Origin of the sequence: Acinetobacter gandensis (assembly GCF_001678755.1) — a bacterium.
Taxonomy (GTDB): domain Bacteria; phylum Pseudomonadota; class Gammaproteobacteria; order Pseudomonadales; family Moraxellaceae; genus Acinetobacter; species Acinetobacter gandensis.
On sequence record NZ_LZDS01000025.1, the window covers coordinates 230,687 to 288,357 of the forward strand.

Annotated in this window: 51 protein-coding genes (2 of these 51 running past the window's edge); 19 read left to right on the forward strand and 32 right to left on the reverse strand. The window is 39.6% G+C overall.

Annotation, left to right across the window (positions count from 1 at the left end):
* From A9J31_RS09695 to acnD, 14 genes are all read right to left on the reverse strand, one after another.
* Positions 1–82, reverse strand: the 5' end (the start) of a protein-coding gene (locus A9J31_RS09695) for an SRPBCC family protein (protein ID WP_067764832.1). 365 nt of this gene lie to the left of the window's left edge; 82 of the gene's 447 nt are visible here — the first part of the coding sequence; it begins with the start codon at positions 80–82; its stop codon lies off the left edge, out of view.
* 312 nt (positions 83–394) lie between these two features.
* Entirely contained in the window at positions 395–775 is a 381-nt protein-coding gene (locus A9J31_RS09700; protein WP_067764835.1) for a ribonuclease E inhibitor RraB, read from the reverse strand.
* 138 nt (positions 776–913) lie between these two features.
* Entirely contained in the window at positions 914–1,849 is a 936-nt protein-coding gene (locus tag A9J31_RS09705; protein ID WP_067764838.1) for an SNIPE associated domain-containing protein, read from the reverse strand.
* A gap of 490 nt (positions 1,850–2,339) precedes the next feature.
* Entirely contained in the window at positions 2,340–3,005 is a 666-nt protein-coding gene (locus tag A9J31_RS09710; RefSeq protein ID WP_067764841.1) for a pseudouridine synthase, read from the reverse strand.
* Positions 3,006–3,101: 96 nt separating this feature from the next.
* On the reverse strand, positions 3,102–3,560 hold the full coding sequence (locus tag A9J31_RS15875; protein ID WP_067764844.1) for a DNA-binding protein: 459 nt from the start codon (positions 3,558–3,560) through the stop codon (positions 3,102–3,104).
* Positions 3,561–4,780: 1,220 nt separating this feature from the next.
* On the reverse strand, positions 4,781–5,482 hold the full coding sequence (locus A9J31_RS09720) for a DUF1003 domain-containing protein (protein WP_067764847.1): 702 nt from the start codon (positions 5,480–5,482) through the stop codon (positions 4,781–4,783).
* A 319-nt stretch (positions 5,483–5,801) separates the two neighbouring features.
* Positions 5,802–6,059: a hypothetical protein gene (locus A9J31_RS09725; RefSeq protein ID WP_067764850.1), complete on the reverse strand. Its 258-nt coding sequence runs from the start codon at positions 6,057–6,059 to the stop codon at positions 5,802–5,804.
* 132 nt (positions 6,060–6,191) lie between these two features.
* Positions 6,192–6,398, reverse strand: a complete 207-nt coding sequence (locus tag A9J31_RS09730; protein ID WP_067764853.1) for a hypothetical protein — start codon at positions 6,396–6,398, stop codon at positions 6,192–6,194.
* Positions 6,399–6,660: 262 nt separating this feature from the next.
* Positions 6,661–7,146 (reverse strand): DUF2569 domain-containing protein, encoded by a 486-nt coding sequence (locus tag A9J31_RS09735; RefSeq protein WP_067764856.1) that lies wholly within the window; start codon positions 7,144–7,146, stop codon positions 6,661–6,663.
* Between the two features lie 161 nt (positions 7,147–7,307).
* Positions 7,308–7,883, reverse strand: coding sequence for a DUF4126 domain-containing protein (locus tag A9J31_RS09740; RefSeq protein ID WP_067764859.1), 576 nt, complete (start codon positions 7,881–7,883; stop codon positions 7,308–7,310).
* 123 nt (positions 7,884–8,006) lie between these two features.
* On the reverse strand, positions 8,007–8,150 hold the full coding sequence (locus A9J31_RS15775) for a zinc ribbon-containing protein (RefSeq protein WP_081410307.1): 144 nt from the start codon (positions 8,148–8,150) through the stop codon (positions 8,007–8,009).
* A 566-nt stretch (positions 8,151–8,716) separates the two neighbouring features.
* Positions 8,717–9,601 carry a hypothetical protein gene (locus tag A9J31_RS09750; protein ID WP_067764862.1) on the reverse strand — a complete coding sequence of 295 codons (885 nt, stop codon included), beginning with the start codon at positions 9,599–9,601 and terminating at the stop codon, positions 8,717–8,719.
* 1 nt (position 9,602) lies between these two features.
* Positions 9,603–11,243 (reverse strand): AAA family ATPase, encoded by a 1,641-nt coding sequence (locus A9J31_RS09755; protein ID WP_067764864.1) that lies wholly within the window; start codon positions 11,241–11,243, stop codon positions 9,603–9,605.
* 77 nt (positions 11,244–11,320) lie between these two features.
* Positions 11,321–13,939: a Fe/S-dependent 2-methylisocitrate dehydratase AcnD gene (acnD, locus tag A9J31_RS09760; RefSeq protein WP_067764867.1), complete on the reverse strand. Its 2,619-nt coding sequence runs from the start codon at positions 13,937–13,939 to the stop codon at positions 11,321–11,323.
* A 597-nt stretch (positions 13,940–14,536) separates the two neighbouring features.
* Here acnD and A9J31_RS09765 point away from each other — a divergent pair.
* Together A9J31_RS09765 and ygfZ are read left to right on the forward strand one after the other, a co-directional pair.
* Complete coding sequence (locus tag A9J31_RS09765; RefSeq protein WP_081410308.1) at positions 14,537–16,633, forward strand: multicopper oxidase family protein; 2,097 nt, start codon at positions 14,537–14,539, stop codon at positions 16,631–16,633.
* A 123-nt stretch (positions 16,634–16,756) separates the two neighbouring features.
* Positions 16,757–17,482 carry a CAF17-like 4Fe-4S cluster assembly/insertion protein YgfZ gene (gene ygfZ, locus A9J31_RS09770; RefSeq protein WP_067764870.1) on the forward strand — a complete coding sequence of 242 codons (726 nt, stop codon included), beginning with the start codon at positions 16,757–16,759 and terminating at the stop codon, positions 17,480–17,482.
* 43 nt (positions 17,483–17,525) lie between these two features.
* Here ygfZ and A9J31_RS09775 read toward each other — a convergent pair whose 3' ends face one another.
* Positions 17,526–17,771 (reverse strand): hypothetical protein, encoded by a 246-nt coding sequence (locus tag A9J31_RS09775; protein WP_067764873.1) that lies wholly within the window; start codon positions 17,769–17,771, stop codon positions 17,526–17,528.
* Between the two features lie 257 nt (positions 17,772–18,028).
* On the opposite strand from A9J31_RS09775, the gene A9J31_RS09780 reads away from it, so the two are divergent.
* Positions 18,029–18,835: a tetratricopeptide repeat protein gene (locus tag A9J31_RS09780; protein WP_067764876.1), complete on the forward strand. Its 807-nt coding sequence runs from the start codon at positions 18,029–18,031 to the stop codon at positions 18,833–18,835.
* 86 nt (positions 18,836–18,921) lie between these two features.
* Here the strand turns inward: A9J31_RS09780 and A9J31_RS09785 are convergent, their stop codons facing one another.
* The 3 genes from A9J31_RS09785 to A9J31_RS09795 are packed head-to-tail and all read right to left on the reverse strand — an operon-like array spanning position 18,922 to position 23,509.
* On the reverse strand, positions 18,922–20,058 hold the full coding sequence (locus A9J31_RS09785) for an NADH:flavin oxidoreductase/NADH oxidase (protein ID WP_067764879.1): 1,137 nt from the start codon (positions 20,056–20,058) through the stop codon (positions 18,922–18,924).
* Positions 20,059–20,073: 15 nt separating this feature from the next.
* A complete protein-coding gene (locus A9J31_RS09790; RefSeq protein ID WP_067764882.1) occupies positions 20,074–22,233 on the reverse strand; it encodes a TonB-dependent receptor in 2,160 nt (719 codons plus the stop codon).
* 19 nt (positions 22,234–22,252) lie between these two features.
* The gene (locus A9J31_RS09795) at positions 22,253–23,509 is read right to left on the reverse strand and encodes a carbohydrate porin (RefSeq protein ID WP_067764885.1); all 1,257 of its coding nucleotides are present in this window, start codon (positions 23,507–23,509) and stop codon (positions 22,253–22,255) included.
* A 391-nt stretch (positions 23,510–23,900) separates the two neighbouring features.
* Between A9J31_RS09795 and mutM the strand changes: the two genes are divergently transcribed.
* Complete coding sequence (gene mutM / locus A9J31_RS09800) at positions 23,901–24,755, forward strand: bifunctional DNA-formamidopyrimidine glycosylase/DNA-(apurinic or apyrimidinic site) lyase (RefSeq protein WP_067764888.1); 855 nt, start codon at positions 23,901–23,903, stop codon at positions 24,753–24,755.
* Positions 24,752–25,033, forward strand: coding sequence for a peptidylprolyl isomerase (locus tag A9J31_RS09805; RefSeq protein ID WP_067764891.1), 282 nt, complete (start codon positions 24,752–24,754; stop codon positions 25,031–25,033). The genes mutM and A9J31_RS09805 overlap by 4 nt, the downstream gene beginning before the upstream one ends.
* Positions 25,034–25,167: 134 nt before the next feature.
* Here the strand turns inward: A9J31_RS09805 and mscL are convergent, their stop codons facing one another.
* Both mscL and typA read right to left on the reverse strand, forming a co-directional pair.
* A complete protein-coding gene (gene mscL / locus A9J31_RS09810) occupies positions 25,168–25,605 on the reverse strand; it encodes a large conductance mechanosensitive channel protein MscL (protein ID WP_067764894.1) in 438 nt (145 codons plus the stop codon).
* Positions 25,606–25,884: 279 nt separating this feature from the next.
* Complete coding sequence (gene typA, locus A9J31_RS09815) at positions 25,885–27,720, reverse strand: translational GTPase TypA (RefSeq protein ID WP_067764897.1); 1,836 nt, start codon at positions 27,718–27,720, stop codon at positions 25,885–25,887.
* Positions 27,721–27,893: 173 nt separating this feature from the next.
* Between typA and A9J31_RS09820 the strand changes: the two genes are divergently transcribed.
* From A9J31_RS09820 to A9J31_RS09830, 3 genes are all read left to right on the forward strand, one after another.
* Positions 27,894–29,264: a uracil-xanthine permease family protein gene (locus A9J31_RS09820; RefSeq protein ID WP_067764899.1), complete on the forward strand. Its 1,371-nt coding sequence runs from the start codon at positions 27,894–27,896 to the stop codon at positions 29,262–29,264.
* 65 nt (positions 29,265–29,329) lie between these two features.
* Entirely contained in the window at positions 29,330–30,361 is a 1,032-nt protein-coding gene (locus A9J31_RS09825; protein ID WP_067764902.1) for a methyltransferase, read from the forward strand.
* 2 nt (positions 30,362–30,363) lie between these two features.
* The gene (locus A9J31_RS09830) at positions 30,364–31,827 is read left to right on the forward strand and encodes an amino acid permease (protein ID WP_067764905.1); all 1,464 of its coding nucleotides are present in this window, start codon (positions 30,364–30,366) and stop codon (positions 31,825–31,827) included.
* Positions 31,828–31,889: 62 nt separating this feature from the next.
* Here A9J31_RS09830 and A9J31_RS09835 read toward each other — a convergent pair whose 3' ends face one another.
* Positions 31,890–32,435, reverse strand: a complete 546-nt coding sequence (locus tag A9J31_RS09835) for a peptidase C39 (RefSeq protein WP_067764908.1) — start codon at positions 32,433–32,435, stop codon at positions 31,890–31,892.
* A 100-nt stretch (positions 32,436–32,535) separates the two neighbouring features.
* On the reverse strand, positions 32,536–33,585 hold the full coding sequence (omp38, locus tag A9J31_RS09840) for an outer membrane protein Omp38 (protein ID WP_067764911.1): 1,050 nt from the start codon (positions 33,583–33,585) through the stop codon (positions 32,536–32,538).
* A gap of 379 nt (positions 33,586–33,964) precedes the next feature.
* Between omp38 and A9J31_RS09845 the strand changes: the two genes are divergently transcribed.
* The 3 genes from A9J31_RS09845 to A9J31_RS09855 all read left to right on the forward strand — a co-directional run bounded on the left by A9J31_RS09845 (position 33,965) and on the right by A9J31_RS09855 (position 36,399).
* Positions 33,965–34,486 (forward strand): GspH/FimT family protein, encoded by a 522-nt coding sequence (locus A9J31_RS09845; RefSeq protein WP_067764914.1) that lies wholly within the window; start codon positions 33,965–33,967, stop codon positions 34,484–34,486.
* Positions 34,487–34,594: 108 nt separating this feature from the next.
* Complete coding sequence (locus tag A9J31_RS09850; RefSeq protein ID WP_067764917.1) at positions 34,595–35,770, forward strand: thiolase family protein; 1,176 nt, start codon at positions 34,595–34,597, stop codon at positions 35,768–35,770.
* A gap of 179 nt (positions 35,771–35,949) precedes the next feature.
* Positions 35,950–36,399 carry a VOC family protein gene (locus tag A9J31_RS09855; RefSeq protein ID WP_067764920.1) on the forward strand — a complete coding sequence of 150 codons (450 nt, stop codon included), beginning with the start codon at positions 35,950–35,952 and terminating at the stop codon, positions 36,397–36,399.
* A 70-nt stretch (positions 36,400–36,469) separates the two neighbouring features.
* On the opposite strand, the gene A9J31_RS09860 is transcribed toward A9J31_RS09855, so the two are convergent.
* The 5 genes from A9J31_RS09860 to A9J31_RS09880 form a co-directional block, all read right to left on the reverse strand.
* The gene (locus A9J31_RS09860) at positions 36,470–36,955 is read right to left on the reverse strand and encodes a DUF934 domain-containing protein (RefSeq protein ID WP_067764923.1); all 486 of its coding nucleotides are present in this window, start codon (positions 36,953–36,955) and stop codon (positions 36,470–36,472) included.
* Positions 36,948–38,591, reverse strand: a complete 1,644-nt coding sequence (locus A9J31_RS09865) for a nitrite/sulfite reductase (protein ID WP_067764926.1) — start codon at positions 38,589–38,591, stop codon at positions 36,948–36,950. Before A9J31_RS09865 ends, A9J31_RS09860 begins: the two co-directional genes overlap by 8 nt.
* A gap of 264 nt (positions 38,592–38,855) precedes the next feature.
* Positions 38,856–41,261 carry a glucose/quinate/shikimate family membrane-bound PQQ-dependent dehydrogenase gene (locus tag A9J31_RS09870; protein WP_067764929.1) on the reverse strand — a complete coding sequence of 802 codons (2,406 nt, stop codon included), beginning with the start codon at positions 41,259–41,261 and terminating at the stop codon, positions 38,856–38,858.
* A 171-nt stretch (positions 41,262–41,432) separates the two neighbouring features.
* Positions 41,433–42,641, reverse strand: coding sequence for a carbohydrate porin (locus tag A9J31_RS09875; protein ID WP_067764932.1), 1,209 nt, complete (start codon positions 42,639–42,641; stop codon positions 41,433–41,435).
* Between the two features lie 194 nt (positions 42,642–42,835).
* Positions 42,836–43,954, reverse strand: a complete 1,119-nt coding sequence (locus A9J31_RS09880) for a CaiB/BaiF CoA transferase family protein (protein WP_067764935.1) — start codon at positions 43,952–43,954, stop codon at positions 42,836–42,838.
* 211 nt (positions 43,955–44,165) lie between these two features.
* Here A9J31_RS09880 and A9J31_RS09885 point away from each other — a divergent pair, with 211 nt between their 5' ends.
* Positions 44,166–45,176 carry an AraC family transcriptional regulator gene (locus tag A9J31_RS09885; protein WP_067765044.1) on the forward strand — a complete coding sequence of 337 codons (1,011 nt, stop codon included), beginning with the start codon at positions 44,166–44,168 and terminating at the stop codon, positions 45,174–45,176.
* A 12-nt stretch (positions 45,177–45,188) separates the two neighbouring features.
* Here A9J31_RS09885 and A9J31_RS15605 read toward each other — a convergent pair whose 3' ends face one another.
* On the reverse strand, positions 45,189–45,476 hold the full coding sequence (locus A9J31_RS15605) for a hypothetical protein (protein ID WP_245668224.1): 288 nt from the start codon (positions 45,474–45,476) through the stop codon (positions 45,189–45,191).
* 265 nt (positions 45,477–45,741) lie between these two features.
* On the opposite strand from A9J31_RS15605, the gene A9J31_RS09895 reads away from it, so the two are divergent.
* From A9J31_RS09895 to A9J31_RS09905, 3 genes are all read left to right on the forward strand, one after another.
* On the forward strand, positions 45,742–46,947 hold the full coding sequence (locus tag A9J31_RS09895; RefSeq protein ID WP_067764941.1) for an acetyl-CoA C-acetyltransferase: 1,206 nt from the start codon (positions 45,742–45,744) through the stop codon (positions 46,945–46,947).
* Positions 46,948–46,958: 11 nt separating this feature from the next.
* Entirely contained in the window at positions 46,959–49,091 is a 2,133-nt protein-coding gene (locus A9J31_RS09900; protein WP_067764944.1) for a 3-hydroxyacyl-CoA dehydrogenase NAD-binding domain-containing protein, read from the forward strand.
* Positions 49,092–49,254: 163 nt separating this feature from the next.
* Positions 49,255–49,593 (forward strand): hypothetical protein, encoded by a 339-nt coding sequence (locus A9J31_RS09905; protein ID WP_067764947.1) that lies wholly within the window; start codon positions 49,255–49,257, stop codon positions 49,591–49,593.
* Positions 49,594–49,672: 79 nt separating this feature from the next.
* Here the strand turns inward: A9J31_RS09905 and A9J31_RS09910 are convergent, their stop codons facing one another.
* Positions 49,673–50,098, reverse strand: a complete 426-nt coding sequence (locus A9J31_RS09910; protein ID WP_067764950.1) for a GNAT family N-acetyltransferase — start codon at positions 50,096–50,098, stop codon at positions 49,673–49,675.
* Between the two features lie 9 nt (positions 50,099–50,107).
* Positions 50,108–51,334, reverse strand: coding sequence for a class I SAM-dependent methyltransferase (locus tag A9J31_RS09915; protein ID WP_067764953.1), 1,227 nt, complete (start codon positions 51,332–51,334; stop codon positions 50,108–50,110).
* 107 nt (positions 51,335–51,441) lie between these two features.
* Here A9J31_RS09915 and trhA point away from each other — a divergent pair, with 107 nt between their 5' ends.
* On the forward strand, positions 51,442–52,083 hold the full coding sequence (gene trhA, locus A9J31_RS09920; RefSeq protein WP_067764956.1) for a PAQR family membrane homeostasis protein TrhA: 642 nt from the start codon (positions 51,442–51,444) through the stop codon (positions 52,081–52,083).
* 145 nt (positions 52,084–52,228) lie between these two features.
* Positions 52,229–53,542 carry an MFS transporter gene (locus A9J31_RS09925; protein ID WP_067764959.1) on the forward strand — a complete coding sequence of 438 codons (1,314 nt, stop codon included), beginning with the start codon at positions 52,229–52,231 and terminating at the stop codon, positions 53,540–53,542.
* 145 nt (positions 53,543–53,687) lie between these two features.
* Here the strand turns inward: A9J31_RS09925 and A9J31_RS09930 are convergent, their stop codons facing one another.
* The gene (locus A9J31_RS09930; protein ID WP_067764962.1) at positions 53,688–54,698 is read right to left on the reverse strand and encodes a metallophosphoesterase; all 1,011 of its coding nucleotides are present in this window, start codon (positions 54,696–54,698) and stop codon (positions 53,688–53,690) included.
* Positions 54,699–54,800: 102 nt separating this feature from the next.
* On the opposite strand from A9J31_RS09930, the gene A9J31_RS09935 reads away from it, so the two are divergent.
* A complete protein-coding gene (locus A9J31_RS09935) occupies positions 54,801–56,420 on the forward strand; it encodes a phospholipase D family protein (protein WP_067764965.1) in 1,620 nt (539 codons plus the stop codon).
* Positions 56,421–56,454: 34 nt separating this feature from the next.
* On the opposite strand, the gene A9J31_RS09940 is transcribed toward A9J31_RS09935, so the two are convergent.
* Positions 56,455–57,288: a lysophospholipid acyltransferase family protein gene (locus tag A9J31_RS09940; RefSeq protein ID WP_067765047.1), complete on the reverse strand. Its 834-nt coding sequence runs from the start codon at positions 57,286–57,288 to the stop codon at positions 56,455–56,457.
* A 382-nt stretch (positions 57,289–57,670) separates the two neighbouring features.
* Here A9J31_RS09940 and hflX point away from each other — a divergent pair, with 382 nt between their 5' ends.
* Position 57,671 carries a 1-nt sliver of a ribosome rescue GTPase HflX gene (gene hflX / locus A9J31_RS09950; protein WP_067764971.1) on the forward strand. The gene runs 1,340 nt beyond the window's last position, so only 1 of the gene's 1,341 nt is visible here; the start codon is cut by the window's right edge — 1 of its three bases falls inside, at position 57,671; its stop codon lies off the right edge, out of view.

Consider the following 57,671-nt stretch of genomic DNA (forward strand, 5'->3'; position numbering starts at 1 on the left):
GCGCATCTGGCTCAACTAATGCACGATATACGCGTTCTGGCGGTGCGCTAAACACACGATGTAAGCGTATAGTGTTGCTCATATTGTTCTCCATTCTTATTCTTCTATGTTCTACGATATCTCATTATATATTTTGCGACATACTGTCACTACACGGTTTTAAAAGGCTTCACCCAGAAGTTCATCGATTAACTGAATAAAAGTGCAAATGCTGTTACAGCTCATTCATATTACAAAGCATCCAGTGCTTAATATGTTCTAAGAAATTTACTCTATTGAATTGAGATACTTATTAATCAAAACCCAGTGGCGAACACTGGGCTTGATGCTTTTATCTATATTCTATTCAATAATTTTTTTGCGAAAACGCTTTGATCACTTCGCCCGTTATGGCTTAGTTAATGGATTCTTCTTCAAAGTCATCATCTTCATAAATATACGCCATACAGCCCCAACCGTCATATTCACCAGAGTTTTGTTCAGCAATCTTCATAAACCACTGTTCAAGATCGACGATATCTTCATAGTCAGGCTCCATGTACACATAAATGGTAATAATCCATTCTACCCGATCAGATTCTTCATCTTGGAACAAAGAAATTTTTTGCTCTTCTTTGAGCAAGAACAGCGCACACTGTTCTGCTAAGGCTTGGCTTGAAAATGCAATCGAATATTCAATCTCATGCGGTACGCTTAAGTCATCCCCATCTTGCTGCATTTGCCACAGCACATTACCGTTATCATCATCAGGAAATTGTTTAAAATCACGCGACATGATGCTGTTCCTTATTTTGGATAAATTTTATTCTGCGGCTATAGATTAACGGATAATTGTTGCAATTTGCAGCACTAAAACATATTTTCAGCATAAAAAAGGCTTTCATAGAAAAAGCCTTATTCATAGATTATTAAATTATACAGCCAGGTCAACAGCAGAATTAGCTTGTTTAAGCTGCATCACAATTGCAGCAAGTTTTAACTCTTCCAAACGTAAATTTAAATATGACTCCAACACCTGCGCCTGACTAAAGTTTGCACCGTGTGCATTCAGTAAGGTGTAATCGTCTTTTAAGGCTTGTAGTGATTCACCCAAGTTATCTACGGTTAACTGAGCCAAATATAAATCTGCACGACTATTTAACACCAAAGTGAACAAGTGGATGGCTGCAAGGCGACGGTCTTCATCGACATAATTGCATGTTGCCGTTTGCTGTTGTTCAGCTGCATCCAACATTTTACAGCGTACCGCCAATAAACTTTGTACCGCATCAGACTCATCAAAACCGGCAATGAGTTCATCAAGGACCTGTTGAACAGGTAAAAAGAACTTGCCTTTATAGCCTTGTACTTTATGTTCAAGCGCATTAATGACATTTTGTAGTTGCTGTTGCTCAACAACTTGGTGATACAAACTTTTTAATTCTTCACGGGCTTTTTCCTGCGTCCGTGTTTTTGCCTTTTCTTGATATTGCGCTAAGAAATGTCGAACTTCATCGATATGTGATTTGATGTCTTGCAGCATTATGTCTGCATTAATTTTAGTGACTTCCACCAAGCCATCTGCCTGTAAAGCACGATGTTCAACATACTGTTCAACCTCAGCAATATGCTGATATTTACTGACTTTATCGACTTGAACCTTAAGTCCACTGTTTTGAATACGCAGTTGGCTAATTTCAAATTTCAAATCATCTTGCTGTGCTTCTGTTTCAGCAAGTTTTAAACGCGCACGGTCTAGGTTCTCTTGCAAAGACGCAAGATTTTTATCATTGCTCGCCTTACGGCTAAATACTAACAATAATAGTATAAGCAATATAATAACAAGGATGATCAAAGCAATGTTTAACATTCTCTAATCCTCAAAATCAGCAAAAAAAGTAATATTGAATTTTTTAAACTAAAAATTACAATAAAATAAAAATAAATCACAATTCATACTAACAGAAATAATATGCATTCGTATATTTTTACGATTAAAAACATTCCAACTCTTCAATTATTAAGCTATTGTATTTGTTTGTATTTATAACCTTGTTAAGTTGAAAGAATTCAATTGAAATGTTTCATAACACTCTAATTAAGTGATGATTAATATTTTTTATTATTTACTAATAGTTACATAGAATGTTTTCAAATTACCGCAATAATTCACATTTTATATAAATGCTTTTTGCATATTTATATATCCCTAGAATTGGGGATATTTAAAAAATTAACCCAAACTTAAAACTCAAATTTTGACAGTTAAGTCATATAAGATATGACAAAGAAAAAGACAAAATAATGCTCTCAGTCGGTACCTTGAATTGCCTACTGATGCATTTTCGAGTGATTTTTCATCAAAAATCAGGTGCGCAATGAATATGAATTGGTAGCTTTGATAGTGGCTGAGTAAAACTCAAATCGCTGGCATGCAAAGCCATTCGCCCTAGCTGACTCAATTTAGCATTTGGATGATAAAGCTGATCGCCTGTAATTGGATGTCCAATATGCATCATATGCACACGAAGTTGATGAGAACGCCCTGTCACTGGTGTCAATAACACGCGACTAATATCATTCACTTCATCATAATCTACAGCTTGATAGAGTGTTTTCGATGGCTTACCCAATTCAAAATGCACCATTTGGCGCGGACGATTTTCCCAATCAGTGATGAGAGGAACTTCTACACTACCCGTCCCCTCTAATTGCCCTTGTACCAAAGCTACATATTGCTTTTGTACGGTACGCGCTTGAAACATTTTACTGACCGCAACTTCCGCATCACGATGTTTTGCAAACATTAAAATACCCGATGTTGCCATATCTAGACGATGGGTAATTTTCGCTGCTGGATAGCGTTCAAGCACACGTAAATATGCACTGTCATGATGTTCAGGTAAACGCCCAGGCACAGAAAGCAATTCCGCAGGTTTTTCAATAATCACCAAATCCTCATCTTCATATAAAATTCGAAGTGGGCCTTGAGGTGGTGCATAAACAAAGTGCGGATCTAATGGCATGAACAATACAGCAAAATGGGAGAATGGCGGCAAAATAACAATTGAGCCAAACCCTGTCAATCTTTGCTTTTAGCTGTTTCTACACTTAAAGATAGGCTATTTATTGTTGGCTCCTGATTTACCAAATGCCGGCTGTAATTGATCAGCAAGATCGTCTTCAATCAATTGCAGCACTTCAGCGGGAAGTGTATCGGCATATTGATGAATCGTTATTTCATATTGGCCTTGAAACCATTGATTTAAATGTAATGCGTAAGTACTTTTATGCCCGAAGCCCAAATGCTGTGCCAATCTATTCCGAATACTGTGGCGTGAAGAGCCTACATATAGAACCTGACTTGGGCGATTTAATTTTGCGCAGGCATGCGTTTTAAGTAATCGAAAATTTTGAAATTGCTGAAAAGTTGTATTGATGTCTCCTTCAATCTGTTGGATGACATAAATAAAGCGTCCATGACTGGGCAATTGTTCCAACGTTGTAAATTCAAATATATGCTCAGGTAGAACGTTTTTTGCTTGTATACAATGTTCAATCAGTCGATCAAGATAACGCATAATGAAGGATTTAAAGTGAATAGAAGAGCATCATCATAGTGTGTTTATAATCGAATAAATTAATGTTTTTATTATTTTTTATTTTCTAAAAAGAATTTTTTAGGGTGTAAGAGAAAACAGTGTTGTTTACTTCAACTATCATCACTTTGTAAGTTATGATCTTATAGCCTATAAACTTTTGATTTATAGCGTCCTAAGCTGAATCGAGACCTTTTGGGTGAGTACTGTACGCGTGTTTTGCACCGCTGACAGCATGCTACTCTTTTCAATCTCTGTAACACCCTTGAGATATATAGTAGTGACTTGATAGAGGGATTGTTTCCCCAAAATCTGGCTAATTTCACTATTTTTGAAAATATTTTTCATAATTTTTATAAATTTATAAAATTTGTATCACAACTATCATTTTCATGCCATTTTTGATGCAAAAATTCAGTTTTATCGCGACTTTTTATTATTCGCTATTGAATTTTAAATCATGATTTTTGGAAATGAAAAAGTCCGTAATGGGCCACTTTAGATAGCCGTAGACGTTTTAAAAGTTCTTATCATTTTTTAAATTTGATGAAATCAAATGCTGAGTACGTCTAAGCATCGTTACTCATACATATCCAAGCCTTACTTTGCATCAATAAATTGAGGCCATTTTCAGCTTAAATAGTTGATAGCGAAAAAATATAAAAAGATTGATATATCTATGATGAGGCATTTTAGATAGGAGAAAAATTAAAGAAGAAAATAAACAATAAAGCAAAAATCACAGAAAGATTTTTTGTAAAAGATGAAATGCAGAATAATTATTGTTGTATTTTTAGGGTGGTGTAAGAGAAAACAGTATGTTTACTTCAACTATCATCACTTTGTAAGTTATGATCTTATAGCCTATAAACTTTTGATTTATAGCGTCCTAAGCTGAATCGAGACCTTTTGGGTGAGTACTGTACGCGTGTTTTGCACCACTGACAGCATGCTACTCTTTTCAATCTCTTTCACACCCTTGAGAGATACTTTAACTAAGATGCATCGGGATTAATTTCCTAAGATTTTAGAATTTTTTTAAAATTCAGAAATATTTTTCGCAGCATTCCGCTCTTGTAGTATTTTTTACCTTTAGCCTGATTTTTTAATCTTTTTATTGCACTAAAAACACATTTATAAGGAATATTTTCTTCAATACGCCTTATATTCATCTCGATTTTCCATCTTTAAAAATTGAACTATTATTTCTTTTTACTCATTTCTGACAGCAGGTCTAATTGTATTTCTTGAATTTTAGCCAAGCGATCCCATTGGTGCATTAATAGATGATCAATTTTTTCATGTAGATGACGAATTTCAAGTTCAGCTTTCAAATTCACCTGATAGTCATTTTCAGAACGCATCCGGTCTTTCGCTTCCTGACGGTTTTGACTCATCATAATAATGGGTGCTTGTATCGCAGCTAAACATGACAACATCAAATTTAGCAGAATAAAAGGATATGGATCGGCTGGATGTTTCACCATCACCACAGTATTGACCAATATCCACACTGCTAAAAATGCACTAAAACAAATGAGAAATGCCCAGCTGCCGCCAAAAGTAGCAATCTTATCGGCGAGGCGCTCACCGAAAGTCCACTTCTGTTCCAACTGCCCTTCAACGTTTTTACTGATCAGTTCGTGCTGTTTCATACTATTCAGCACTTCGTATTCTAAGTTTGAAACCTCACCCTGTTCCATATGTAAAATCGACTGCACATATTGCATGCGATATTGCGTTAGTTCACGCTGACAAATAAAGTCGTCACTATTAAACTCTAGATAATCATGTGTAATTTGTTCTGTAATGACTTTACGTACCGTCGCCATTGGAATTAAATGTTTAACAGGAAAACTCTTTTTACACACCAAGCATGTACGGCATTCTACTTTTCCATTCATTTGAATTGAGCCTCGCTGCGCGATCCATGGAGTTTATTCATTTAAATTTTGATTGTTCAAATATTGAATCTATCTCAATGTAGCATTCGAAACTTAAAAACTACGCTTTCATGGCATGAATATTTATCTTTACAGTGGCAACTACTAAAATGATGTATTGAATAGATGACTTAAAAATGCAAAAAATTACGGTAATAGTAGAAGCAGCAAAATGCACCACAATCTAGCAGCGCATTCATATTATGTTTTATAAGCGTGCTTGAATTACAGTTCTATTTGATTAAACCCAAAAGTAGGAACGTTTTTGAGTCAATTGAACTCATCCCAACAAACTACGCTGCACCAATTGTGCAGTAAACCACCAAGCGCTGCATGCAGACATACCACAGAGTAAATTGGCCAAAATTTTGTTCAATTTTGAAAGTTCTGAAACATATATTTTTAGATTAATAAGATAGGCCATAACGCCGTAAACCAGGCCAATCGCACCGCCAATAAAAATAAGCACGAGTGGCCATGCAGCATACGCATGTGCTTTTGCAGGATACTTGGCTGTCATCATTTCAGTCGTTGTCATTGCACACTCCACTTTTTACAGGATTGAATTAAAACATCCACCCGAAAATGAATGCTTTAACCCTAGGAGCAATGATTTTGCAAAATTTAGGCCAAATATGCGTGCCTAATAATGATCAAGCTATGAATGAAATTATTCACCACAACATTTGGTACAGCCGACGACTTTTTCTCTCGGCCAATTCATACGTGCCCGCTTGTACGCCAGCTCATAATTGGCAAAGTATCCAATCAATATTTGATCATCAAACAATGGCATGTCTTCGCACCCTTTCGTTCCGTTATGAATCAAATGCGAACCATTGCCTGATTCTTTTTCATCTACAATAAATTTGATCATTCGCCGTTCCCCCTGAATATTTTTATAAAGTTCAACCACAAATAAAGAATGAATCAATACCCATACAAATATTATGGATTTAATTAATCACATACTAAAATTATGCCTTTAATGTGTAAAAATCAATCAATATTTGTTTTTTTAATTTGTTTTTTATACTTATTTATTCATAGCTTAAAGCAATATCAGTCAATTCACCGTCCAATTCATTGGACGGCGCTTTGTTCTGTTTAAGCTTTTAAATTCGTGATGATCGCTATCATCATTCCTTTGCATACTGCACAAAGGTATTTTTAACTCGTACAGACAAAAGTAAATACGGTACCCAAATGACACAACGTAAAGCGCTCTTAGCTAACTCTATGATTGTCTCATCATCAAAAGCGGTTTCTTGAGGGACTAGATAATCGGAAACCATGCAGTCAATAAGTAAAATCAATAAATAGCCAATCATTAAGCCAATATAAAATTTTGGAAAGCGAAAGTGTTTTGAAAAATACAAATAGACGGCATACAAGGAACAAACCAGCAGCACCACATTTACCGCACACTCGGCATAAATGAAATATAACAAACTGGGATGATAAATTTCTGACGTTGGATCGCTGAGTAGATCAATACCCCCTTCTTTAAAAAATTCTAGCAAGGCATAGCCATCGACCAATAATGTGATGGGTGACAAAATCACACCAATGCCCACCAAAATGAGCCATCCACCCAGACCTGTTAATTCTTCCTGTTTATTCATTTTTATCTACATCGTTTTAATCTGGCGTGATCTTAGTCAGTGGACAGTTTTAAAGCAATCTTGTATTGATATTAAGCAATAAAAAATCCCATCTTTAACTACGCCGATGGGATATAGGTATTTTTAATCAAAATGATCATGCTGGCATTAGCGTTACAAACTTAAAGCGGCGTGGCAGGATTTTCATTGCGTTTCATACGAATCCGACGTACTAACCAAATTACGATACAAACAACTAATACCACGACAAAAAATGGAAGTAAGAAACTCAATACAGATAACACCAATGCCCCAATCCATTCACCTGTTGAAATGACAGGATTGGCTATACCACCTGTAGTGACTGTGGAAACACCTCGCGCTGCTACGGTGCTCATTTGTACTGCTGTTGCTGTACCGCCACCAACGATAATCGCAGCTGCCCAACTGGCAAACTGTGACATTTCCCCGCTACTTACAGCCATGGTGGCTAATGTCCCTGCAATCATGGCTGCCGGTGTTGAAACTGTGTCTAAGGCATTATCTACCCACGGTATGTAATAAGCAGCAATTTCACAAACGGTCGCAACTGCAAGTCCCATGCATACCGCAGGCATTGCAAGCCATTCAAAACCTTTCATCGGTTCGAACCAGCCCATGAGGGATGCAACGCTCATCACTAATAAGGGTACAAATACACGGAAGCCACAGGCTGCACTAAGCCCTACGCCGATACATAAACCTAAGATTGTTTCCATGTGTGACCTCACCGTTGAAATGGTTTTTATATTTTTATGCTTAAAGATAAATTAACAAAAAAGCCCTATCGAGTGATAGGGCTTTTCTTTCTTAACAGCGGGTAACTGTTAGTGTTTTGCAGCTTAGGCATTCTTATTGTTAAATTGATTGCCTTGGCATTTGGTACACGGTGGTAAACGATCAGTACCAATTTCTAAGTAGGTGCGGTGGCCGCATTTGACACAAAAATAGAAGCCTGTTCCGGGTTTTTGACCAGCAGTAACCATTTTTGTTCTCCATGTGTTTTAGAAATGGTGCAATCAGTATACCCCTATCGTGATGATTGTCTATTGGTCATTTCGACAATTGATAATGGCATTTAGGCAAAGCATAATTTCGTGTGGAAATTTTCCTGTACCTTGATTTTAGACATTCTAAAAGTTAAATAAATATTATTATTCAATATCTTATTATTATTTATTTACATCTAGCTTCATATCTTCATCTATTTTGACACATCGCTCCATCAATTTTTTATATGCTGCGTGATGAACGACACCGCGTTTACTGACTTTGGCTTCTAATAATCTAATTAATGTTGCATCACTGACATTTGGATGATTTACGACTTCTATGCGTACGCCCCAAAATTTGTCGTTTGCAAAGCGCTCAAGGATATCTGCATTGATAGCAGTAGTAACACGAATAGCCTGATTGAGATCTGTTAAAAATGTTCAAGTGGCTGTATTGGAAGCATCGCTTGCCAAAATATAGCGACGTTCTTCTTCGGCTTTTTGTTCGGGGGATTTTTTGGCATTTTCAGTTTTTTTCAAATAATAATTATTCATAAATTTTATTCAAAATCGAATACTTCAATATCTCTACAGGTTAATGAACCTCTCCTAGTCGAGGTTTGTGCTATCAATTTATTCAAAAATTCCTTTGCCTCATTACATGAATTTAAAGATTCATAGAAAGCAGTACACCAATCGAGACCATTTTCATTAGTAATACTAAGTTTTCCAGAGATAAACACATCTAATGAAAAGCTATTCTTTTTCGCTTTTCTTCTTAACTCCTTAAATTCTCTCATGCAATATTCATTAATTCTAGATTTGACATGTAGTTCTTTCAAATGGCATCTAATCCTTTCTTTATCTATAGCTGTTAGATTAGATGTATTAAGCTTTACATCTTCAACTTGGATAGAATTAATAGATGAATCAAAAGATAAAGTTATCTTATATTTTATTCTAGATAAAATATCACTATAAAATGGATGGACAAAAAGACATCCCTGCGTGGGTTCAAAATATTTACCACTCTTTATACTTGCACACTTTCTGCACTGAGGAACTAGATTATTTTGAAAAATAGCATAGTGAGAAAAATTTTCTTTGGGGATAAAGTGATCTAGTGTATTTGGTCTCACCAAATCACCACAATATGGACAAATATTAAGTGTATTATTCCTTCTAGTTTGAAGTTTACTTTTGAGCATAACCGGAGGATTATTATAATAGTCTAATAATAATTTTTTGTTATCATCATTTATAAAAATTGGCTTTTTGGGATCATCACGATGAAGTGAAATAACTCTCTCATAGAGTAGATACTGAGAAAAAATATCGTGTTTTAATGCGATTAATGCTCCCTTATTCTTCTTTTTGGAGTCAGTATGAATTGCACAATCCCACCAGTCAGTACCATCATCAATAAAACTATTCAAAAAATCCATACTAATCTTCAAACTCTATATTTTCATCACTATTTTTGCTTATAAAATAAACTAAACCTGCATCACCAAACTCTTGATTTATGATCCCAAGACTTAATCCAGCATCTTCATCTATCAACTCATCAATTACATCTTCATAAATTTTAGTTTCAAGATCATCCTCAAATACTTCTGCAATAATACTCTCAATATCTGATCCATAAGTTTGAATACTTGGTAAGGTAATAGTTGTGTAATTCCCTTCTCTTTTTAATATATTAACAGCTTCCCTATCAACTTCACGGGTAATGATGCTTGAATGTGTTGCGATTACAGCAAATGATTTAAAAGCTTTTAATAATTTTTTAAGCATTTTCATCAACCCAAGTTCAAGCCCTGGATGTAAATACAATTCAGGCTCATCAACTAGTAATAATGTCTCACTTTCTATTTCACTAATTAAGGTTGGGATTAAATAAGAATATATTTCCTGACCTGAGCTTAAAGCTACAACATCATTTTTCTTTTTAAAAAAAAGCCCCTTATTTTTATCTAAATGAGTAGAGTCAGAAAAACTTATTTCATCTATTGATATGAATTCACCCTTCTTGCTTAAAATAAAAATACCATCAAAATCAATGCTTAAACCCAACGTATCTTCCAGTAATTTCTTTTTATTTATTTCACCCCACCACAAATTATCTTCATCATATTTAATAATACTTAAAATAGCTTCAACACTTCTTTTTTTCGGATGGTTTTTATCAAACTTATTCTCTTCATTTCTAAAACCAATATAGTTGTATTTATTTACAGGTATTCTTTTATTTCTATTTACCTTTTTTTGAGTTCCTTCAGTATTTTTTAATTTATAGAAATCACTTAAATCATTGACTGTTAGAAAATTTTCAAATGGAGAAAAAGCAGAAACTAAAACTTTATTAAAATATGGGTAATCAATTTTTTTCCCCCCCATCCCCAAAATAGTTCTAATTAAATTATCAATAATATAGGTTTTCCCCGAACCGTTTCTTCCAATTAATAAATTTATATTTCTCTCACCATATTCTTTTTCAATATTAAAATCTAAAACAAGATCATCAAACTTATCCTCATCAAATGCAATATCAACTCTAAATTTCGAGGTATTTAAAGACTTACCTAGTGATATTTGATACCCTTTTTCAATGATAGCCTCTGAGGTAGAACCCTCTCTCATTAATGTACTAGAATAGCCTCCAAATTTTGAAAATTTCTCTTTCTCATCAATAAAGTAACTAGCATCTCTAATAGCATTAAAAAAAATATTAATTCTCTCATCATCACTTTCAAAAAGAACTCTTACTTTTTTATAAAAATTTACTTCCAAAGGTAAACTAATCGTAGTCTCATCAAGTAAATTACTAACATCAAAATTTTTTTCATCAAGTTGAATACCGAATTTTTTAAAATAATCAAAAGTATTTTTTATGTCTAATTTCAGTATTCTAACGAAACCTAAAAGTTGCTCACTATCCTGCTTGCTATTTTTATAATAAATCTTAAATTTAACCTTATAATCAAAATCATCCCAAGGCTCATCATGCCCTGTACGATAATTATCTTTTGCTAAAAAGATACCATGATAATTTGTACTAATACTTTCAGTATAAATAACTTGCATAATTCATATAAATCTAAAAACCCCACATAAATGTAGGGTCTTTTTACAACAAAATCAATAACTTTTAGCTTAAAATCTTAAGCCACATTCCCTTCCAAAAAGTCCTGTGCAAAGCGTTGCAATACACCGCCTGCTTCATATACTGAAACTTCTTCTTCGGTATCTAAACGACACGTTACAGGCACTTTCACAATTTCTTCCTTGCCGTCGTTTGTCGCACGCTCAATCACCAAAGTTAAAGTCGAACGCGGCGCAATATTACCAATCACGCTATACAACTCTGTACCATCCAGCTTTAAGGTTTTACGGTCTGTCCCTGCTTTAAACTCTAGCGGTAACACGCCCATACCCACCAAGTTGGTACGGTGAATACGCTCAAAACCTTCTGCAACAATCACCTCAACACCCGCAAGGCGCACACCTTTTGCAGCCCAGTCACGGCTTGAACCTTGACCATAGTCTTTACCGGCAATGATGATTAACGGTTGCTTTCGGTTCATGTAGGTTTCAATCGCTTCCCACATACGCATCACTTCGCCTTCCGGCTCTACACGCGCTTTTGAACCTTGCTTGATGGTACCGTCAGAACGCACCACCATTTCATTAAACAATTTCGGGTTGGCAAATGTTGCACGTTGTGCCGTCAAATGGTCACCGCGGTGGGTTGCGTAAGAGTTGAAGTCTTCCTCAGGCACGCCCATTTTGTGCAGATACTCACCCGCAGCAGAGTCCATCATAATCGCATTCGATGGAGACAAATGGTCGGTGGTGATGTTATCTGGCAAGATTGCAAGTGGACGCATATTGCTTAATGTACGTGGTGCAGCCAAAGCCCCTTCCCAATACGGTGGGCGACGAATATAAGTACTTTGCGGACGCCAATCATAAAGCGGGCTTTCAGATTTTTCAGCCACACCCAAGTCAAACATTGGAATGTAGACTTTCTTAAATTGCTCAGGTTTCACAGCAACTTTGACCAGTGCATCAATTTCTTCATCTGACGGCCAAATATCTTTTAAGTAAATAGGGTTACCGTCTTTGTCATTGCCTAAAGAATCCGTTTCAATATCAAAACGAATCGTACCTGCAATTGCGTACGCCACAACGAGCGGAGGCGAAGCCAAGAACGCTTGTTTAGCATAAGGATGGATACGACCGTCAAAGTTACGGTTACCCGAAAGCACCGCTGTAGCATATAAGTCACGGTCAATAATTTCTTGCTGAATTACTGGATCGAGCGCGCCTGACATCCCGTTACAGGTTGTACATGCGTACGCCACGATACCAAAACCTAGTTTCTCAAGGTCACCCAATACGCCTGCTTCTTCTAGGTACAAAGCCGCTGCTTTAGAACCCGGTGCAAATGATGATTTCACCCAAGGTTTACGCACTAAGCCAAGCTCATTCGCCTTACGAGCAAGCAAACCTGCCGCAACAGTATTACGTGGGTTTGAGGTGTTGGTACATGAAGTAATGGCTGCAATAATCACCGCGCCATCTGGCATTAAGCCTTCAGCTTCTTGCGCACGTGCAGCCTCTAAATTGCCTGCAATGCCTTTGGCTTTTAAATCCGCAGTCGATACTCGTGCATGCGGGTTTGATGGCCCTGCAATGTTACGAGTGACTTGTGATAAATCGAAACGTAGTACACGCGGGTATTCTGCCGCTGTCATATCAGACGCCCAAAGACCAATTTCTTTGGCATAGGTTTCAACCAATTTCACCTGATCTGCTTCACGGCCTGTTAACGTCAGATAATCAATGGTGTTTTGGTCGATGTAGAACATTGCCGCAGTTGCGCCATATTCAGGGGTCATGTTCGAAATGGTTGCGCGGTCGCCCACAGACATGCTGTCTGCACCTTCACCGAAGAATTCAAGGTACGCACCGACTACACGCTCTTTACGTAAAAACTCAGTTAAAGCCAATACGATATCTGTTGCGGTAATACCTGCTTGACGCTGTCCAACCAGTTCTACACCAATAATATCTGGTAGACGCATCCAAGACGCACGACCTAACATCACGTTTTCAGCTTCTAAGCCACCCACACCCACAGAAATCACGCCTAAAGCATCGGTATGCGGTGTATGTGAGTCTGTACCGACGCAAGTATCAGGGAATGCCACGCCTTCACGGTTTTGCACCACTGGAGACATTTTCTCCAAGTTGATTTGGTGCATGATGCCGTTACCCGCAGGAATTACATCGACATTTTCAAATGCAGTTTTGGTCCACTCAATAAAGTGGAAACGGTCTTCATTACGACGGTCTTCCACGGCACGGTTTTTCTCGAATGCATCTGGATCAAAACCGCCATATTCCACTGCCAATGAGTGGTCAACAATCAGCTGAGTTGGCACAACAGGATTGACTTTTGATGGGTCACCGCCTTGGTCTGCAATCGCATCACGTAGACCAGCAAGGTCAACTAAAGCCGTTTGACCTAAGATGTCATGGCACACCACACGTGCTGGATACCATGGAAAGTCGTGGTCTTGTTTACGGAAAATGAGCTCTTTTAAGGATTGCTCAAGAATGGCTGGATCACATTTACGAACCAACTGCTCTGCAAGGACTTTTGAAGTGTATGGTAGTTTTGCATATGCGCCTTGCTCAATATTTTCAACGGCTTCACGCACATCAAAATATTCTAACTGGGTGCCTTGCAGTGGTTTACGGTAGTTGTTGTTCATAGCGTTCCTGCCCTCGGTCTTTCATTTTTTACGTTGTCTTTTATTTAAGACAATTCATCTTTGTTCGTAAGGCATACTACACTGTCGAAAGTCCATTTCCCAAATCCTATATATTTCATATGTTTAAGTATAAAAATAGGTGTTTTTGAAATATATTGTTACATAAGTGATAGAATTAAAGCTCTAAATTGATTTTTTATCGAAAAATCATGGAATTTTCTCATTATTCTTTAGTCTAAGCAGAAAAAATCTGGATATTTATTCAACACCTCGAAGCATATCATTCAGTTTTTAAATTGCTTGATGCTGTTTTAAGCTTGTCATCGACTCTAAAAATAAAGCTGTAAATACACAAAATTTCAGCATTAATTTAAGCGTGACACAAAGCACATTAAATACCTAATCTTCTGATCAAATCGCATATTAATCCCTATTTGCAGGGATAGATTCAGACTTTACCCCTCCCCGATAATATGAAGCGTACTCCTGACAGGAGTTGGTTTTATGACGCCAATCATCGTGACACACAACAAATAATTTGAACGCGCCATCATTCAAACTCACTGTTGATTCGTCATTATGCTTTGGGGAAAGTTCATGACACATTATAAAAAATTTATCGGGGCAAGCTGCCTTTTAAGCTGTTTAACGCTTTTTGCCTGTGGCGATAGCAACAAAAAAGACAACGAAACATTAGTACAAGAAGATGAGGCTGATGCTCTTCACGTAATTACCAATCCACCACGTTTAAAAGCCAATAAAAGCGGCGAACATGAGCTGATTGTTGCTTATAAAAAGCAAGCTTTATTTGACCCTGAAACAGGGGAATATGATCAATTACATGCGCGTGGCTATTTGACCAAGCCTGAGCTTTATAACAGTAAAAATGCCGATGGCAGCGTCACAGATGTATTGGTTGGCCCTCAAATTCGCGCCAAACAAGGTGAAAATTTAAAAGTTCATTTGGTCAATAACCTACCGGTTGAATCAAACGAAACTTGTCCTGATCCTGCTACCAATATTAATCAAGGCAATTGCTTTAACACCACCAATTTACATACCCATGGTTTATGGGTGAGTCCGCAAGGCAATAGTGACAACGTATTCCTCACTATCAAACCCAATCAAGACTTTCATTATGAATTTCAGATTGAGCCGAATCATCCTGCGGGTACGTTTTGGTATCATTCGCATGTCCATGGCTCAACAGCTATTCAGGTTTCAAGCGGCATGGCTGGCCCTTTAATTATTGAAGGTGAGCGTAAACCTATTGTGACGAATGGACAAATTCAGCAAAACGGTGACTTTGATATTTTATGGAAAAATCAAAAGACACAAAATTATGATCATGAAAAAATTATGCTGTTTCAGCAAATTCAATACAATGAAGATTGCGACACTAAGCTGACGCCGAATGCCGATTCACCTTGCCTGTATGCCCTTGAAGATTATTCAAAACTCGATATTCCAACCTCGTGGGCAGATGAAAATCGTTATACCAGTATCAATGGCAAAATGCTGGGAGAAATTAAAGTTGATCAAAATCAATACCACCGTTGGCGCATGATTCACGGTGGTATTCGTGACACTATTGGCTTAACCATCAAAGAGCTACCAAATTCTTCAGCATTCACCGCTGAACAAACGCTTGCTGAATGTCAGAACTATCAAACCAAAGCCATGTCAGCGCAATTTAAAAAATTAAAAACCTTGCCACTGTATACAGTCGCTCAAGATGGTTTAACCATGGGGAAAATACAAAAACAAGGGATTGAAATATTTCAGCCAGGCTATCGCTTTGATGCCATGTTGGCTTTTCCAAGCATTAATAAATACTGTGTATACGATGCTAAATTGAACTTAGAAGACGAAATCAATGCGCCAGACTCAAGTCCGCTGCTACGTCGTGCACCCGAAGAAAAACTGAATACGCAATTGCTCGGTTGGGTCAATGTTCAAGCAACGCAGCTAGCTGTACAAAGCCCTTATGACTTTTTGAAAGTGCAAGCCACTGCTATTGGACTTGCACCTGAAGTAATTCAGCAAGTTTCGCAAGGTGATCTATCCGCCTTTATTTCTCATGCTAGCCTCATGACTGCTGAGGTCGATGAATTGCTCAAAAACATGGCAAAACAAATCACCAACTTCGACATTATGTTTAATGCTGATGGAAGCTTTAAATTTGGTATTCGTCATGCCGATGAAGGGACACTCATCAGCTTTGGCGATGCTTATCATGCAGAAGACCACACCCACCATAGCTTTGTACGTAAGCTCCTAATAGGTCAAACCCAAGAATGGGAGTTGACCAGTAATGTTGCAAGTCATCCCTTCCATATTCATGTCAACCCATTCCAAGTAGTGAAAATTTTGAATGAAGTGGGTGTCGATGTCAGTGCCATAGGCAGTTCAGATAAAGATGGTGCTGGAAACATTGACTCGCAATATCACGGCATGAAAGGCGTTTGGAAAGATACGCTATTTGTGAAGCAAGGCTATAAAATAATTGTTCGCAGTAAGTATGAAAAATTTGAAGGTGATTTTGTATTGCACTGTCATATTCTGGACCATGAAGACCAAGGCATGATGGAAACCGTACGTATATGTGGTGATAAGTTTGACTGTAACAGCGAAGCACCCGCCCACCACAGTATGGACATGAGCGCGAACGATTTAGCTGCGCATAGCCATTAAACCGATCCTTAAATAACAAAAATTAAAATGCCCATCGCAATATGGGCATTTTGTTTGCCTATCTGCCTTGCTTGCTGCAAAATATTGTGATTAATCATTTGTGAATATACACAGAGGCTCGTCATGTCAACGTCTATGGCATTTACATCTTTCACTTTAAATGGTGTGGATGCACAAAAATTCCTTCAAGGTCAGGTGACTTTACATGTTGAACGTCTGGAAGAAAATGTAACGCGTTATACAGCAATCTGCGACCTGAAAGGCCGTATTCACTTTGGCCTATGGCTGACCAAATTAAATGCCGAAAGTTTTGTGATTGTCACAACTCAAGATCAATCTGAAGAATTTGCCAAGCACATTAAAAAATTTGGTGCATTTTCAAAAATGAAACTTGAAGATTCGGGTCTCGTTTATCCAAGTTTAGTGAATGGCGAAACAACTTTTGGCACAGAGCCAACTGATGTTGCTGCATGGGAAGTTCAAGCGATTCAAGCGGGTCAAGCCTATATCGACCAAGCTATTGAGCACTTGTTTCAACCACAAGAATTACGATTACATCAACGTGAAGGCGTGCACTATGACAAAGGCTGTTACTTAGGTCAGGAAGTTATTGCTCGTCTTTGGTTTAAAGCCAAGCCTAAAGCATGGCTACATGCTATTGCAGGTACAGGTGCGGCTCCCGCTGAAGGTGAACAATTGAATAAAGGCGTTCAAGTCGTCAATAGCGTAGAGGTTGAAAATGGATATGTGGCGCTGGTTGTTGCCCGTCCAGATGCATTGTCTGAACTAGATGTCACTGTGCTTAATTTGCCAGAAGCTTTAAATGGTGATGTAGCACGACCGCAGTAAAATATTGATGCATAAAAAAACCTCCTAATAGGAGGTTTTTTATTTAAAATCCATGAAACAGCTTGTTCATATCTTTACACACATAGTCTTTAAAATGGTAAGCGCGTGCATGTTTAGCATCAAATTTTGCTTCAAGCTCACCTTTCTTAAAAATATAGACACGATTTTCTTTACTGACCAAAAATTCAGCACCCAGCTTCATTAATAACGCATCAATCTTATCTTCATCTGCAATTGACTCATCCGCTGCAACCTTGTCATAGTTACGTTTGATGCCTTTTATAAACATGGTCTAACCTCAGATCTTTCGTTGAAGGCGCGATTTAAGCAAAGAACAATTAACTTTGCAAAGTACAAGCCAAATAAAAGCGGTATTGTTCTGAAAACTACAGCTTTTATACGTTAGAAAAATTTTCAAATTTTAAGTCCTAATCACAATTCCTCACTTTACATTTACATAAATCGACCTATGATGTTAAAACAGTCAAAAATAACCACCAAAACACATAAATGGAATTATGTGCATGTTTTAAAAAAGGTTTTAAAATGAAAAAAATTATTCTCGCAAGTATTTTGGCACTCACAACCCAGCTCGCATTGGCTGATACTAAAGCCGCTACAGTGGATCCTGAATTTGCAAAAATCGAAGCGATGGTTAAAGCAAAAAATATGACGGGTGCTTATCAAGCACTCAGTAAATTAGCTGCAACCGGCAATGCCCAAGCCATCTATAACTTAGGCTATTTAACACAAACTGGCCAAGGTACAGCAAAAGACGAGAAAAAAGCCATTCAGCTTTATGAGCAAGCTGGTGCAAAAGGCTACCCCGTTGCTAACTATGTCTTAGGTAAAAATTACGCCACAGGTACTTTAGGCCTAAAACAAGATCCAGCCAAAGCCAAACAATATTTAGAACGTGCATCGAGTGCAGGTTTTGACGATGCAACTATCGACTATGCGATTCTTTTATTTGCTGAAAACAATCCTCAGTCAGACAAATTAGCATTAACGAAGCTAGATCCACTGATCAAGAAAGGTTTCTATCCTGCAATACATGCCAAAGCGCTGTATGACATCAGTACAGGTTTTAAAACTAAGAATGATAAACCAGTTCAACAAGGCTTAAATAGCATTCAAGATTTGGCGAAAAAAGGATATATTCCTGCTCTCATGGCTGTGGGGAACATGTTTGTGAATGGCAATATCATTCCACAAAACCTGCCTGAAGCGAAAAAAATCTTTGCAGCACTTGCACAAGAAAATGTACCACAGGCCAAAGAATCATTAGCAACAGTAGATAAATTAATAGCGGAACAAGCCAAAGCACCGAAAGCTAGCGCGAAAAAAAGTTAAAGCTCATTCATAAACTGTGAAAAAAAAGCCCTGCAATTGCAGGGCTTTTTATATTGCATTTTAAATTTATACCATTCTAGGCCAATTTATTTAAGCAAGGCTGCATCATCAAAGGCTTTAAATTGACTGCGCTGCGCATGTGGCTGACAGCGTAAATATTGCGGCGCGATTTGAATATCTGCTCCCAATTCTGCTGCTGCATGCCAAGGCCAACGCGGGTCATATTGGATAGCACGTGCAATACCAATTGCATCTGCCATTTCATATTGCAATATGCCTTCTGCCTGCATCGCTTCCGTAATTAAGCCCACTGCAATGACCGGAATCGTAACCGCATGCTTAATCGCCTCTGCAAAAGGGACTTGATAACTCGCCTGTAGATGTATTTTCTGATCAACAGCTAAGCCACCACTCGAAGTATGGATATACGCTGCACCTAATTGTTCTAAAGCTTTAGACAATCCTACTGCAGACTCGATGTCCCAACTAGACTCGCCGGTATATTCCATCCAGTCTGTTGCAGAGATACGTACACCAATTGGATAATCCACAGGAACAACATTTTTCATGGCCTGTAAGACTTCTAAAGTCAAACGAATACGATTTTCAAAGCTACCACCATATTCATCAGTACGTTGATTAGATAAAGGCGACATAAACTGATGTAATAAATAGCCATGTGCTGCATGCAATTCAATGAGGTCAAATCCTGCATCAACTGCACGTTTTGCAGACTCAGCAAAGTCTAGAATAATCTGATCAATTTCAGCTTTGGTTAATGCATGCGGCGCATGATCTTGCGTATTAAATGGTAATTCACTGGCTGAAACCGTTTGCCAGCCTTGCGCATGATCAGGTGCTAATTGGCCACGTCCATTCCACGGCTTATCAGTCGACGCTTTTCGCCCAGCATGGGCAAGTTGAATTGCAAATGGCATCGGTGAAAGACTTTTCACTTTTGCCAATAAAGCTTTGATCTGTGCACGTTGTAAATCATTCCAAAGCCCAAGGTCTGCATAGCTAATACGCCCTTCAGGCTGTACCGCAGTCGCCTCAACAATACAAAGCCCAGCACCTGACAATGCGTAATTCGCCCATTGCTGTTCATGCCAATAGGTTAATTCGCCTTGTTCATTGGCAGAGTACTGACACATTGGTGCAATCACGATTCGATTACTTAAAGTCAAACTACCAAACTGAATTGGTTGAAATAACAACGCCACAAAACTCTCCTTATTTTAAAATGCTTTCGTTACACTTAAGCCTGCACTCCAATTGACCCCATCTGCGGGTTCAAAGAAGCGTCCATTACCGTCATTCACAATCACAGAGCCGACATATTTTTCATCAAATAAATTGTCTGCTCGAACATAGCTTTTTATTTTCCAGTCATCCTGTTGCCAAACATAACCGGCATTGGCGGAAACCACGGTGTAGCTTGGTGCAGCATCACTATTGGCATCATCGACATAAATTTTATCCATATAACGGACATCAAGTCCGGCATTAAAGCCAGTTTCAGGTTGCCAATTTAGCGCTGCAAAGGCTTGGTTTTTAGCAATACCGGGTATATAGGTGCCTTTGACGACATCACTTTCAGGAATTGCGGCATCAAAAGTCGCATCGATATAACTGTAGCTGGCTTGCGCACTTAAATCACGCCACAAGGATTTATTCCATGATAATTCGACACCTTCACGTAAAGTTTTATCGGCATTTTTATAAGTTGCTCGACCATTTACACTACCAGCTGAAACAATGTCGTCTTGTGTTTTGCTTTGGAATACTGCGGCAGTGAAATTGCCCCATGCATTTTGCGCTTTCACCCCCAATTCATAGTTATCACTACTAGCAGGTTTCAAATCAAAATTCATGCCGTCATCTTTAGAATAGGCCATTTCGGTAAATGTGGGTGTTTCAAAACCTTTGGCATAACTGACATAAGCGTTTATTTTCGGATTGATCGCCCAGCTCAGTGCCGCTGATGGTAGAACCTTGTCATAGTCGGTTTTACCGCTATCATCTTTATTCAACCCAACTATGTATTTATCGTCCGACTCATAATGCACATTGCTATATCTTAATCCTGCATCTAAGGTCAATGTTGGAAGAAAATTCCAAGAGGCTTGCACATACGGATCCAAATTCCATAGGGTATTATTTTCATTGCGGCGAATATTGCCCTTTACACCATACTGCCCTTCAGCATTAAAGTTTTCATAACCTTTTCGGTCTTCATCCATATAGTCAAAAGCCAAACCAGCGGTTAGACGTGTATCAGGTAATAAATCTTTGCCTGTCCAGCGAATATCTGTTCCATAATAGTCACGGCTAAAATCAATCACACCGCCTGCATGGCGAGGGTTTCTTTGACTTGTTGATGATATTGGATTTCCATCTTCATCTAAGCCTAAATTTATTGAATACTCACCTTTAGGAATCGATTGATACTGGGTTACATCACGTTGCCCCATATATACCATTGCATTGAGTTCATGCTGATCATTGATCGGCTTTTTCCATGTTAAGCCTGTTTGAGTTTGGTCAATTTCTTTACGAACATCAAATTGTTTTAAAAAAGCGACTTGTTGCTTTGGATTGTCTTGCCAATGTTTTCTTGTCAAACCTTGCGGATCATCTGCATTAATATCCACATGATTAACAATCCAGTTCACTTTTGAACCATCATCCAAATCCCATGTGAGTTTGGCATTACTTAATACTTTCTTAGCAGCGCTGTGATCGCGATAGCCATCCGTTTCAAAATAAGATGAACTCACCACATAACTTGGCTCACTAGCCTTGTCTGATCCACCTTGTAGCACTACATCTGCACGACTTTTGTTATGACTACCCGCAGAATAACCAAGCTCAACGGAGTCTTTGCCTGTTCCTTCTTTGGTTGTGGTTAATACCGCACCACCCGAAGAGTTCCCGTAAAGTGATGAAAATGGGCCGCCTAATACTTCAACATGACTTAAGCTACTCATATCAATATTTGAGGTTTGCCCTTGCCCATCTGGCATGGTCGCTGGAATTCCATCAACATATAAACGGATACCGCGTACACCAAAAGTAGAGCGCGCGCCAAAACCACGCATCGAAATTTGTAAATCCTGTGCGTAATTTTCACGATTATTGAGTTGTAGTCCGGGAACACCTTTTAAGGTCTCCGACAGGTTCACACCTGTATTGTTATTATTTTCTGGCTGCTCAATTCGATAAACCGAGGCTGGTGTTTTAAGCCAAGTCGTATTGGTACGAGGAGCTTCGATTGTAATAGCAGGAAGTAAAACAGGTTCCGTAGAACCTGTTTCTGCATAAAGTTGCTGGCAGATGCATGCCGTCAGGCAAAGTAAATGTGTCGATGTGAATTTGACGTTATATTTACTTTGCATGGATGCACCTACTTGTTCATTAGAATGTTACCTTAGAGCTTAAACCAATTACGAAAGCATCATCAACTCGATTTGTTGAGCCTGGGTTAACAACATACTGTAGACTCGGGCGAACCATCAGCCATTTTGTTGGATTATGGCTGTAGTTCAACTCAATGTTATATTCTGCGCTCGCATCAAATTTGTCAGCAGATAAACGATTATTCACATGTGCTCTGTTCACGCCTAGACCAATCATGTCAGTCGGTAAACGGTCTGCTAAACCGATATATTTCAGACCCAATTGTTGTGAATTATCCACTTTCGTTGTTACACGATCATGCCAAGTAAAGTTAGCAAAACTATGTAAGCCACGACGACCCTCGCCTGTAGATGTCAATTGCTGCTCAATCGCAACCCAACCACCAAAAGTACGATTTTTTGCATCTGTCGGGTTAGCAATATCTTTTTGATTTTTTACGTCATCCGCAGTGTTATACATCCCACCAACACGGTAACTGCCCGCTAAGCCGTTTACCAACGATTTAGGTGTCCACACCAATTCAACTGGAATAGTCACACCATCTGCTTGATCGGTATCCAAATTCCAACCATGACGTTCTAAAGCATTTTCAGGGTTAAATTCATAAACACCGACTTGTGCTGCAAGTTCAGGCGTCGCTTGATATTTCACACGACCGCCCCATTGAGCAACAGGCGTATTCATCCACATCGTACCTTGCCATTTGCCCATCTGTGCTGCACAAAAGGCATTACTTTCAAAGTCACATGCCATCACGTTAAAGTCCATTCCGAGACCTAGACGACCGGCTTTAATACTAATACCCTGTTCTTTAAAATTCTTTTCAATAGAAAGTTCTGTTAAGCGACTTTTTTGGTTGCCGCGACCAAAATTGGCTTGAACATTGGCCAATTGTGGGGCATCACCTTGTAAATCATCAATCGTTGTACTTTGGCCTTGACGGGCTGTCATCACTGCACGCACAGTTACGCCATCCCAACCCGCCAGCTTTTCCATATCGAGTTGGGTACCCAGCCACAACTGGCTCGCTACTGTCGCTGAATGTCCAGCATTACGTCCACCATCGGCAAGATAGGCAGCATCTGCTGCAATATTTGCTTCAAACTTCACGCCCTGTTGAGCGAGTTCAGTACGTTTACCATCCCAATCACCCAACATATACTGACCTTTAGGGTCAAAAGCATCTGCGGCATTAGTATGTGTCATGGCTGCCATTACCAACGTAGGCATTAAAGCTAGACTGAATTTTTTCATTGGAAAACCTAAATCTGGAGAGAGTGCAGATCGCAACCCAAAGGTTTGAAATCTAAAGGCATAAAAATTACATAACTTTTCACATTCTATCTCAGCATATTTTTTATTATTCATTAAACTTTTTTTTATATATTTATATAAATACAAATAAACTTTTTTATATTTAAATTATTTTTAGCATTATTTTCAAATACTTAAATTAAAAACCATTTTCACAGAAGTTTAATTTTTATACTTGATGAATCTGCTGCATTATTTGACCCTAAAGTTCATTTTACCTCTTCAAGCTTATTAATGAAATTCGCCCTTTCTAGCTTCAGCACCAAACTTGCAATTCTACTCAAAACACCCAATATTAAGCGCAATATGTTGACAGTATTACGCCTAAGCTATGCCTGAATTACCAGAAGTAGAAACCACCAAAACCAGTCTATTGCCTTTACTAAATGAAAAAGTGTTGAAGGTGGATATTTATCAATCCAGTTTACGTTGGCCTATTCCTGATGACATTCAAAAACTGGTAGGGCAAAAACTCATAAAACTAAGTCGGCGGTCGAAATACATCTTAGCTGAGTTCGAACAAGACACGATGCTGTGGCATTTGGGCATGTCTGGTAGTTTCCGTATTTGTGAAGGTCATGAGGAACGTCGTAAGCATGACCATCTCATAATTCAGTTTGAAGACATGCAATTGCGCTACCATGACCCTCGCCGATTTGGCTGTATTTTATGGTTAGATCAAAATACTCAAACTAAGCTAATTGACACGTTAGGACCAGAACCCTTAAGTGATGCTTTTAATGCGGACTACCTATTCAATAAATTTAAAAATAAGAATACCGGCATTAAAGTTGCAATTATGGATAACCATGTTGTTGTTGGTGTCGGTAACATTTACGCGACTGAAAGCTTATTTAACCTTGGTATTCATCCTGCACAACCTGCTTCCAGTTTAAGCATGAACCAAGTTGAAAAAATGGTGCTTGAAATTAAGCGCATTCTTAAACAAGCGATTGATTTGGGTGGCTCTACCCTACGAGATTACAGTAATGCTATGGGTGAAAATGGTTATTTCCAGCAAACACTACTGGCTTATGGGCGTGCTGGTGAGATGTGCATTAACTGTGAAACGACGTTGCAGAACCTTAAGCTCGGGCAACGGGCAAGCGTATTTTGTCCTGAATGTCAGCCATTAAAAAAGGTTAAAATGACCAGTAAGAAAGCCCTTAAAGGAAGCAAAGCATGAAATCTGCTATCGTCCGTCATATTTTAGTGAAAGATAAAGAGTTGTGTGAACAACTCAAAAAGAAAATTAAAGGCGGTGCAGATTTTGCCAAAATTGCCAAACAACATTCGACCTGTCCATCTGGGAAAAAAGGCGGTGAGCTGGGTGATATTAAAAAAGGTCAACTGGTCGGCCCAATCGATAAAGCCGTTTTCACATTGCCTGAACGTGAACTGCATGGCCCAATCAAAAGCCAATTTGGTTGGCATTTATTAGAAATTAAATTTCGAATGGATTAGTCATTTCCCCCCTCTTCTGATGAAGCAGTGTTTCTCACCTTTAATAAAGGAAGGAAAAGCCCCCCTTTAAAAAAGGGATTTAGGGAAATTAAAAAACGGCACTTTTAGCGCCGTTTTTTAATTCAAAAGTTCAATTAACCTTTGCGTTTTAATTCATCACGAATTTCACGAAGTAATTCGATATCTTCCGGAGTCGCTTCAGGTTCAGGCGCTGCTTCTTCTGCTTTATCACGGCGTAGTTTGTTCATCAGTTTCACCAACCAGAACACTACCCATGCTAAAAGCAAGAAGTTAATAAGAATGGTTAAGAAGTTACCATAGGCCAAGACATTTAAACCGGCATCTTGTGCTGCTTTTAAAGTAGTTACATTATTCGGATTATCGCCCAAGACAACAAACCAATTTGAATAATCAACATCACCGCCCAGAATCCATGAAATCAATGGCATCACGATATCTTTTACCATTGAATCAATAATTTTACCGAACGCACCACCGATGATCACACCGACAGCCAAGTCCATCACGTTGCCTTTTACGGCAAATTCTTTAAATTCTTGAATAATACTCATGTTATCTCCAGAAATTTTTTTCAGCTTTAATTTTGTGACGAAGTATACATTATATCTGTATAACTATTTCCACCTAATTTACTTGGTTTTTATTAGATTCTAAATGCCATGTATAAAAATTCACACAAAACATTTTTCTCTATATTAAAAAGGATTTATCAATATTATGCATGTCAGATTAAATGAATAAACTCATTCAAGTTTTTCTTTTTTATTCAAAACATCCATGCATAAAAAAACCGCTAACCTAAGTCAGCGGTTTTTTTCAGAACGATAAAATTAACCGTTACGGTTACGTTTACGTTCGTTTTCAGTCAACCAACGCTTACGAATACGGATTGACTTAGGTGTTACTTCAACTAACTCGTCATCTTCAATAAATTCAAGTGCTTGTTCAAGCGTAAATTCAATGTTAGGAACAAGTGTTAACGCATCATCAGTACCAGAAGCACGTACGTTTGTTAACTGTTTCGCTTTAGTTGGGTTTACAGTCATGTCGTCTGAACGTGAGTTAATACCTACGATCATACCTTCATAAACTTCTAACTGTGGTTTAGCGAATAGACGACCACGGTCTTGAAGTGTAAACAATGCATAGCCCAAGCAAGTACCTTGAACCATAGAAATCAATACACCGTTTTGACGTTTCGCAACAGTACCTTGTTTCATAGGACCGTAGTGCGAGAAGCTTGATGTCATGATGCCTGTACCTGAAGTCATTGTTAAGAATTCAGAACGGAAACCAATCAAGCCACGTGAAGGAACAGTCGCTTCAATACGGATACGGCCTTTACCGTCAACTTCCATATTTGTCATTTCACCTTTACGGTGACCCATTTGTTCCATTACAGAACCTTGGTGCTGTTCTTCAACGTCAAACGTTACGTTTTCGTAAGGTTCTTGTTTTTCACCATCAACTTCTTTCAAGATTACTTGTGGACGAGATACGCCCATTTCGAAACCTTCACGACGCATGTTTTCAATAAGTACTGAAAGGTGAAGTTCACCACGACCAGATACTTTGAAACGGTCTGGACTGTCAGTATCTTCAACACGTAGTGCTACGTTGTGAATCAATTCGCGGTCAAGACGTTCACGAATATTACGTGAAGTTACGAATTTACCTTCTTTACCAGCAAACGGTGAGTTGTTTACTTGGAAAGTCATAGACACTGTAGGTTCGTCTACAGAAAGCGCTGGAAGAGCTTCAACTGCTTTTGGATCACAGATTGTGTCAGAGATATGAAGTTCATCAATACCTGTTACACAAACGATATCACCAGCAGAAGCTGATTCTACGTCGATACGTTCTAAACCATGGTAACCCATGATTTTTAAGATACGGCCGTTACGTGTTTTACCGTCTTTGTCGATTACAGTTACAGGCGTGTTTAATTTCACTGAACCACGTTGAATACGACCAACACCGATAACACCAACGAAGCTGTTATAGTCAAGTGAAGACACTTGCATTTGGAATGGACCATCAACATCAACTGCTGGTGGTTCAACAATGTCTACGATTGTTTGGAACAATGGCGTCATGTCTTCAGCTAGTTCTTCTGGAGATGGACCAGCCACACCACGAAGACCTGAAGCATATACAACTGGGAAGTCTAACTGTTCGTCAGTACCACCAAGGTTGTCGAATAAATCGAATACTTGGTCAATTACCCAGTCTGGACGTGCACTTGGCTTATCCACTTTGTTGATAATTACGATTGGTTTCAAACCACGTGCGAACGCTTTTTGCGTTACGAAACGAGTTTGTGGCATTGGACCTTCTTGAGAGTCAACAAGAAGTAGTACACAGTCAACCATCGACATTACACGTTCAACTTCGCCACCGAAGTCGGCGTGTCCCGGGGTGTCCACGATGTTGATACGGTATTCAGTATTTGTACGAGCATCAGTCCATTTAATTGCAGTGTTTTTTGCAAGAATGGTAATACCACGTTCGCTTTCAATAGCGCCCGAATCCATTACACGTTCGATCTCGCCTGCGCGATCGCCAAGAGCACCTGATTGTTGTAAAAGTTTGTCAACTAGAGTTGTTTTACCATGGTCGACGTGCGCGATGATGGCAATGTTACGGAGAGTTTTAATATCTGACATGTTAATTCGATACGCCTAAAGTTTGAGGGCAAATTATACAGAAAAAATATAGATTTTAGTAGTGACAGTTTATTGACAATGACAATTTTTTTGACGACTGACACGCTTTAGGTTTTGTAAAGCTGTGTAAACAGATTAGAATAGCGCCACCTAGCCTTAATTTTCAGTGCCGCATGTCTGATATCAATCAATCTCCCACCCCCAAAGATCAACTTGATTTAGTCTATGGACTTAATGATCGACCTAAACCACTTATCGCATTTTTAGCAGCGTTCCAACATCTATTGGCCATTATTGTCCCAATTGTGACACCTGGTTTGCTGATCTGTTTAGCACTTGGCGTGTCCAAAGAAGACACCAATATGATTCTTTCGATGTCATTGGTGATCTCAGGGATTGCAACGTTCTTGCAATGTAAAAAAGTGGGCCCTTTTGGTGCAGGTCTTCTCATTGTACAGGGCACAAGTTTCAACTTTATTGGACCTATTATTGGTATTGGCTCGGCAATGGTTGCAGCAGGGACACCTGTTGAAGCCGTGATGGCATCAATTTTTGGTGTGGTCATTGCTGGTTCGTTCATTGAAATGGGTGTTTCACGTATTTTACCTTGGGTAAAAAAACTCATCACACCTTTAGTCACCGGTATTGTCGTGTTATTGATTGGTCTTACCTTAATTAAAGAAGGCCTGATCAGCATGGGTGGTGGTTATCAAGCCATGGGGGATAAAACCTTTGCCAATGCAGACAATCTCATCATGTCATGTACAGTTTTGGCACTTATTATCTTACTGAATCGTGTACGTATTACATGGGTGAAAAGTTCTGCCATCTTAATTGCCTTAGTCGTGGGTTATATCCTTGCAGGCTTTATGGGTCATTTGAACTTCGATGGTTTAAAAGATGCGCCGCTTATTCAAGTCCCAACACCTATGCACTTTGGCTTAAGCTTTTCTTGGAGCCTTTTCATTCCAATGGCATTTATCTACCTAGTAACCTCTTTAGAGGCAATTGGTGATATTACTGCCACTTCTAAGCTTTCAAACCAAGCAGTAGATGGCCCTGAATGGATGAAGCGTATTAAAGGTGGTGTATTGGTCAATGGTGCAAATTCATTCCTTGCTGGTATCTTTAACACGTTCCCAAGCTCTGTATTTGCACAAAATAATGGGGTAATTCAGTTAACAGGTGTAGCTAGCCGTTATGTGGGTATTTGGATTGCAGCCTTACTGATCATCTTAGGTTTATTACCCGCTGTTGCTGGGGTTATTCAAGCTGTTCCGCAAGCCGTTTTAGGTGGCGCAGTTATGGTGATGTTTGGTGCTGTAGCAGCATCTGGCATCAATATTTTGTCAGGTGTTCATCTAGATCGTCGTGCCCTACTGATCATCGCTATTTCATTGGCACTAGGTCTAGGTGTTGCACAAGTACCACAAATTCTTGAACACCTTCCTGAATTGTTCCGTAATATCTTCAGTTCAGGCGTTGCAACTGGTGGTATTGCTGCCCTTATATTGAATATTGTTCTTCCAGAAGTGAAGAAATAAGTTCATTTGTCTTTAACACTGCCTAGGCATTTGCCTGGGCAGTGTTTTTTGTGATGGAGAGATCAATGGATCTAACAAGCGAAGTCGTCATGCGACAAATCGATTTATTGAAAGGTCGGGTGCTCTTTATTAATGCACCGACAGATGACTTATTGAGTCAATTCACTGATGACATCACCGCTTCAATCTGGTGTTGGAATTTTAATGACTACCAATATTTTCAATCACAACAATCAAAAGTACATTTTGGTGTCGAATTTCCCGAGGGTGAATTTGATCAAGCTGTTATTTTTGTACCGAAATCAAAAGAATTACTCAATTACCTTTTACACAATGTTGCAAGTCATTTGAGTGCTGGCTCATCTATTTTTCTAGTCGGTGAGAAAAAAGGTGGCGTAGAACGTGCCGCTAAGCAAATGCAACCTTATGGCAAAACTTTAAAAATTGACAGTGCACGTCACTGTCAAATGTGGCAAACCCATTTAGAAAAGACCATTACTCCTAAACCATTAAGCGAATGGGTACAACAATATACAGTTGATACGCCAAATGGCGAATTAACCATTTGCGCATTGCCAGGTGTCTTTAGTCAGAATCGACTTGATGTCGGTACAGCAACTTTATTACCTTATTTGTCTAAAGTGACATCAGGTAAAATTGCCGACTTTGGCTGTGGCGCTGGGGTGATTAGTGCGTATTTAGCCAAACTCAATCCTAAAAATCGTATTTTTGCGATGGATGTCGATGCTTTTGCATTAACCTCTACACAAATGACGTTTGAGCAAAATCAGCTTGAACCTGAACAACTTGAGATTAAAGCAGTCACAGGCATTCAGGATGCTCCACTATTTTTACATGCCATTGTCAGCAATCCCCCCTTTCATCAAGGGATTCAAACAGACTACAATGCCAGCGAAAATCTCTGCAAGACCTCGCGCAGACACTTAAAGTCTGGGGGTGAACTGTGGATCGTTGCTAACCGATTCCTCAATTACCCAACATTAATTGAGCAAAATTTCGGTCAATGCACAATTAAAGCAGACCAACAAGGTTTTAAAGTTTTGTTTGCGAGCACGCAAAAAAATATTAAGGAATAATGATGAGCGAAACACAACAACCGACCCAGCTTAAACGTAAGCTGGGCGCTCGCCATCTCAATATGATTGCAATTGGTGGCTCAATCGGTACAGGTTTATTCCTTGCATCGGGTGCGACCATTGCCAACGCTGGCCCAGGCGGCGCCCTACTCGCATATTGCTTAATTGGTATCATGATTTACTTCTTGATGACCAGTTTAGGTGAGTTGGCAACACATAACCCTACTTCTGGTGCATTTTTTACCTATGGTACAAAGTATGTCGAAGGTGGCTTTGGCTTCGCATTGGGTTGGAACTATTGGTATAACTGGGCCATTACCGTTGCATTTGAATTGGTCGCAGTCCAATTCATTATGAAATTTTGGTTTCCAGACATTCCAGGTTTCTACTGGAGTGCGATATTCTTAGCAATTATTTTTGCCATTAACGCTTTAACCGTAAAAGGCTTTGGTGAAAGTGAGTTTTTATTCTCATTGGTTAAAGTCGTTGCGATTATTGCATTCATCATCATTGGTTTATTCATGATTGGTAAGATCATGCTTACTTCTGATGTCCCTGCATTTGCAAACTGGACCAAAGGTGAAGCACCATTTGTAGGTGGTCTCCAAGCATTGATTGGTGTGGCGATGATTGCAGGATTCTCTTTCCAAGGGACAGAGATGGTTGGTGTTGCTGCTGGTGAATCTAAAGATCCTAAGAAAACGATTCCTGTTGCGATTAAACAAATCTTCTGGCGTATTTTATTGTTCTATGTAGTGTGTATTTTCATCATTGGTACGCTCATTGCCTACGATGATCCACGTCTATTACAAGCTGCAGCGACAGACAACATTACCCTTTCACCTTTTACGCTCCTTTATGAAAAAGCAGGTTTTGCATTTGCTGCCAGCTTAATGAACGCCGTGATTCTCACTGCAATTTTATCAGCGGGTAACTCTGGGATGTATTCCTCTACACGTATGCTGTTTGATATGGCACGTAAAGGTAGCGCACCAAAATGGTTTGCACGCCTTGACCCCCGTGGCGTACCAATGAATGCACTGTATGCGACAACTGCTATTGCAGCGCTATGCTTCTTAACCACATTCTTAGGTGAGCAAGAAGTATTTAACTGGTTGCTCAACATGTCTGGTATGTGTGGCTTTATCGTTTGGTTAGGTATTGCAATTTCACATTACCGCTTCCGTAAAGGTTACTTAGCTCAAGGTTATAAACTTGAAGACCTCGCATACAAAGCCAAGTTCTTCCCTTTCGCACCTTGGTTTGCATTCATTTTATGTGCCATTGTTGTCCTAGGTCAAAACTATCAAGCGGTTCAATCTGGTGACTGGATGGGAGTTTTATCTACCTATATCAGCCTTCCATTGTTCCTTGCGATCTGGCTTGGATATAAATGGAAAAATAAAACCAAATTAGTTGCGTATCAAGAAATGGATGTTAAACCCATGAATGTTGATCAAGACTAAATATTTAAAAAGCAGCTTTCGAGCTGCTTTTTTTATCCTAGAAATTTAATATTTTTATAAATTTACACGTCTGTAAATTCTTCATCTCTCATTACAAAATTTCGATCATCAATAACGATTACTTGCTGACATATACCAGGCTGTTCGCGTTGCTGCTGAAACAGACCTGCAGACATTGCATCAAAACTATCAAAAAAACAAATCTCATGCTCATCCATAGAATAAATGAGCGAATGATTCCCCACCCCCTCTAAAGTATCGTAATACACAATAACAAAGCGTCCAGCTTCAACAAGCTGCTGGATTTCTTGATAGCCCAAGACACCATTTACAGGAATATTTAATTCATTTGCTTCAAGATAACATTCAATTTCAGTTTGATGCTGTTCAGGATCATGTTCTGTAAAAAAATCCACATCAAGTCCAAGTTTTTTAAGGCCAACAGCAAGTGCAATTCCAAAGGTACCATCTTGATTATTATGTCTACACAATTGGACCAAATCCGTAATATCAAGATCAACACCATAGTGATGAAAAATCATCCAAATTGCATAGATACCACCATTGGCTTCTAAATTTTGCAAATCTTCAGGGATATCAATGCTCATGAATACACTCAATTTTACTGAATATTAAATTTTACTTATATTTAAGCATAAAAAAAGCGGCTCATCAGAGCCGCTTTTCTTTACCTAAGTAAAACTCAAATTATTGAGCTTGACCAGGTTGAGCCACTACAGTACGGCTACCAGAAATAGTCGCGAATACACGACGGTTCATAGCACGGCCTTCTTTAGTGTTGTTGTCAGCGATCGGTTGATCCCATGCAAAGCCTTGAGTAGAAAGACGAGCTGGATCTACGTTGTATTCGTTAACAAGTGAAGATTTAACAGAGTTAGCACGAGCAAGTGATAAACGTTCGTTTAGAGCACGTGGACCAGTGTTATCTGTGTGACCTTCGATGTTTGCTGTAGCGTTAGGGTATTCAACTAACTTTTCAGCAACTTTAGCGATTTCAGGTTTGTATTGATCTTTGATGTTTGATTTGTTTGTATCAAAGAACACACGAAGTTCCATGTTAAGGTCTTCAGTCAACTCTTGTGGAGCTGGAGCTACAGGAGCTACAGGAGCTACAGGAGCAACTTCAACTACAGGAGCAGCTGGTTTAAGGTGACCACCAAGAACTACGTTAAGACCAGCTAAAGCTGTATAGTTCCAGAAATCTTCGTCAATGTTGTAAGTAGCACGAGCTTCAGTACGTAGAGATAAAGCATCGTTTAAGCGCCAGAAAGCACCTAGACCAGCATTACCCAAAGTACCTTCTTCAGTAGTACCACGGTCAGTACCAGCACCACGAGCATTTACGTCGTCAAATTTGTATTTGTAGTGACCAGCACCTAACAATACATATGGCTTAACTTTGCTGTCGTAGTTTTTAGTGATCAAATCAGAAGTAGCATAGAAGTTACCATTGATTTGAGTTTGTTTGTACTCACCCCAATCAGTATCCACATCGCCTTTAACTTGGTTGTATTCAGCTTCGAAACCTAACCATGGAGTTAATTCAACACCAAGTGCTGCACCAACAAACAAGTCGTCTTGTAGCTCAGGACTTTCAGTTAAGTTACCGCGGCTGTTGTTGTGTTGAGAATCTTGGAAAGTGTAACCAAGCATTAATGGAGTAACAGTTACGCCTGCGTTTGCAGCTGCTAAAGGAGCAGCTACGAGCATTGCTAATGCAATACGACTCATTTTCATGGATTTATCCTCCAGAGATAACAATTGTTGTTCAAGCTCAAGCCGAAAAATTGGCTATCCTGAGATAGGCTTTCTTATACCCCAGTTTTTTTTTTAAGCTATTCACGCTGAATCATACAAACACTTTATTCTTTTTCCAAGTGCTTGATTAATCTAATCAAGTAAATTATTGACAAAATTACTTACAATTTCCGTTGTAATTCGGTAAATTTTTACTCAATTTTGAGCAGTGAATCGCCTATTGTCACTTGCTATTTTTATTTTAACAGCTTTATCAAAAATTGAGTAATAAAATTCTATACTCAAAATTCATAAAACGATCAAAGCATATTTATAACACTAGACAAAGAAAAATAATATTAAAATTAGGATTAAATAAATGTTTTATATAATAAAAAATGGTTTTACACTATTTGAGATCATTATTACCATTCTCATTATCGCCATCATTACAACAATTGCATTGCCTCACTTCCATAAAATGATGGCAGAACGAGAAATCAAGAAAGTTAAAGCAACAATTATCAGCTCAAGCCATTATGCACGTAACCATGCATCTCTATACCATGCAAACATTGTGATATGCCCAACGCCTGATCTAAAACAATGTCAATCCAATCATTGGAATACAGGCTTTTTAATTTTTATCGATCAAAATAAGAATCGACAAGTTGATTCGAATGAAAAAATTTTATACCAAGAAGCACTCAACCTAAAATATGGTGATTTAAATTGGCGCGGAACGCTCAGCACTCCAAGTTTAACCTTTCAAGCTTTATCCGGTTTACCCATTGGTTCTAATGGAAGTTTCTATTATTGTTCTAAATCTGATCTTCCGCATCAAAGAATCATTATGAGCAAGATGGCACACATTCGAATCGAAAATCCATCAACATGCTAGAGAACCGATGCGTCTACGAACATCTTTGAAATTCACTTTATTGAAAGCTAAATTTGCCTATACTGCTTTGGATTTTGAAATTTTAAACAGAACAATGGAAGCATAAAAATGACAGAAATCGTAATTGTAAATGGTGCACGTACTGCAATGGGTGGTTTCCAAGGCAGCCTAGCATCTGTAACCGCACCTGAACTTGGTGCTGTAACAATCAAAGAAGCTGTAGCTCGCTCTGGTTTACAAGCAAATGATATTGAAGAAGTGATTATGGGCTGTGTTCTACCTGCTGGATTGAAGCAAGGTCCTGCACGCCAAGCTATGCGACAAGCTGGACTACCGGATAGTACAGGCGCAGTTACGATTAATAAGCTATGCGGTTCAGGTATGAAGGCCGTAATGCAAGCAGCAGATATGATTAAAGCCGGTTCTGCAAATTTCGTAGTTGCTGGTGGTATGGAATCTATGAGTAATGCACCTTATGTCCTCACTAAAGCACGTTCAGGTTATCGCATGGGCCATGGTGACGTTAAAGATCACATGTTCCTTGATGGATTAGAAGATGCTGAAACAGGCCGCCTAATGGGTTCATTTGCTCAAGACATGGCAAATACAAAAGGTTATACCCGTGAACAAATGGATGACTTTGCGATCCGTTCACTGAAACGTGCGCAAACTGCAATCAATGAAGGTTACTTTGCCGATGAAATCGTACCTGTTACAGTTTCAAGTCGTAAAGGCGATGTGGTCATTGATAAAGATGAACAACCTTTTAACGCTAATTTAGAAAAAATCCCAACATTACGTCCTGCGTTTGCCAAAGATGGCACCATTACCGCGGCTAATGCCAGTTCAATTTCTGATGGGGCTTCTGCGTTGGTGCTTACTTCGGCAGAACAAGCAGCAAGCAAAGGTTTAAGTCCTTTAGCTAAAATCGTGGCTTATGCCTCAAACTCACAGCATCCATCAGAATTTACCATTGCGCCTGTTGGTGCCATTCAAAAAGTTTTAAATCAAACTGGTTGGTCTGTTGCGGATGTTGACCTGTGGGAAATCAATGAAGCTTTTGCCATGGTAACCATGTGTCCGATAGATGAATTCAAATTAGACCCAGAAAAAGTCAATATTCATGGCGGTGCTTGTGCACTAGGCCATCCTGTCGGCTCTACCGGTTCACGTATCATTTTGACTTTGATTCATGCACTGAAACGCACAGGTGGCAAACGTGGTATTGCAGCGCTATGCATTGGTGGTGGCGAAGCAACTGCTGTGGCGATTGAACTGCTTTAATTTACTGTTTTAATTCTCTCTCCCTCGGGAGAGAGCTAGAGAGAGGGGCTTTTACTCCCCTTCCTATAGAATTTTAAATCCCTCTTTTGAGGTGTTTTTTATACTTACACTTTTTCATCTTTTATTCTGCTTAAGCCTGTTAAATTAGAACCATCAAAACAACAAAAAAAAGGCTTTACATGCAACTCAATCACTATCTAAATTTTCAAGGCAATACTGAAATAGCTTTTAATTTTTACAAATCTGTATTTGGCGGAGAGTTTTTGAATCTCATGCGTTACGGTGATTTACCCGCTGAAGATGGTATCCAGCTATCTGAAACCGACAAGCAAAAAATTATGCATATCTCCCTGCCGATTAATGAGTTCACAACTTTAATGGCTTCAGATGTAAATGAGCAGTTTTGCGCACAAACCAACCAACCTTTTACTGTCGGTACGAATCACTATATTTCTATTAATCTAGCATCATCTGAACAGGATCAAGCAAAACAACTTTTTGACGCGTTATCAAAAGATGGAACAATTGAAATGCCCTTGGATAAAACCTTTTGGGGAGCACTCTATGGCGCATTTACCGATCAGTTCGGTATTAAATGGATGGTCAATTGCCAGCTTGAAAACGAATAATCACTCATTAAAAGTATTTCGATCAATAAAAAAGCCTCCGAACGGAGGCTTTTTTAATCAATCACGGCACTTAAGCACCTGTTTGATAATGCGCTTGCGGCACCGCAGTTGAAGCTTGGTAAGGGTTAGTAAAATCACCTAAACCTGCAGCAGCCTCAGTAATATCCTTGCCTTCTTTAACCACAAAACTATCAAAACCTGAACGTTTCATGTAATTCAACACATCTTTAAAGACATCACCTGTTGCACGAAGTTCACCTTGGAAACCTTGGCGACGTAACAATGCAGCAAATGAATAGCCACGACCATCATTAAAGCCTGCAAAATCGATGAAAATTGTATCTAGCTGATCTAATGGAAATTGATGATCTTCAGGAGATGCATCAACTGTAACGAATAAACCTTTTTTACCGCTAATATTCGCCAATTGATCTAATTGCTCAACGGTTAAGACCACATCACCTTGTGGCAACACACCATCTTCACCAATCACTTGATAGGTATTATTAGTAACAGAGCCATCTTTAGTGAGGACTTGAAGTGCGGTATTAAGCATATGCACGCTCCTTAAATGGTTGAATACCAACACGGCGGTAAGTATCAATAAACCCTTCACCTTCAGTACGAAGATCAAGATAAGTATTTAAAATTTCATCAATAATATCTGGTACAACGTCAGCCGCAAATGATGGGCCAAGAATATCGCCAATTGAAGCATCATGATCCGCATTACCACCTAAGGTAATTTGGTAGAATTCAGCGCCTTTTTTATCTACACCTAAAATACCAATGTTACCTACATGGTGGTGACCACAAGCATTCATACAACCTGAAATATTCAAGTCGATTTTGCCAAGGTTATAAATGGTATCAAGATCGTCAAAACGACGTGAAATCGCTTCAGAAATTGGAATTGATTTCGCATTTGCCAATGAACAGAAATCACCACCTGGGCAGCAAATAATGTCTGTTAAGAAGCCAATGTGTGCACGTGCCAAATTGTGTTGATCAAGGATTTTCCACAATTCGAATAAATCTTTTTGCGGTACATCAACAAGTGCAATATTTTGTTCATGCGTCGTACGGAACTCACCAAAAGTATATTTATCAGCAAGATCTGCAATCAAATTCATTTCTTCAACAGTCATATCACCCGGTGCAATACCCGCACGTTTCAGTGAAATGGTCACAATACGATAGCCTTTAACTTTATGCGCATTGGTGTTGATATTGAACCATTGTTTGAATTTTGGCTCAGCTGCAAATTGTTCACCAAAGTCTTCATCTGCATAGTCTTGATAATCAAATGGTGTGAAGTTCTCATCCATTTTTTTCAAGGTGTCTGCATCAACTTTTAAAGTCTTGATGGTATGTGCAAATTCAGCTTCAACTTTTTCAGCAAATACAGCTGGTGTCAGTGCTTTCACTAAAATTTTGATACGCGCTTTATATTTATTGTCACGACGACCATGCAAGTTATAGACACGAAGCACGGCTTCTAGGTATGCAATAAGGTCTTCACGTGGCAAGAAATCACGAATAAAGCTACCAATGACAGGTGTACGACCTAAACCACCACCGACTTTAATTTTGTAGCCGATCTCACCTGCTTCATTTTTCACGATATACACACCGATATCATGGAAAGATGTTGCAGCACGGTCAGTTTCTTCAAGTGCAGACACTGCAATTTTGAACTTACGAGGCAAGAATGCAAATTCAGGATGGAATGTTGACCATTGACGAATCAATTCACACGTTGGACGTGGGTCTGCAATTTCGCCTGCAACCACACCTGCATATTGGTCAGTCGTGGTATTACGAATACAGTTCCCTGAGGTTTGAATCGCATGCATTTGAACAGATGCAAGCTCTTGCAACATGTCAGGCACGTTTTCTAGTGCAGGCCAGTTGAACTGAATGTTTTGACGTGTTGAAACGTGCGCATAACCACGGTCGTAGTCTTGAGCAAGTTGTGCAATTTTACGTAATTGTTTTGAGTTCATTAGACCATAAGGCACAGCAACACGCAGCATTGGCGCATAACGTTGTACATAAAGGCCATTTTGAAGACGCAGTGGACGGTACTCATCTTCCGTCAATTTGCCTGCTAAATAACGTTCCGTTTGATCACGGAACTGTGCAACACGTTCATTAACCAGTTGCTGGTCAAAATCAGTATATAAATACATGGCGTACAGCTAGTAATTTCTATTATAACGGTGCACAGCATAACGAGATTTGATCTATCAAGAAAATGCGTTTTTTACATATTTAATAGCGATTTTATTGATAAGACAATCGTAATTTCACTGATATAGCGGATTGCAGGCACTCATTTCATCTATTTCTCTATATTGATTATTTTTATCATTGCTTAGCACATTTACTCATATACAGTTACATAAAAAAAGCCCGACGAATCGGACTTTCTTTTCTTGGTTTTTTAAAGCCAATTATTTTTTATCTGGTAAAGCATAGGCCACTAAATAGTCACCCATTTTAGTACCAAATGAACCATGTCCACCGGCCATAATCACAACATATTGCTTACCATTCATTTCATAAGTCATTGGTGTCGCTTGACCACCTGCTGGTAAACGTCCTTCCCACAAAGTATCGCCATTGGTTACATTGATTGCGCGCATATAGTTATCTTGCGTACCACCAACAAACATCACATTACCCGCAGTCGAAATTGAACCACCAAGACCAGGAACACCAATTTTTACTGCTGGAAGTTGGAATAAATTTGGAAGACTGTCGCGAATCGTCCCGATACGTTTTTTCCAAACAACTTCATGGGTATTTAAATCAACACCTGCAGTAAAGCCCCAAGATGGTTGTTTACAAGGTAGACCAAGTGGTGACAAGAAGGCTTTAATTTCTACACCATAAGGTACACCATACATCGGTTGAACGCCTTGTTCAGTACCTGCACCTTTCGCTGTTTGCGCGCGGTTCGGATCTGTAGGAATCAACTTAGTCACAAATGGCAAGCCAATTGGGTTCATCACAGCCACTTGACGGTCTTGGTTGACCGACATCCCCCCCCATTCAAATACACCCAAGTTACCTGGGAATACTAAAGTACCGTTTTCTGAAGGTGGAGTGTAAATGCCATCATAGTTCAATGATTTGAAATAAACACGACACATCAACTGGTCAAACATGGTTGCGCCCCACATTTGTTTATCCGTCAACTTATCTTTTGGTGCTAAATCAAAATCCGAGAACGGTTGAGTTGCTGAGTAGCGCTCACCTTTCGTTTGTGGACCACGTTTCACTGTTTGTGGCACAGGTTTCTCAGTGATTGGAACAATTGCTTTACCTGTACGACGGTCGAGCACGAACGCGTTACCAGTTTTAGTTAAGACATAAATTGCAGGTACTGTATTTCCTGATTTATCTTTGATCTCCGCCAATGAGGGTTGAGATGGTACATCCATATCCCACAAATCATGATGGGTTGTTTGGAAGTTCCAAATCAATTTACCTGTCGATGCATTTAATGCCAACATTGAGTTCGCATAACGTTCATCAAGTTCAGTACGATGACCACCATAAATATCTGGTGTGCCTACGCCTGTTGGTACATAAACAATATCGAGTTTTTCGTCATAAGCCAAAGGTGCCCATGCATTCGGAGAGGCCACAGAGAATTTTTGACCTTCGCCCGGCATAGCATTTGGATCTTGCGCACCAGTATCAAAAATCCACAACAATTCACCAGTGTTGACATCGTAACCACGAATAACACCTGATGGTTCTTTAGTCGAGAAGTTATCTGTAGTTGAACCGCCAATCACAATGGTTGTACCAGTTACAACTGGAGGTGATGTTGGAATATAACCACCTGGATAAGGATAAGGCATATCTTTTTGTAGATCGACCTGACCATTATGACCGAAGTCAGTACATGCTTTACCTGTATCTGCATTCACCGCAACCAAACGACCATCGTTCACTGGTAAGATCACTTTACGTGGACATTCTGTTGAGCTTGAACGTTTGTTGACTAAACTTTTTGCAAATTGAGTCGTGTTCGCTGCATCAAAATAAGATACGCCACGACAAGTTAAATGTTGATAGGTATTATCCGCTTTCAGTTTCGGATCGAATGCCCATTTTTCTTTGCCTGTCGCAGGATCAAGTGCAATTAAACGTTGATGTGTTGTACACATAAACATGTTGTTGCCAACTTTAATTGGCGTCACCTGATTGGTAGTTTCACCTGAGTCATTTTCTGTTGGCATTTCACCAGTACGGAAAGTCCAGGCAACTTCCAAATCTTTCACGTTGTCGCTATTGATTTGAGTCAATGGTGAATAACGTACCCCACCCTGAGTACGACCATAGGCAGGCCAATCTTCAGGAGCAACCCCCTCAATTGCCGCAGCGGCTTGAGGTTGAGTATTTTTAATTTCACCATGTATTTCTTGTGGATCATTAAAAATAGAATAAATCATCACCACAATGGCAATAGCTAAAGTACTTGATAAAGCAATTTTGCTGGTTTTACTGTCCAATATGCCACGAGTGACTGCTGGAATTAACAGCCACAGGCCCAGTAAACCTAAAATATCAAAACGTGGTGCAAGTGCCCAGAAGTCTGAACCGACTTCCCAAAGTCCCCAAATAATCGTACCAATCATCAATATGGCATAAATATATAGGGAAGAGCTTTGATTTTTTCTTAAGAATACAGCTGATGCAAACATCAACAGACCAGCAATGATGTAGTACCAAGACCCACCAAGGACTGCCAGCCAGATACCACCAAAAAGAAGAACAAGACCGAAAATTGCCATCACAACGACGGTAAATGTCCGCATTCCTGTTCCTGTAGATGGATTACTCATGTTGACCACCTCTATTGTCGAATGTTTTACAATGCGTATAAATAAGCTCATACGCATCACCTTGTTCTGTCGCAAAAAGAAGCTGTTAAAAAAACAATTCGATATAGAGTATTTTTTTATCCTAATGCACTAGGTTGAATTGCTTTTATAAAAACTCTTTTTACGCAAAAATTAAAATGCTGTTTGGAACTTCAGACCGCCCACCCAAGCATTTTCACCATTTTTATATGCACCAACATGACGAACATATTGCACATTTGGACGAATGGTTAACCAGTTTGTTGCATGGATGCCGTAATAAATTTCGGCATCGTATTCTTCACTACGACCATCATTTAGGTCATCATTGATGCTAATACGGGCAAGACCTACTGCGATTTCATCTTTGGGACGCGCATCGAATGCGCCTTTGTAGACCAAGCCAATATTTTGCATATCACTTACATTATTGGTTTTAGTATCGTGCACGGTGGCATTGATAAACCCAGTTAAGCCACGTGATGTGTCTTCTTGATGTGCAGTCAATTGTTGTTTCGCAACGAACCAGCCACCTTGATGATGATCTTTTTCATGATTTGGATTAGCAACAACATCTGCATCGGCGCTAATGTAGTAATAACCTACACGGTATTCACCTGGTAATTTTTGCTCGCCGACTTTGGGTGTCCATACCACTTCAGCAGGTATAATGGCACCTTTAGAACCATCAGTACTCAGATTGAAACCTTTACTGCGTTTTAAGTTTTCAGGGTTGTATTCATACACACCAGTTTGTACATAAAATTCTGGGTTTACGTTGTATTTAACACGAGCCGCCCATTGTGAAACTGGCCAATTGTACCATTGGTCGCCCACCCAGTTACCTACTTGTGAGCCACATAGAGCTAAGTTCTGAAAATCACAATCGAAACTGTTGAAATCCTCACCTTCACCAAAACGACCGACTTTAATATCTAATTTTTGGTCTAAGAATTTTTTCTTGATCCAAAAATCTGTTAAACGCCAAGTTTGACCACGACCCCACACTTCTTGGGTCGCACTTAAATGTCCATTATCAACACCTGTAGATTGACCATTTAAGGCATCAGAGGTTTGAGAGAGAGATCGACCATTACGCTCTGTAATGTTAATTTGCGCTTCGGTATCCGCCCATCCTGCTATCTTTTCTAAGTCTAAGTGAGCACCTATAACAAATTGATCTGCATATTCAGTGCCATGACTTGAGGCATATTTTGAATCGAGCAAAGTGGCTAATTCACCACCGTAGCCAAAATTAAAATCATAACCTTTATTTTGCAATTCAGTTCTTTGTCCATTCCAATCACCAAGCATCCATTGGCTTTCAGCACTAAAGGCTGAGTTTCCAGCAGCAAAAGTCATACTTGATACGATTGAAGTTAGGGCGGCTGCAACTACGGTAAATTTGGGAGAGAAGCACATATAGCAGACCTACTTATTTATAGATATTTTGTATATATTACACCTATTTTTTGTAGCTTTGTTTAACTTTTTTATTTTGATTTAATTTACCTCTTGGTAAAAATAGCCAAGTTATTAAAAACATTCTGTATTTTTTACCACTTTCCTTCGCCTATTTTTTGCCCCACATGCAAATAACGATTTTGTGAGCGAGAAAACTTTATTGGACAAGCTAATTGACGTTCTGTCTGTGCCGAATTTGTATCCAAAGGAACATCGACCGTCCAATCCCGTTGCAATGCCAACGCTGAATCTAATGCTTCATCTAAATGAAGTACCGGTTCGACACAGACATCTGTATTTTCAAACAAGCTTAGCCAATGATGTAAATCCTGTTGGATGATTTTTTCCTGAATTGCCATTTTGACTTGTTTACGATCATCTGCATCAAATGAAGCGCCTTTTTCAAGCAATATTGGAAGTTCTAAAAGCTGTGCCAAACCCGAAGTAAATTGTGGCTCTAAACTACCAATGGATAGATAACGTGCATCTTTTGTTTGGTAATAATCATAAAAACTGCCACCATTTAAATAAGATTGCTCTGGTGCTGCGGCGACACCTGCGGCCAAAACACCTGAAGCTGCCATATTATTGAGACTGACTACACAATCAGTCATGGAAATATCGATAAATTGCCCCTGCCCGCTGCGTGCACGTTCATAAACTGCCGCAAGAATAGCAATGACAGCATGTAATGAACCACCCGCCACATCCGCAATTTGCACGCCTAAAGCTGGCGGTCCACAGTCAATACGCCCACTGTGTCCTGATATACCAGATAATGCGAGATAATTTATATCGTGTCCGGCCTTATCTTTATATGGACCACTTTGACCATAACCTGTAATGGAACAATAAATCAGTCGCGGATTGATCTCACTTAAAGTGTCATAACCCAGTCCTAAACGCTGCATCACACCGGGACGGAATTGTTCTAAGACAATGTCGTAATCAGAAATTTTTGATTTAATCAGTTCTACATTTTCAGAAAGTTTTAAATCGAGTGCGATGGATTGCTTGTTGCGATTGAGATAACTATGCGAAGTCGCCTGTCCATTGGCATAAGGTGGCATCATTCGAATAAGGTCTGGACGCGTCGGTGATTCAATATGCACAACATCTGCACCCATGTCTGCCAGATACATGGTGGCAAAAGGCCCTGGCAAAAGTGTAGAAAAATCGAGAACTTTCAATCCTTTTAAAGCTGCTTCCATTGGAGTTTTTACTCTATTTGTGTTGATTTTTCATTCATGTTAGAAATATAAAAAGATTAAAACAATGTCATGTTCAGCCATTTACCTTGATAGTTTCGGCAATTTACCATGTAAAAATGGCAAAACCGCTGTTGTAAATTGCCATGATTTCATTTTTTAGCGTCATTTAGGTCAAGCATTAGTGAACATTAAAGAGACTGAAGGATTAAACATGAGTCGTGATACGATCAGTATCCATTTCGTCAATGCAGCCTTAACAGGTGTAAAACGTCTCGGCATGGATGTCGAAACTTTATTGTCTCATGTTGGTATTGAAGCCGAACTTCTACGCCAGCCCAAAGCACGTATTTCCCCAGAACAATACACACGTTTTATTAAAATGTTGTGGATGGTGACTCAGGACGAACACGTTGGTTTTGATATTCAACCACGTCGTTTAGGTACTTTTGCCATCATGTGCCAATTGATTATTCATGCGAAGACCCTTGGTGACGCGCTTGAGCTTTCATCACAGTTCTACAAATTGTTTGGCGATGAATGGTCTGTAACTTTAGAACGTGATAAGCATGAAGCACGTCTAGTACCACAAATTCCAAAAACCATGGATCCAGATCATTTTATTACTGAAAGTATGCTCATGATTTGGCATGGTTTAGCATCATGGTTAATTGAACGTCGTCTACCTTTAGAACGTGTTCATTTTGGTTATGCTCGCCCTGAACATGCAGATGAATACGATGCGCTATTCTTTGCACCCGTAATGCAATTTGATGCACCGCGTACCGAAATTACCTTTGCTGCTGATTATCTCGACCTGCCAATTCGTCAAAACGAAGAAACTTTGGAAGAGTTCTTAAAAGCAGCGCCAGCTCAGTTACTTGTTAAGTTTAAAAATACCAATTCTTTAACGTCACGTATCCGTGACGTGTTGAAGAGCCAAATTGGTGAGGAAATGCCAACACTTAACGATGTGGCCTCTATGCTGTACTTATCTCCACAAACCTTACGCCGCCGCTTGGCTGCCGAGGGTAAGAGCTACCAAGGCGTTAAAGATGCCTTACGTCGCGATGCTGCGATTCACTTGTTGTTAAATCCAGATTTAACACTTGAAGATGTCGCGCAACAAGTTGGCTTTAGTGAAACCAGTACATTCCACCGTGCATTTAAAAAATGGACAGGTGTGACACCAGGCCTATACCGCCAACTGCACGGCTATCACTAAGCTGCTGTTAATTTAAAATAGAAAAGCAAAAACCTGATTTCGATCAGGTTTTTTATTGGGGAAATCTGAGCGGTCTCTTTGACAAAGCACTGGATCAACTGGGGTAATCACTCGTTTTCCATTCTGAATCCAATGCATCTCTGCTTTGGTGACCTGAAAGTTTCGATCATATTCACAAGCTAACCCACCCGTTCCTTCATCTGACGGGTGAATTCCGTAAATCATATAGATATAAAAACCGATCATTAAAGCAAAACCCAAACACACGATCAGCACAATCCAAGCTGCTACTTTCAACATTTTTTTTGCGCAATTTTGCATGATTTCTTTATTTGCGATATGTGTTCCAAATGATTACAACATGTTTATAAGCGCATTGGTCGATTTGGAAGCTAAATCATTCTAATAAAAAACACATTGTATCGATTCCATTTTGCTTGATTCTCTTAAAAATAGTTGACCAAAAAGCTCAAATGATCTGATCCGTTCTTGTCATTGCACTCTTGTAATTAATCCGTACACTCAAAAAACCAATAAAAATTTCAATGCATATAGGGACAGGATTATGAGCGAGGCTTACATCATTGACGCCATTCGCACACCGCGCGGCAAAGGGAAAAAAGACGGTTCACTGCATCAAGTGAAACCGATCAGCTTATTGACAGGGTTACTCAACGAATTACAAAGCCGTCACCAGTTTGACACGTCCGCAGTGGATGACATTGTTTTGGGCTGTGTCACCCCGATTGGTGATCAAGGTGCAGATATTGCTAAAACTGCCGCGATTGCAGCAGGTTGGGACAATGATGTGGCTGGCGTTCAAATTAACCGCTTTTGTGCATCCGGTTTAGAAGCGGTCAATTTAGCGGCACAAAAAGTTCGTTCAGGCTGGGAGGATTTAATCGTCGCAGGCGGTGTTGAATCGATGTCACGTGTACCGATGGGTTCAGATGGCGGCCCTTGGGCACTTGATCCTGAGACCAACATGGCTTGTGATTTTATTCCGCAAGGAATTGGTGCAGATTTGATTGCCACGATTGACGGCTATACCCGCGCCGACGTCGATGCTTTTGCTGCAGATTCGCAACAAAAAGCCGCAGCAGCACAGGCCAATGGCTATTTTGATCAATCCGTCGTTCCAGTCACAGATAAAGCTGGCGTCACAATTTTAGCCAAAGATGAATTTATTAAACCCACCACAACAGCAGAAGGCTTAAGCAAGCTGAATCCTAGCTTCGCCATGATGGGGCAAATGGGCTTTGATGCGATTGCTTTGCAAAAATATCCAGAAGTCGGTGCAGTCAATCATGTACATCATGCAGGAAACTCATCAGGCATTGTAGATGGTGCTGCTGTCGTTCTACTGGCGTCTGAAAAAGCCGTGAAAGAACAAGGTTTGAAACCACGTGCCAAAGTTTTAGCTACAGCACTGGTAGGTACAGATCCAACCATCATGCTGACTGGGCCTGCACCAGCCGCACGTAAAGCTTTAGCCAAAGCAGGCCTAACAATTGATGATATTGATTTATTTGAAGTGAATGAAGCCTTTGCAGCTGTAGTGATGCGTTTTATTACCGAACTCAAAGTTGACCCTGCCAAAGTCAATGTGAATGGCGGTGCTATTGCATTAGGTCATCCGCTGGGTGCAACAGGTGCGATGATTTTAGGCACCTTGCTCGATGAATTGGAGCGTCAAGGTAAAAAACGCGGTTTAGCCACACTCTGTGTGGGCGGTGGTATGGGCATCGCAACGATTATTGAGTTGGTATAAGGAGAATAAAAATGAGCGCAATTCAGTTTGAAAAAAATGCCGACAACATCGTCATTCTAACCTTAGACTCACCCAATCAATCTGCCAATACCATGAACGCAGATTTCCGTACTGCCCTAAGCGATACCGTTGAAAAGCTTCAGGCAGATACAGAGATTGCAGGCATTATTTTCCGTTCTGCCAAAAAAACCTTTTTTGCTGGCGGTGATTTAGACGAGCTAATTCAAGCTACACCTGAACATGCGACTGAATTCTTCAATATGATTGAAGAGATGAAAGCCAAACTACGTTATATCGAAACCCGTGGCATTCCTGTGGCAGCAGCACTCAATGGCACAGCACTCGGGGGTGGTTGGGAACTCGCACTCGGCTGTCATTATCGTGTTGCGTTAAACGATGAAAAAAGTAAGTTTGGTTTACCTGAAGTGACGTTAGGCTTATTACCGGGCGGCGGCGGCGTGGTACGCATGACTCGCTTACTCGGTCTGCAAAATGCCTTTCCTTTCCTGATGGAAGGCAAACAATTTGGAGTAGAAAAAGCCAAATCACTTGGACTGATTCATGACACAGCAGAGTCTGAACAAGAACTGCTGGACAAAGCCACTGCTTGGGTCAAGGCCAATCCAAAATCACAGCAGCCTTTTGATGTGAAAGGCTTTAAAATTCCAGGTGGCACACCGTCCACGCCAGCTGTAGCACAAATGTTAGCGATTGCTCCTGCCATGCTGCGTGATAAAACCAAAGGCTGCTACCCTGCGCCTGAGGCAATTATGGCAGCCGCTGTTGAAGGTGCTCAGGTCGATGTCGATACAGCATTAACAATTGAGTCCCGTTACTTCACCTATTTGGCGACAGGTCAAATTTCTAAGAACATGATCGGTACTTTTTGGCATGGACTAAACGCCATTAAATCAGGTGCAAGTCGACCAAAAGACATTGCAAAATGGCAAGCCAGCAAAGTTGGGATTTTAGGTGCAGGTATGATGGGCGCTGGTATCGCCTATGCGACAGCATCTAAAGGGATTGCTGTAGTACTCAAAGATGTCAGCATTGAAAATGCTGAAAAAGGCAAAGCCTATAGCCAAAAATTGCTAGATAAAAAAGTTTCGCAAGGCCGTTTAAGTACAGATAAGCGCGATCAAATATTAGCGCTGATTCATTCAACCGCCGACGCCGTAGATCTACAAGGCTGTGACTTGATTATTGAAGCCGTCTTTGAAAACCCTGAGCTTAAAGCCAAAGTCACTCAAGAGGCTGAAACTCATCTTAACGACAACGGCATATTCGCATCGAATACCTCTACCCTACCGATTTCAGGTTTAGCGCAAGCCTCTCACGATCAAACGAAATTCATCGGTCTGCATTTCTTCAGTCCTGTTGATAAAATGCAATTGGTCGAAATCATAAAAGGTAAAAACACGTCCGCTGAAACCTTGGCCAAAGCCTATGACTTTGTGCAGCAAATTGGCAAAACGCCAATTGTGGTGAATGACAGCCGTGGTTTCTTTACCAGTCGTGTGTTTGGCACCTTTGTGCAAGAAGGCTTACGTATGTTGGCTGAAGGTATTCACCCTGCTCGTATTGAAATGGCAGCCCTCAAAGCAGGTATGCCGGTGGGTCCTTTGGCTATTCAAGATGAAGTCTCTCTCACCTTGTCTGAGCATGTTGCTGCTGAAACTCGTAAAGCACTGCAAGCCGAAGGCAAAGATTTACCACGCTCTGGCGCAGATGAAGTCATTCAAACCATGATTCATGACTTAGGACGCAAAGGTAAAGCAGCAGGCGCTGGTTTTTATGACTACCCTGAAGGTGGCAAAAAACACCTGTGGGAGGGTTTAAACCGCTGGCAGAAACAGGTGGATATTTCTGAACAGGAAATGATTGATCGCTTCCTGTTTGTGCAGTCACTCGATACATTACGCTGTTTGGAAGAAGGCGTTTTAGAATCCACCATTGATGGTAATGTGGGTTCAATTTTTGGTATTGGCTTTGCCCCATGGACTGGCGGTGCTCTGCAATTTTTAAATCAATACGGTTTAGAAAAAGCGCTGCTGCGTGCCCAAAAACTCGAGACACAATATGGTGAACGCTTTAAGGCACCACAACTGCTGAAAGATAAAATTGCCCGCGGCGAGAAAATTTGATTTTTTAAGCGATTAAAGGAGCTTCGGCTCCTTTTTTATGTTCATAATGCCCTGACCACACATTGATATCGATTTCGAATATATTTCACTCAGTGAAACGCAAAATATATGTTATAAAGTAACATCAATTAAGCATTCACTTTATCCAATTGAGTACGTTGTTATGACAGATCATTCATCTCCTGAAAAATCGCCTTGGGGCTGGAAAGCACTGATTATCTTTTGTATTTTAGGTGGTCTGTTTATGTTGATTTTCTGGCTCGCTATTTCAAATGAACCAGACTATATGCCAAGTCAGCAAAACAAACAAAATACCCAACAGCATGCATTCAAAAATGCACCTGTTATGTCTGAAGAAGCGATGCAAAAAGCACAGGCTGATAAAATTACACGAGAAGCATCTACAGCAACTGCTAGCGAAATGCACATGACTGAAGAACAACATGCGCATATGGATGATACGAGTGCAGAGCCGACTTCTGGCAATACACATGGTCACTAATATCTAAGCATTCATAGATCAATATTAAAAAGCGCTTCAACAGAGAGGCGCTTTTTTTAATTGAAGTAAGGTCGATTTCTTAGTTTAGAGACATCCGCATATCCATATGTGGAATACCACAATCTAAATATTCTTCACCTTCAAGCACAAAACCCAAATTGGCATAAAAATCGATGGCATGAACTTGAGCAGAAAGGTTTAAAAAATCACGATGCTCTTGCTGTGCATATTGAATGATGTACTGCATTAAAATACGACCAACCCCTTGCCCACGATGCGTAGCTAATACGGCAACTCGTCCAATACTATTGTTCCTTAGGAGGCGAGCTGTCGCTATCACAATGGTTTCATCACGCACGACAAAATGAACTGAAACAGCATCTTCAGCATCCCATTCATCTTTAGCTGCAATGTGCTGCTCTTGAATAAACACCTGTTCACGAACTGGCATAGCGTCATGCCTTAACATGTGCCACGTTCCATGTTCAATTTGCATTGAGCTCATTTCATTTCCTTAGCATTTACAGCCAATATCTTGTTGATCCCACTGATCATTCAATAGCAATTCCAAGGAATGCTTTTTAATGCCATACATTTCTTTCAGTGCTTTAATTTGTGCCAATACGGCTGCATCTGGCTGTTGATAATCTTGGCGTTTGGTCGCCAAAATCATTTTATTTTTACTGGTATGTTCTAATGCGACAAACTCAAAGACTTTGGTTTCATAACCATAGGCTTTCAGTAATAACGCCCGAATGGTATCTGTAAGCATTTCTGCTTGCTGCCCTGCGTGAATGCCAAATTGCAGCATCGGCGCCAGTACTTGTGGAGCTTTCAGTTGTGGACGTAACTCCTTATGACAACATGGTGCGCACATAATCATTTGAGCATTCAAACGAATACCTGTATGAATCGCAAAATCTGTTGCCACATCGCAGGCATGTAAGGCAATCATCACATCTAGACGTTCTGGTGCATAAGTACGCACATCGCCTTGGAAAAAGTCGAGCTGTGTAAATGCTGAACGCGCTGCCACCGATTGGCAAAACTCGACCATTTTCGGATTGAGTTCCACCCCCGTAATAAATGGTACTTGCCCATGCTTTGCCATATAGTCATACAATGCAAAAGTTAGATAACCTTTACCTGAACCAAAATCCACCACACGCAATGCTTGGTCTTGAGTTTGAATTTGATTCAATGCACCCGAAAAAATTTCCACAAATTTATTAATCTGTTTCCACTTGCGTGCCATGCTTGGAATAATCTGTGCTTTTGCATCTGTAATGCCAAGTGGCTGTAAGAAATAACTTTCTTGATCAACATAGCGATGTTTAGCACGATCATGCCCTTGTTGATCTGCATTTTGCGTATTGGTTGTACTCGGCTTGCTTTTACTGACGGTCAACATGACCTTCTTTTTATTCTTTTTCAGTTGCAGCTCTTCTTCAAAAGTCATCAAATTGGCTTGTTTGCAACATGCAAGTAGCGATTCAACCTGTGACAATGCTTGGTCGATTGGATAGTTTTTAGTTACATCTTGAGTTTTATAACGATATAAACAACTTAAAACAGGCTCACCTTGCAGCGAAATGACTCGCAAGGTCATTTTTTCCAATTGTTCTAATTCACCTTTATACTGACTGAGAATCATGCGATCAAACCGCTGAGATTCAATGGCTTGCTGAAAGGCTGCTAGAAATTGCTGCTCTTGCGTAGAAGGAGAAGCCAAAGATGACATAATCAAAACCTAAATAAATTTGCATCCCAATTTTAAATCTTCTTACACCAAAAGCAAAATTGAATTACTATACATATGTATATTTAAATTATTATAAAATTACGCCTATGAATACTCCCACTGTTGCTGCTTATGATCCTGCTGAAGAACGTTTAAATTTCTATACCCATGCAGTCGGTGCAGGCTTATCCCTTATCGCTGGTATATTATTGATTATAAAAGGTTCATACTTACCAATGGGTCAATGGCTTGCCCTTTGGGTATATGCTTTGAGTATGATTTTATTGTTCTCTGCATCTAGCTTATATCACTTTGCTGAATCACCTGAACGTCGTGGTTTGTACAAAAAACTCGATCATACGGCAATCTACTATTTAATTGCTGGCACCTATACGCCATTTCTAGCCATCGCGATTCCAACAGCCAAAGCACATTATTTATTGATTGCTTTGTGGGTCATTGCCGCTATTGGAACACTATTCAAGTTAATCTTCATTCACCGTTTTCAGAAAATATCCTTAATCGCATATTTGGTCATGGGCTGGCTTGCACTGTTGGTAATGGATGATATGCAACGCTTTTTATCTGATCAAGCTTTAACCTACCTGATCATTGGTGGGCTGTCATACACCATTGGTGCATTGTTTTATGCTTTAAAAAAGGTAAGATATACGCACGCTATCTGGCATATTTTTGTATTGATAGGTGCAGGATCACATTTCCTGTCGATTTATCTCTACGTGATATAACCCGCTAACACTGCATTCTTTAGTGACCCTAATTCCGCAGCCTGAAAGCTGGTATTTCGTATTTTTTTAAGAAATTACGCCTTTTTTAAAAAGATTACGCTTTTAAAACTAAGTTCAATTATTTTTAGTAAGTGTAAGGTCTACCATGGCGTCTTCAAATGCTGCTGCATCGGAACAGCAACCCGCAAATTCAAAATTCCGCGTACTTACAGCAAGTCTTGTAGGTACAACAATCGAGTTCTTCGATTTCTATATTTATGCTACTGCAGCTGTGATTATCTTCCCGCATCTGTTCTTCCCTGCGAGTACAGATCCAACCACAGCAACCATTCAATCGCTGGCAACTTTTGCAATCGCGTTCATTGCACGTCCAATTGGTGCTGCATTCTTCGGTCATTTAGGTGACCGTATTGGCCGTAAGGCAACCTTAGTCGCTGCATTGCTGACCATGGGTATCTCAACCGTATGTATCGGTTTACTTCCAACTTATGCTCAAATTGGTATTGTGGCACCGTTGTTACTTGCACTATGTCGTTTAGGTCAAGGTTTAGGATTAGGCGGTGAATGGTCAGGTGCGGTATTACTTGCTACCGAAAATGCACCAGAAGGTAAACGTGCTTGGTACGGTATGTTCCCTCAATTGGGTGCACCCATCGGCTTTATTCTTGCAACAGGTTCATTCTTGACCCTCGGTCACTTCATGTCTGAAGCTGAGTTTATGCAATGGGGCTGGCGTATTCCATTTATTGCCAGTGCATTACTGGTAATCGTTGGTCTTTGGATTCGTCTAAAATTACATGAAACACCTGCATTCCAAAAAGTATTGGATAAGCAGAAAGAAGTTAACATTCCATTCAAAGAAGTTATCACTAAGCATTGGGGTATGTTAATTCTTGGTACGATTGCAGCTATTTGTACGTTCGTTGTGTTCTATTTAACGACTGTGTTTGCTTTACAATGGGGCACAACACAGCTTGGTTATACACGTGAAGAATTCTTAAAACTTCAACTTGTAGCAACACTTTGTTTCGCAGCATTCATTCCACTTTCTGCTGTATTTGCTGAGAAATTTGGTCGTAAAGCAACGTCTATTGCGGTGTGTGTAGTTTCAGCATTATTTGGTCTAGTTTTCTCAAGTATGCTTGAGTCTGGTAGTACCGCGATGGTGTTCTTATTCCTATGTATTGGTCTTGCGATCATGGGCTTAACTTATGGTCCAATTGGTACAGTATTGTCTGAAATTTTTCCAACATCTGTACGTTATACAGGTTCAGCGCTAACCTTTAACATGGCTGGTATTTTTGGTGCGTCATTTGCGCCACTCATCGCAACTAAACTTGCGACTGGCTATGGTTTATATGCAGTAGGTTATTACCTAACTGCAGCTTCAATTCTTTCACTTGTTGCATTCTTGCTGATTCGTGAAACGAAAAATGATGATGTGAATAATCAGGTTTAATCCGATTCCACAATAAAAAAGCCAGCTTTAAAGCTGGCTTTTTTATGTCTGTTACAATCAACGATCGCTTAGCTTTGCTGTAAATCTTCCATCATCAGCTGATAAGTATCTTCAAACAGTTCACGATCACCAATACCGTTTATCTTTAAATTAATTCAATAATATCAATTGTTGGCGGTACACGAAACCGAAATGGCACACCAACCATACCTGTTCCAACTGTCACAAATACATCGGCATTTTCATGCTGATACAGCCCTTTTTTATGCCCCAATATTGATACTTTTTTCATGACATAATCCGTTAACCATGGTAGTTCAACCTGTCCACCATGGGTATGTCCTGAAAGCATTAGTGGGCGTCTAGGAAGTTTCGGTACCATATCAACCGTATCAGGATTATGCGAAAGAATTAGCCAAGGTTTATCTTGTGGCAGCTCAGGTAAATAACGCATATCGGCTTTACCCGCCCATAAATCTCCAATTCCAAGCAAGCGGAATTCATTAAACTCCACGACCTGTCCTTCTATATCAACCACATTATTCGTACTCAAAGCTTGCTTCAATAATTCCTGAATGGGCGGCCCTGGGTATTGTTCATCATGATTACCATTTACCGAATAAATTGGTGCGACAATTTTTTTGAGTACTGAAAGCTCTTCTACTAACTTATTTTCAGGTTCATATGTCCAGTCCCCTGCAACCACAACCAAATCAGGGTTTTGTGCATTAATCTTATCAACAATAATTTTGAGCTGGCGTTCATGCCCTGAAAATAGACCAATGTGCAGATCACCAATTAAAGCAATACGAACAGGTTTGAGTAAATTCCGATCTTCATGCAACTTATATTGACGCTTTTGTACCCTCACCATATGCGGCTCAATAAAACGCGCATAACACAGTACACCCGTAATCAGACCGACAAATATCGCTTCATGCAATGAATAGTAACCACTCCAACCCGCATAGAAGCTAAAGAAAAATAAAGGAATCAGTAGATATGAAAGATAGAAGGCCAGTAAATGGATAAAAGCTTTAAAAGGATGAATCGTTTCCGTGCGAGATTGACTTAGCCACGCTTGTGAAATAGCCCAAATTGCGAGCACACCCAAAGCTAGATAAAAATACAACACTACGGAATTTAATTCCCACATACATTTGCTCTACAATTTGTCTGATCGGAAAATCTGTCTATATATTTATCTTTTCACAGCTGACACTTATACTCAAATCAAATTTTTTAGTATCCAGTCAGCATGAACCCAGCCGCACAAATTCAGCAAAAAACACCATTTATACAGTCACACTATAAAGCTGTTTTGCTTAGTTGTAGCTTGGTTTTCACCTTACCAGCTTGTACCACGCTGCCAAAGCAGCCAACACAACCTGTTGACAATGCTTTCCACACTCCAACTAATGACACAACCTTAGCCAAAATTGTACTGCCTTTACGTTCTCAAAATCCCGATTTAACGGGTTACCATGTGTTATATGATCCACTTGAAGCTTTGGCGGCACGTATTGAGCTCATCAACAAAGCTGAAAAAAGCTTAGATCTACAATATTACATCTGGGATAACGATAAAATTGGTTCATTGGCCTTACATGCGCTGATTCAAGCTGCGGATCGCGGTGTAAAAGTACGTTTATTGGTCGATGACAATAATGCCAAGAAAATGGAAGGCATTTATATGGCACTCGATCAGCACACCAATATTGATGTTCGCCTATACAACCCGTACCGCTTCCGTCATTTCCGTGCCATGGATATGGTACTAGATTTAAAACGTATTAATCGACGTATGCACAATAAAAGCTTTATTGCAGACAACCAAATAGCCTTAATTGGTGGGCGCAATATGAGCAACCAATATTATAACGTCAGTGATAACTACCAGTTTTCAGATGTGGATGTCATGTTAGTTGGTGCTGCTTCAGATGAAATCATTCACTCCTTTGATGAATATTGGAATGATGATTATGCATTCCCTGTACGCCAACTGGTCAACCCTCGTCACTATACTTTGCGCTATGAAGGGCTTAAGCAGCAATTGGCTGACTATAACCAAGAAGCGACTGTGGTAAATTATCTGGATTTAGCCAACCGTTCACATTCATTTGACGAGTGGTTAAATAATAAAATTCAATTTGACTGGGTCAAAGCAGAAGTCGTCAAAGACTCACCTAGTAAAATTAAAGCCAAAGCCAAAAAAGAAGAACATCTCAACTTTCAGCTGTTGAATCGTTTGGATAAACCTACACAAAGTGTTGATATTGTGTCTGCTTATTTTGTCCCTGAAAAAGAAGGCGCAGAACGTCTAAAAAAACTCAGTGCAGATGGTGTTAACGTTCGTGTATTAACCAATTCATTCCAAGCCAATGACGTTCCCCTTGTACATGCTTTTTATAGTAAATACCGTCAAGATCTACTCGAGCATGATGTCCAGCTGTATGAATTTTTATCAACCCCAGATTCTGAAAACCTCAATACCAATACCAAAGAAATTGCTGAAAAATCAAAAGTAAGTATGAAGGGATTAAGTCGCTCAAGTTTACATGCAAAACTGATGGCCTTAGATGAAAAACAAGTCTTTATCGGCTCATTTAACTTTGATCCGCGTTCTGCTTATTTAAATACTGAAATTGGCGTACTCCTCAACAGCCCAAGCCTCGCACGTGCCGTCCACTACACCATGGATGAAAATCTAAGTAAGTATGCCTATAAATTAGTGCTCAATGCAGACCAAAATATTAATTGGAAAATCAAACTGTCGAATGGAAATATTCGAACTTATACCCACGAACCTAAAATGAAATGGTGGCAAAAAGCAGGAATGAAGTTTATTTCTTGGCTACCCGTTGAAGGCTTCATGTAAATAACACTTAGCCTTGCAAAATGGTGTATTCAACCTAAATTTCAGTTGATTCCTCAAGAGAAATTGGTGCTTTTAATACCTGTGCTTGAAGTTGCTTTAAGCCTTCGGTCATTTTCTCTTGAACTTCACGTGTCAGTGATTCTACCGTATGCCCTGTAGAATCTATGGCAGGCAAAGTTAATAAATGTGCTGTGACATTCGGCATTTCTAAGACATTTCGCACATGCCGATCAAAACTTAAATCATCAATATAAGGCGCAACTTTGTCTAATTCCCCCAGCTGATTGACATAACAAATCAAACAAATCTGTACCGGTCGCCCCGCATCTATGGCGGAACCCAATAAACGACCATGCACTTTTTTAATTTTTGTGCCATCTGAAGTGGTGGCTTCAGGGAAAAACAGAACGGGACTGTCCTGCTTTAAAAACTCAGTGATCTGTTCTTTAATTTTAATAGAGTCACCTGAACCACGCTTAATAAACAGTGTCCCACCACCCTTTGCCAATTTACCGAGTACTGGCCATTTCTCAATTTCTGCTTTGGCTAAAAAGAATACACGCGCTCCCGAACCCAATACAGCAACGTCCAACCACGAAATATGATTACTCACCCAAAGTGCAGGCTGACGTGGGATTTCACCATGAACTTTGACATCAATATTAAACACTTTGCATAGCTTACGGCAGAAGTATTGTACATAACGGGTATTTTTAGGATTGTTCGGATCTTTATAAAGCTGATGACGGAAAACCAAATAAAATCCCTGCGACACCGCTACGACAGCCGCACAGACTTTTTTACAATAAAGATAAATTTTTGAAAAAGCATTGATCTGAGTTGTGTTTGTGCTTTGAACTTGCTTCATATACGGATCACTAAAATTACGCTGTGCCAATCATCGGCTTGATTTTTCCTCATAGTATACTGAAGTGATTTAATTTGCATTGATCATAAAAACCGAAGCTAAAGATAATATTTCCCCATTTTAATCGTTTTAAAAAATTACTTACTATAAACCCATCGCTTTTATGGATTAAAAATTTCATGAACAATTCCTCAGAGACCCCATCAGAAATTTCAAGTTGGGATGCGCTCAAAAGCATTGGTGGTTTAGTTCTAATGTACTGCTCAGCTCTGCTATTACTTGCTTTGAGTTTCCAAAACTTTTAATCGGCAGTCTATATAGTAATTTACTTTCGATCTCATTTTTCGCCTAAAATACCCCTTTAGATAGGAGTAATGCCTGAG

Excerpts from the sequence above, each read along its gene's own strand:
- A9J31_RS09700 (WP_067764835.1), bottom strand. The coding sequence starts at position 775 with ATGTCGCGTGATTTTAAACAATTTCCTGATGATGATAACGGTAATGTG.
- A9J31_RS09705 (WP_067764838.1), bottom strand. The coding sequence starts at position 1,849 with ATGTTAAACATTGCTTTGATCATCCTTGTTATTATATTGCTTATACTA.
- A9J31_RS09710 (WP_067764841.1), bottom strand. The coding sequence starts at position 3,005 with ATGCCATTAGATCCGCACTTTGTTTATGCACCACCTCAAGGCCCACTT.
- A9J31_RS15875 (WP_067764844.1), bottom strand. The coding sequence starts at position 3,560 with ATGCGTTATCTTGATCGACTGATTGAACATTGTATACAAGCAAAAAAC.
- A9J31_RS09720 (WP_067764847.1), bottom strand. The coding sequence starts at position 5,482 with ATGAATGGAAAAGTAGAATGCCGTACATGCTTGGTGTGTAAAAAGAGT.
- A9J31_RS09725 (WP_067764850.1), bottom strand. The coding sequence starts at position 6,059 with ATGACAACGACTGAAATGATGACAGCCAAGTATCCTGCAAAAGCACAT.
- A9J31_RS09730 (WP_067764853.1), bottom strand. The coding sequence starts at position 6,398 with ATGATCAAATTTATTGTAGATGAAAAAGAATCAGGCAATGGTTCGCAT.
- A9J31_RS09735 (WP_067764856.1), bottom strand. The coding sequence starts at position 7,146 with ATGAATAAACAGGAAGAATTAACAGGTCTGGGTGGATGGCTCATTTTG.
- A9J31_RS09740 (WP_067764859.1), bottom strand. The coding sequence starts at position 7,883 with ATGGAAACAATCTTAGGTTTATGTATCGGCGTAGGGCTTAGTGCAGCC.
- A9J31_RS15775 (WP_081410307.1), bottom strand. The coding sequence starts at position 8,150 with ATGGTTACTGCTGGTCAAAAACCCGGAACAGGCTTCTATTTTTGTGTC.
- A9J31_RS09750 (WP_067764862.1), bottom strand. The coding sequence starts at position 9,601 with ATGGATTTTTTGAATAGTTTTATTGATGATGGTACTGACTGGTGGGAT.
- A9J31_RS09755 (WP_067764864.1), bottom strand. The coding sequence starts at position 11,243 with ATGCAAGTTATTTATACTGAAAGTATTAGTACAAATTATCATGGTATC.
- acnD (WP_067764867.1), bottom strand. The coding sequence starts at position 13,939 with ATGAACAACAACTACCGTAAACCACTGCAAGGCACCCAGTTAGAATAT.
- A9J31_RS09765 (WP_081410308.1), top strand. The coding sequence starts at position 14,537 with ATGACACATTATAAAAAATTTATCGGGGCAAGCTGCCTTTTAAGCTGT.
- ygfZ (WP_067764870.1), top strand. The coding sequence starts at position 16,757 with ATGTCAACGTCTATGGCATTTACATCTTTCACTTTAAATGGTGTGGAT.
- A9J31_RS09775 (WP_067764873.1), bottom strand. The coding sequence starts at position 17,771 with ATGTTTATAAAAGGCATCAAACGTAACTATGACAAGGTTGCAGCGGAT.
- A9J31_RS09780 (WP_067764876.1), top strand. The coding sequence starts at position 18,029 with ATGAAAAAAATTATTCTCGCAAGTATTTTGGCACTCACAACCCAGCTC.
- A9J31_RS09790 (WP_067764882.1), bottom strand. The coding sequence starts at position 22,233 with ATGCAAAGTAAATATAACGTCAAATTCACATCGACACATTTACTTTGC.
- A9J31_RS09795 (WP_067764885.1), bottom strand. The coding sequence starts at position 23,509 with ATGAAAAAATTCAGTCTAGCTTTAATGCCTACGTTGGTAATGGCAGCC.
- mutM (WP_067764888.1), top strand. The coding sequence starts at position 23,901 with ATGCCTGAATTACCAGAAGTAGAAACCACCAAAACCAGTCTATTGCCT.
- A9J31_RS09805 (WP_067764891.1), top strand. The coding sequence starts at position 24,752 with ATGAAATCTGCTATCGTCCGTCATATTTTAGTGAAAGATAAAGAGTTG.
- mscL (WP_067764894.1), bottom strand. The coding sequence starts at position 25,605 with ATGAGTATTATTCAAGAATTTAAAGAATTTGCCGTAAAAGGCAACGTG.
- typA (WP_067764897.1), bottom strand. The coding sequence starts at position 27,720 with ATGTCAGATATTAAAACTCTCCGTAACATTGCCATCATCGCGCACGTC.
- A9J31_RS09820 (WP_067764899.1), top strand. The coding sequence starts at position 27,894 with ATGTCTGATATCAATCAATCTCCCACCCCCAAAGATCAACTTGATTTA.
- A9J31_RS09825 (WP_067764902.1), top strand. The coding sequence starts at position 29,330 with ATGGATCTAACAAGCGAAGTCGTCATGCGACAAATCGATTTATTGAAA.
- A9J31_RS09830 (WP_067764905.1), top strand. The coding sequence starts at position 30,364 with ATGAGCGAAACACAACAACCGACCCAGCTTAAACGTAAGCTGGGCGCT.
- A9J31_RS09835 (WP_067764908.1), bottom strand. The coding sequence starts at position 32,435 with ATGAGCATTGATATCCCTGAAGATTTGCAAAATTTAGAAGCCAATGGT.
- omp38 (WP_067764911.1), bottom strand. The coding sequence starts at position 33,585 with ATGAAAATGAGTCGTATTGCATTAGCAATGCTCGTAGCTGCTCCTTTA.
- A9J31_RS09845 (WP_067764914.1), top strand. The coding sequence starts at position 33,965 with ATGTTTTATATAATAAAAAATGGTTTTACACTATTTGAGATCATTATT.
- A9J31_RS09850 (WP_067764917.1), top strand. The coding sequence starts at position 34,595 with ATGACAGAAATCGTAATTGTAAATGGTGCACGTACTGCAATGGGTGGT.
- A9J31_RS09855 (WP_067764920.1), top strand. The coding sequence starts at position 35,950 with ATGCAACTCAATCACTATCTAAATTTTCAAGGCAATACTGAAATAGCT.
- A9J31_RS09860 (WP_067764923.1), bottom strand. The coding sequence starts at position 36,955 with ATGCTTAATACCGCACTTCAAGTCCTCACTAAAGATGGCTCTGTTACT.
- A9J31_RS09865 (WP_067764926.1), bottom strand. The coding sequence starts at position 38,591 with ATGTATTTATATACTGATTTTGACCAGCAACTGGTTAATGAACGTGTT.
- A9J31_RS09870 (WP_067764929.1), bottom strand. The coding sequence starts at position 41,261 with ATGAGTAATCCATCTACAGGAACAGGAATGCGGACATTTACCGTCGTT.
- A9J31_RS09875 (WP_067764932.1), bottom strand. The coding sequence starts at position 42,641 with ATGACTTTTGCTGCTGGAAACTCAGCCTTTAGTGCTGAAAGCCAATGG.
- A9J31_RS09880 (WP_067764935.1), bottom strand. The coding sequence starts at position 43,954 with ATGGAAGCAGCTTTAAAAGGATTGAAAGTTCTCGATTTTTCTACACTT.
- A9J31_RS09885 (WP_067765044.1), top strand. The coding sequence starts at position 44,166 with ATGAGTCGTGATACGATCAGTATCCATTTCGTCAATGCAGCCTTAACA.
- A9J31_RS15605 (WP_245668224.1), bottom strand. The coding sequence starts at position 45,476 with ATGTTGAAAGTAGCAGCTTGGATTGTGCTGATCGTGTGTTTGGGTTTT.
- A9J31_RS09895 (WP_067764941.1), top strand. The coding sequence starts at position 45,742 with ATGAGCGAGGCTTACATCATTGACGCCATTCGCACACCGCGCGGCAAA.
- A9J31_RS09900 (WP_067764944.1), top strand. The coding sequence starts at position 46,959 with ATGAGCGCAATTCAGTTTGAAAAAAATGCCGACAACATCGTCATTCTA.
- A9J31_RS09905 (WP_067764947.1), top strand. The coding sequence starts at position 49,255 with ATGACAGATCATTCATCTCCTGAAAAATCGCCTTGGGGCTGGAAAGCA.
- A9J31_RS09910 (WP_067764950.1), bottom strand. The coding sequence starts at position 50,098 with ATGAGCTCAATGCAAATTGAACATGGAACGTGGCACATGTTAAGGCAT.
- A9J31_RS09915 (WP_067764953.1), bottom strand. The coding sequence starts at position 51,334 with ATGTCATCTTTGGCTTCTCCTTCTACGCAAGAGCAGCAATTTCTAGCA.
- trhA (WP_067764956.1), top strand. The coding sequence starts at position 51,442 with ATGAATACTCCCACTGTTGCTGCTTATGATCCTGCTGAAGAACGTTTA.
- A9J31_RS09925 (WP_067764959.1), top strand. The coding sequence starts at position 52,229 with ATGGCGTCTTCAAATGCTGCTGCATCGGAACAGCAACCCGCAAATTCA.
- A9J31_RS09930 (WP_067764962.1), bottom strand. The coding sequence starts at position 54,698 with ATGTGGGAATTAAATTCCGTAGTGTTGTATTTTTATCTAGCTTTGGGT.
- A9J31_RS09935 (WP_067764965.1), top strand. The coding sequence starts at position 54,801 with ATGAACCCAGCCGCACAAATTCAGCAAAAAACACCATTTATACAGTCA.
- A9J31_RS09940 (WP_067765047.1), bottom strand. The coding sequence starts at position 57,288 with ATGAAGCAAGTTCAAAGCACAAACACAACTCAGATCAATGCTTTTTCA.